The sequence below is a fragment of the Nocardioides immobilis genome (assembly GCF_003515065.1).
GTDB classification, from domain to species: Bacteria; Actinomycetota; Actinomycetes; order Propionibacteriales; family Nocardioidaceae; genus Nocardioides; species Nocardioides immobilis.
The window spans coordinates 1-55549 of sequence record NZ_QXGH01000035.1; the positions used below are offsets into that span (position 1 = coordinate 1).

General features: G+C 69.5%; 58 protein-coding genes and 1 pseudogene (1 of these 59 cut by a window edge). 36 read left to right on the plus strand and 23 right to left on the minus strand.

Features of this window, described 5'->3' with window-relative positions; all coding sequences use genetic code 11:
- Positions 1-226: 226 nt before the first annotated feature.
- From D0Z08_RS25670 to D0Z08_RS25690, 5 genes are all read left to right on the plus strand, one after another.
- Positions 227-1483, plus strand: coding sequence for a metal-dependent hydrolase family protein (locus tag D0Z08_RS25670; RefSeq protein ID WP_118928139.1), 1257 nt, complete (start codon positions 227-229; stop codon positions 1481-1483).
- A gap of 140 nt (positions 1484-1623) precedes the next feature.
- Positions 1624-2151 (plus strand): hypothetical protein, encoded by a 528-nt coding sequence (locus D0Z08_RS25675; protein WP_118928140.1) that lies wholly within the window; start codon positions 1624-1626, stop codon positions 2149-2151.
- 296 nt (positions 2152-2447) lie between these two features.
- A complete protein-coding gene (locus tag D0Z08_RS25680) occupies positions 2448-3683 on the plus strand; it encodes an IS110 family RNA-guided transposase (RefSeq protein WP_425454074.1) in 1236 nt (411 codons plus the stop codon).
- Positions 3684-3759: 76 nt separating this feature from the next.
- On the plus strand, positions 3760-4623 hold the full coding sequence (locus tag D0Z08_RS33175; RefSeq protein WP_245994500.1) for a hypothetical protein: 864 nt from the start codon (positions 3760-3762) through the stop codon (positions 4621-4623).
- 119 nt (positions 4624-4742) lie between these two features.
- Positions 4743-5126 carry a DUF6578 domain-containing protein gene (locus D0Z08_RS25690; RefSeq protein WP_182481490.1) on the plus strand — a complete coding sequence of 128 codons (384 nt, stop codon included), beginning with the start codon at positions 4743-4745 and terminating at the stop codon, positions 5124-5126.
- Between the two features lie 53 nt (positions 5127-5179).
- On the opposite strand, the gene D0Z08_RS25695 is transcribed toward D0Z08_RS25690, so the two are convergent.
- Both D0Z08_RS25695 and D0Z08_RS25700 read right to left on the minus strand, forming a co-directional pair.
- Entirely contained in the window at positions 5180-5632 is a 453-nt protein-coding gene (locus D0Z08_RS25695; protein WP_118928142.1) for a hypothetical protein, read from the minus strand.
- A gap of 83 nt (positions 5633-5715) precedes the next feature.
- Positions 5716-6954, minus strand: coding sequence for an IS110 family RNA-guided transposase (locus D0Z08_RS25700; RefSeq protein WP_118928143.1), 1239 nt, complete (start codon positions 6952-6954; stop codon positions 5716-5718).
- 404 nt (positions 6955-7358) lie between these two features.
- On the opposite strand from D0Z08_RS25700, the gene D0Z08_RS25705 reads away from it, so the two are divergent.
- The 5 genes from D0Z08_RS25705 (at position 7359) to D0Z08_RS25720 (ending at position 10940) form a co-directional block, all read left to right on the plus strand.
- The gene (locus D0Z08_RS25705; protein ID WP_118928144.1) at positions 7359-7931 is read left to right on the plus strand and encodes an RNA polymerase sigma factor; all 573 of its coding nucleotides are present in this window, start codon (positions 7359-7361) and stop codon (positions 7929-7931) included.
- Complete coding sequence (locus tag D0Z08_RS25710) at positions 7928-8728, plus strand: hypothetical protein (RefSeq protein ID WP_118928145.1); 801 nt, start codon at positions 7928-7930, stop codon at positions 8726-8728. Before D0Z08_RS25705 ends, D0Z08_RS25710 begins: the two co-directional genes overlap by 4 nt.
- A 107-nt stretch (positions 8729-8835) precedes the next feature.
- Positions 8836-9669, plus strand: coding sequence for a S1 family peptidase (locus D0Z08_RS25715; RefSeq protein WP_182481491.1), 834 nt, complete (start codon positions 8836-8838; stop codon positions 9667-9669).
- A gap of 236 nt (positions 9670-9905) precedes the next feature.
- Positions 9906-10118: a hypothetical protein gene (locus tag D0Z08_RS31760; RefSeq protein ID WP_147381539.1), complete on the plus strand. Its 213-nt coding sequence runs from the start codon at positions 9906-9908 to the stop codon at positions 10116-10118.
- Between the two features lie 150 nt (positions 10119-10268).
- Entirely contained in the window at positions 10269-10940 is a 672-nt protein-coding gene (locus tag D0Z08_RS25720) for a Type 1 glutamine amidotransferase-like domain-containing protein (protein ID WP_118928147.1), read from the plus strand.
- A 183-nt stretch (positions 10941-11123) separates the two neighbouring features.
- Here the strand turns inward: D0Z08_RS25720 and D0Z08_RS25725 are convergent, their stop codons facing one another.
- The 3 genes from D0Z08_RS25725 to D0Z08_RS25735 all read right to left on the minus strand — a co-directional run bounded on the left by D0Z08_RS25725 (position 11124) and on the right by D0Z08_RS25735 (position 12374).
- Positions 11124-11381, minus strand: coding sequence for a DUF4190 domain-containing protein (locus tag D0Z08_RS25725; RefSeq protein WP_118928148.1), 258 nt, complete (start codon positions 11379-11381; stop codon positions 11124-11126).
- Positions 11382-11483: 102 nt separating this feature from the next.
- Entirely contained in the window at positions 11484-11840 is a 357-nt protein-coding gene (locus tag D0Z08_RS25730) for a hypothetical protein (protein ID WP_118928149.1), read from the minus strand.
- A 42-nt stretch (positions 11841-11882) separates the two neighbouring features.
- The gene (locus D0Z08_RS25735) at positions 11883-12374 is read right to left on the minus strand and encodes a cupin domain-containing protein (RefSeq protein ID WP_118928150.1); all 492 of its coding nucleotides are present in this window, start codon (positions 12372-12374) and stop codon (positions 11883-11885) included.
- 63 nt (positions 12375-12437) lie between these two features.
- Between D0Z08_RS25735 and D0Z08_RS25740 the strand changes: the two genes are divergently transcribed.
- On the plus strand, positions 12438-12908 hold the full coding sequence (locus D0Z08_RS25740) for an MOSC domain-containing protein (RefSeq protein WP_220454348.1): 471 nt from the start codon (positions 12438-12440) through the stop codon (positions 12906-12908).
- Here D0Z08_RS25740 and D0Z08_RS25745 read toward each other — a convergent pair.
- Entirely contained in the window at positions 12865-13515 is a 651-nt protein-coding gene (locus D0Z08_RS25745) for a hypothetical protein (protein WP_118928151.1), read from the minus strand. The genes D0Z08_RS25740 and D0Z08_RS25745 overlap by 44 nt on opposite strands.
- 158 nt (positions 13516-13673) lie before the next feature.
- On the opposite strand from D0Z08_RS25745, the gene D0Z08_RS25750 reads away from it, so the two are divergent.
- Positions 13674-14828, plus strand: coding sequence for a sensor histidine kinase (locus D0Z08_RS25750; RefSeq protein ID WP_182481492.1), 1155 nt, complete (start codon positions 13674-13676; stop codon positions 14826-14828).
- On the plus strand, positions 14825-15484 hold the full coding sequence (locus D0Z08_RS25755; RefSeq protein WP_118928153.1) for a response regulator transcription factor: 660 nt from the start codon (positions 14825-14827) through the stop codon (positions 15482-15484). The genes D0Z08_RS25750 and D0Z08_RS25755 overlap by 4 nt, the downstream gene beginning before the upstream one ends.
- Positions 15485-15508: 24 nt before the next feature.
- Here the strand turns inward: D0Z08_RS25755 and D0Z08_RS25760 are convergent, their stop codons facing one another.
- From D0Z08_RS25760 to kstD, 5 genes are read right to left on the minus strand one after another with little or no spacing between them, the layout of a single operon-like run.
- Positions 15509-16705, minus strand: coding sequence for a DUF480 domain-containing protein (locus D0Z08_RS25760; RefSeq protein ID WP_118928154.1), 1197 nt, complete (start codon positions 16703-16705; stop codon positions 15509-15511).
- Positions 16706-16729: 24 nt separating this feature from the next.
- Positions 16730-17170, minus strand: a complete 441-nt coding sequence (locus D0Z08_RS25765; protein WP_118928155.1) for an OsmC family peroxiredoxin — start codon at positions 17168-17170, stop codon at positions 16730-16732.
- Between the two features lie 10 nt (positions 17171-17180).
- Complete coding sequence (locus tag D0Z08_RS25770; protein WP_118928156.1) at positions 17181-17930, minus strand: phosphatase PAP2 family protein; 750 nt, start codon at positions 17928-17930, stop codon at positions 17181-17183.
- 26 nt (positions 17931-17956) lie between these two features.
- Positions 17957-18850, minus strand: a complete 894-nt coding sequence (locus D0Z08_RS25775) for a MaoC/PaaZ C-terminal domain-containing protein (protein ID WP_118928157.1) — start codon at positions 18848-18850, stop codon at positions 17957-17959.
- Entirely contained in the window at positions 18850-20550 is a 1701-nt protein-coding gene (kstD, locus tag D0Z08_RS25780; RefSeq protein ID WP_182481493.1) for a 3-oxosteroid 1-dehydrogenase, read from the minus strand. The genes D0Z08_RS25775 and kstD overlap by 1 nt, the downstream gene beginning before the upstream one ends.
- Before the next feature lie 34 nt (positions 20551-20584).
- Between kstD and D0Z08_RS25785 the strand changes: the two genes are divergently transcribed.
- The 9 genes from D0Z08_RS25785 to D0Z08_RS25825 are packed head-to-tail and all read left to right on the plus strand — an operon-like array spanning position 20585 to position 28755.
- On the plus strand, positions 20585-21391 hold the full coding sequence (locus tag D0Z08_RS25785) for a 2-keto-4-pentenoate hydratase (RefSeq protein ID WP_220454349.1): 807 nt from the start codon (positions 20585-20587) through the stop codon (positions 21389-21391).
- Positions 21392-21396: 5 nt separating this feature from the next.
- Positions 21397-22311 carry an acetaldehyde dehydrogenase (acetylating) gene (locus tag D0Z08_RS25790; protein ID WP_118928226.1) on the plus strand — a complete coding sequence of 305 codons (915 nt, stop codon included), beginning with the start codon at positions 21397-21399 and terminating at the stop codon, positions 22309-22311.
- A 1-nt stretch (position 22312) separates the two neighbouring features.
- Positions 22313-23452 carry a 4-hydroxy-2-oxovalerate aldolase gene (gene dmpG, locus D0Z08_RS25795; RefSeq protein ID WP_118928159.1) on the plus strand — a complete coding sequence of 380 codons (1140 nt, stop codon included), beginning with the start codon at positions 22313-22315 and terminating at the stop codon, positions 23450-23452.
- A gap of 58 nt (positions 23453-23510) precedes the next feature.
- On the plus strand, positions 23511-24692 hold the full coding sequence (hsaA, locus tag D0Z08_RS25800; RefSeq protein ID WP_118928160.1) for a 3-hydroxy-9,10-secoandrosta-1,3,5(10)-triene-9,17-dione monooxygenase oxygenase subunit: 1182 nt from the start codon (positions 23511-23513) through the stop codon (positions 24690-24692).
- Positions 24693-24697: 5 nt separating this feature from the next.
- Positions 24698-25591, plus strand: a complete 894-nt coding sequence (hsaD, locus tag D0Z08_RS25805; RefSeq protein ID WP_220454350.1) for a 4,5:9,10-diseco-3-hydroxy-5,9,17-trioxoandrosta-1(10),2-diene-4-oate hydrolase — start codon at positions 24698-24700, stop codon at positions 25589-25591.
- Positions 25588-26487: an iron-dependent extradiol dioxygenase HsaC gene (hsaC, locus tag D0Z08_RS25810; protein ID WP_118928161.1), complete on the plus strand. Its 900-nt coding sequence runs from the start codon at positions 25588-25590 to the stop codon at positions 26485-26487. The genes hsaD and hsaC overlap by 4 nt, the downstream gene beginning before the upstream one ends.
- 19 nt (positions 26488-26506) lie before the next feature.
- The gene (locus tag D0Z08_RS25815) at positions 26507-27178 is read left to right on the plus strand and encodes a flavin reductase family protein (RefSeq protein ID WP_245994503.1); all 672 of its coding nucleotides are present in this window, start codon (positions 26507-26509) and stop codon (positions 27176-27178) included.
- Between the two features lie 25 nt (positions 27179-27203).
- Positions 27204-28175, plus strand: coding sequence for a trypsin-like serine peptidase (locus tag D0Z08_RS25820; RefSeq protein ID WP_118928162.1), 972 nt, complete (start codon positions 27204-27206; stop codon positions 28173-28175).
- A 43-nt stretch (positions 28176-28218) separates the two neighbouring features.
- Positions 28219-28755: a TetR/AcrR family transcriptional regulator gene (locus tag D0Z08_RS25825; RefSeq protein WP_118928163.1), complete on the plus strand. Its 537-nt coding sequence runs from the start codon at positions 28219-28221 to the stop codon at positions 28753-28755.
- Here the strand turns inward: D0Z08_RS25825 and D0Z08_RS25830 are convergent.
- Together D0Z08_RS25830 and D0Z08_RS25835 are read right to left on the minus strand one after the other, a co-directional pair.
- Entirely contained in the window at positions 28740-31688 is a 2949-nt protein-coding gene (locus tag D0Z08_RS25830; RefSeq protein ID WP_118928164.1) for an ATP-binding protein, read from the minus strand. The two genes, D0Z08_RS25825 and D0Z08_RS25830, sit on opposite strands and share 16 nt — an antisense overlap.
- A 29-nt stretch (positions 31689-31717) precedes the next feature.
- Positions 31718-32788: a class I SAM-dependent methyltransferase gene (locus D0Z08_RS25835; protein WP_118928165.1), complete on the minus strand. Its 1071-nt coding sequence runs from the start codon at positions 32786-32788 to the stop codon at positions 31718-31720.
- A gap of 141 nt (positions 32789-32929) precedes the next feature.
- On the opposite strand from D0Z08_RS25835, the gene D0Z08_RS25840 reads away from it, so the two are divergent.
- Positions 32930-33325 (plus strand): nuclear transport factor 2 family protein, encoded by a 396-nt coding sequence (locus tag D0Z08_RS25840; protein WP_118928166.1) that lies wholly within the window; start codon positions 32930-32932, stop codon positions 33323-33325.
- On the plus strand, positions 33322-34146 hold the full coding sequence (locus tag D0Z08_RS25845) for an alpha/beta fold hydrolase (RefSeq protein ID WP_118928167.1): 825 nt from the start codon (positions 33322-33324) through the stop codon (positions 34144-34146). Before D0Z08_RS25840 ends, D0Z08_RS25845 begins: the two co-directional genes overlap by 4 nt.
- 7 nt (positions 34147-34153) lie before the next feature.
- On the opposite strand, the gene D0Z08_RS25850 is transcribed toward D0Z08_RS25845, so the two are convergent.
- Positions 34154-34717 carry a dihydrofolate reductase family protein gene (locus D0Z08_RS25850; protein WP_118928168.1) on the minus strand — a complete coding sequence of 188 codons (564 nt, stop codon included), beginning with the start codon at positions 34715-34717 and terminating at the stop codon, positions 34154-34156.
- Between the two features lie 88 nt (positions 34718-34805).
- Positions 34806-35654, minus strand: a complete 849-nt coding sequence (locus D0Z08_RS25855) for a uracil-DNA glycosylase (RefSeq protein ID WP_281271776.1) — start codon at positions 35652-35654, stop codon at positions 34806-34808.
- 104 nt (positions 35655-35758) lie between these two features.
- Between D0Z08_RS25855 and D0Z08_RS25860 the strand changes: the two genes are divergently transcribed.
- Together D0Z08_RS25860 and D0Z08_RS25865 are read left to right on the plus strand one after the other, a co-directional pair.
- Positions 35759-36184, plus strand: a complete 426-nt coding sequence (locus tag D0Z08_RS25860; protein ID WP_245994505.1) for a DUF3054 domain-containing protein — start codon at positions 35759-35761, stop codon at positions 36182-36184.
- A 9-nt stretch (positions 36185-36193) separates the two neighbouring features.
- Entirely contained in the window at positions 36194-36754 is a 561-nt protein-coding gene (locus tag D0Z08_RS25865; RefSeq protein WP_118928171.1) for an NYN domain-containing protein, read from the plus strand.
- A 16-nt stretch (positions 36755-36770) separates the two neighbouring features.
- On the opposite strand, the gene D0Z08_RS25870 is transcribed toward D0Z08_RS25865, so the two are convergent.
- Positions 36771-38096: a hypothetical protein gene (locus tag D0Z08_RS25870; protein WP_118928172.1), complete on the minus strand. Its 1326-nt coding sequence runs from the start codon at positions 38094-38096 to the stop codon at positions 36771-36773.
- 663 nt (positions 38097-38759) lie between these two features.
- On the opposite strand from D0Z08_RS25870, the gene D0Z08_RS25880 reads away from it, so the two are divergent.
- Positions 38760-39065, plus strand: coding sequence for a hypothetical protein (locus D0Z08_RS25880; protein WP_147381540.1), 306 nt, complete (start codon positions 38760-38762; stop codon positions 39063-39065).
- 495 nt (positions 39066-39560) lie between these two features.
- Here the strand turns inward: D0Z08_RS25880 and D0Z08_RS31765 are convergent, their stop codons facing one another.
- Positions 39561-40274, minus strand: coding sequence for a hypothetical protein (locus D0Z08_RS31765; RefSeq protein WP_147381541.1), 714 nt, complete (start codon positions 40272-40274; stop codon positions 39561-39563).
- A 440-nt stretch (positions 40275-40714) separates the two neighbouring features.
- Here D0Z08_RS31765 and D0Z08_RS25890 point away from each other — a divergent pair, with 440 nt between their 5' ends.
- On the plus strand, positions 40715-41566 hold the full coding sequence (locus tag D0Z08_RS25890) for a DUF7363 domain-containing protein (protein WP_147381542.1): 852 nt from the start codon (positions 40715-40717) through the stop codon (positions 41564-41566).
- Here the strand turns inward: D0Z08_RS25890 and D0Z08_RS32365 are convergent.
- Entirely contained in the window at positions 41533-41922 is a 390-nt protein-coding gene (locus tag D0Z08_RS32365; protein ID WP_182481494.1) for a hypothetical protein, read from the minus strand. The two genes, D0Z08_RS25890 and D0Z08_RS32365, sit on opposite strands and share 34 nt — an antisense overlap.
- A 54-nt stretch (positions 41923-41976) precedes the next feature.
- Between D0Z08_RS32365 and D0Z08_RS33780 the strand changes: the two are divergent.
- The 3 genes and pseudogenes from D0Z08_RS33780 to D0Z08_RS25905 form a co-directional block, all read left to right on the plus strand.
- Positions 41977-42528 (plus strand): annotated as a pseudogene (locus D0Z08_RS33780) (CHAT domain-containing protein); the annotation flags it as partial.
- Positions 42529-42736: 208 nt separating this feature from the next.
- Positions 42737-44884, plus strand: coding sequence for a caspase family protein (locus D0Z08_RS25900; protein WP_118928177.1), 2148 nt, complete (start codon positions 42737-42739; stop codon positions 44882-44884).
- Between the two features lie 371 nt (positions 44885-45255).
- Complete coding sequence (locus tag D0Z08_RS25905; RefSeq protein ID WP_118928178.1) at positions 45256-46146, plus strand: hypothetical protein; 891 nt, start codon at positions 45256-45258, stop codon at positions 46144-46146.
- Positions 46147-46307: 161 nt separating this feature from the next.
- Here D0Z08_RS25905 and D0Z08_RS25910 read toward each other — a convergent pair whose 3' ends face one another.
- Genes D0Z08_RS25910 through D0Z08_RS25930 form a run of 5 tightly spaced genes read right to left on the minus strand, consistent with a single transcriptional unit; the run spans position 46308 to position 52329 of the window.
- Positions 46308-47291 carry an acyl-CoA dehydrogenase family protein gene (locus D0Z08_RS25910; protein ID WP_118928179.1) on the minus strand — a complete coding sequence of 328 codons (984 nt, stop codon included), beginning with the start codon at positions 47289-47291 and terminating at the stop codon, positions 46308-46310.
- 1 nt (position 47292) lies between these two features.
- Positions 47293-48222: an acyl-CoA dehydrogenase family protein gene (locus tag D0Z08_RS25915; RefSeq protein WP_118928180.1), complete on the minus strand. Its 930-nt coding sequence runs from the start codon at positions 48220-48222 to the stop codon at positions 47293-47295.
- Positions 48219-49367, minus strand: a complete 1149-nt coding sequence (locus tag D0Z08_RS25920) for an acyl-CoA dehydrogenase family protein (protein WP_118928181.1) — start codon at positions 49365-49367, stop codon at positions 48219-48221. The genes D0Z08_RS25915 and D0Z08_RS25920 overlap by 4 nt, the downstream gene beginning before the upstream one ends.
- 2 nt (positions 49368-49369) lie before the next feature.
- A complete protein-coding gene (locus tag D0Z08_RS25925) occupies positions 49370-50875 on the minus strand; it encodes a FadD3 family acyl-CoA ligase (RefSeq protein ID WP_118928182.1) in 1506 nt (501 codons plus the stop codon).
- Positions 50876-50922: 47 nt separating this feature from the next.
- The gene (locus D0Z08_RS25930; protein ID WP_245994507.1) at positions 50923-52329 is read right to left on the minus strand and encodes an MFS transporter; all 1407 of its coding nucleotides are present in this window, start codon (positions 52327-52329) and stop codon (positions 50923-50925) included.
- A 62-nt stretch (positions 52330-52391) separates the two neighbouring features.
- Here D0Z08_RS25930 and D0Z08_RS25935 point away from each other — a divergent pair, with 62 nt between their 5' ends.
- The 5 genes in view from D0Z08_RS25935 to D0Z08_RS25955 are tightly spaced (at most 34 nt apart) and all read left to right on the plus strand, a layout consistent with a single transcriptional unit that may run on beyond the window.
- Positions 52392-52871: a winged helix-turn-helix transcriptional regulator gene (locus D0Z08_RS25935; RefSeq protein ID WP_220454351.1), complete on the plus strand. Its 480-nt coding sequence runs from the start codon at positions 52392-52394 to the stop codon at positions 52869-52871.
- Between the two features lie 34 nt (positions 52872-52905).
- Positions 52906-54108 (plus strand): acyl-CoA dehydrogenase family protein, encoded by a 1203-nt coding sequence (locus D0Z08_RS25940; RefSeq protein WP_118928185.1) that lies wholly within the window; start codon positions 52906-52908, stop codon positions 54106-54108.
- Positions 54108-54911: an SDR family oxidoreductase gene (locus tag D0Z08_RS25945; protein ID WP_118928186.1), complete on the plus strand. Its 804-nt coding sequence runs from the start codon at positions 54108-54110 to the stop codon at positions 54909-54911. The genes D0Z08_RS25940 and D0Z08_RS25945 overlap by 1 nt, the downstream gene beginning before the upstream one ends.
- A complete protein-coding gene (locus D0Z08_RS25950; protein ID WP_118928187.1) occupies positions 54889-55479 on the plus strand; it encodes a TetR/AcrR family transcriptional regulator in 591 nt (196 codons plus the stop codon). Before D0Z08_RS25945 ends, D0Z08_RS25950 begins: the two co-directional genes overlap by 23 nt.
- Positions 55476-55549, plus strand: partial view of an acetyl-CoA C-acetyltransferase gene (locus D0Z08_RS25955; protein ID WP_118928188.1) — the start only. Its footprint extends 1099 nt past the window's final position; 74 of the gene's 1173 nt are visible here — the first part of the coding sequence; its start codon is at positions 55476-55478; the stop codon falls past the right edge of the window. The genes D0Z08_RS25950 and D0Z08_RS25955 overlap by 4 nt, the downstream gene beginning before the upstream one ends.

The following is a 55549-nucleotide window of genomic DNA, read 5'->3' on the forward strand; positions in this document are numbered from 1 at the left end:
TCTGACTCCAGCGCGACCGGCTCACAACCCCACACCGGCTCTTCGGACAAGCCACTTCCCGGACCCGCCAGACCCCACCCTAGAACCCCGCTACCGACTGCGTCTTGACACAGAGGGGTGCCAGTAGCGTGCAGCTCCGCGCACGCAGGGCGGCATGAGCGGATGATGGGGGCTCCGGTGCGCTGCCGGGTGACAAGGGGGTCCGGTTTCGGTGACGCTTGGACGCATGACCACGCGCATCGACTCCGACGTGCTGATTCCCGGACGCGGTGACCCGATCTCCCAGGGTTCCGTGGTGTTCGACGAGAAGATCCTGTTCGCAGGTCCAACTGCGGACGCACCTGACATCCTCGGAGCCGATCTCGTCCGGTCCCCGGCTGTGATGCCAGGCATGTGGGAGTGCCACGGCCATTTCCTTGGTATGCGTGCTACCGGGTTGGGCACGTATTACACCGACAGTCTCCCGTTGCGGACGGCCCGGTCGGTCAAGGACGCGGAAGCCGCACTGCAGGCCGGTTTCACCAGCGTGCGGGAGGCAGGTGGAATCGGTGTCCATCTGGCCCGGGCCGTTCGTGAGGGCACCGTCAGCGGTCCGTCGATCTATGCACCCGGTGCGATCTTGTCGACGACCGGTGGGCACGGCGACCTGCACACCATCCCCCTCGACTGGGTGCACGATCTCACCAGTCGTTCCGGAGAGCTGCGCGTCTGCGACGGGGTCGACGACTGCATCCGGGCCGTGCGCGAGCAGCTGCGACTGGGCGCCCAGGTGATCAAGATCTGTGCGTCTGGAGGGGTGCTTTCGGAGATCGACGACCCGATTCACCAGCAGTTCCGCTCCGACGAGCTGCGCGCCATCGTCGAGACCGCAGCCCTCGCGGACCGCGTCGTGATGGCGCATTGCCACGGCAAACCCGGCATCATGGCCTCTCTCGAGGCGGGGGCCCGCACCATCGAGCACGGGACCTATCTCGACGACGAGGCATGCGCCGCGATGCGTGAACTTGGCGCCATTCTCGTGCCAACCCGTTACATCGTCGTGCAGCTGTTCAAGGCGGGGATCGCCTCGGGGCTGAGCGCCGAGAACTACCGCAAGCTGGAGGCGATCGCCAGCATCCATGCCGAAGCGGTTGCTCGTGCTCACGAGGCCGGTGTCACCATTGCCGCAGGAACCGACGTCTACCAGAGCGGCGCCGACCTGCCGGTGGCCTGGGGCCAGAACGGGGCAGAGCTCCCACTCCTCGTCGAGGCCGGGCTCTCACCTTCCGATGCCATTGCCGCGGCCACCGCGAACGCCGCCGCCACCCTCGGCCCCCAGGCACCCCGTGCCGGTGTGCTCGCCGAGGGCTGGGACGCCGATGTGATCACGGTGAGCGGAAACCCGCTCCACGACATCGCACTGCTCGCGGATCCCGGCAACATCTCCGGCGTGTGGAAGCACGGGACCCAGTTGAAGCAACCCAGACAGGACACTCCGTCCTAATCAGCCCGCCCTCGGTGAGTACCCAGTCCGCGGGGTGGGCTCCAACGCGGGGTCCCCGCCTCGTAAGCGGACATCCGCACATCGGCAGTGGCGCTCGGTCTTGCCGAGTAGCGGGCGCCCCATTATCTACGATGCGGGGCATGGGGGTTCTCTTCGACTACTTTGCCGCTCCCAATGACGCGGACGCTGCCGCGACCATCGACCGCCTCGGTGGCCCCGCAGCGGCGGGCGCGGCCATAACTGAGTCGGGCCGGCGAGGGCTGTTCCGACGCCGCTCGAAGGTGGCCGAGACGGTTCCCGAGGGACCTGCCTACCCCACCGTGGGAGACACCGGCATTGATCCCGTCGTGCAAGCCGGCACGCTGGAGGAACTGCTCACAGGCCGTCCCTACGAGGATATCGAGCAGGACCCGCGCTGGGGGCGCTCACTGGCGGTGCGCGACGGCGGTGAGGGGATGGTGCATACCCTGACCGATGGGCTCGTGGACGCTCTCGCCCAGGCAGAGGCTGACCGCCTCGCTGAGGTAGCAGTTCCCTGGTCCCAGACCGAGGAGTTCTGGGGCGCAGGTGATCCCGAGGAGTTGACCGCCCTGCTCCAGGACCTGGCTCAGCTAGCCCGGGAAGCACGCGCACGCAACGAATCCGTGTATTGCTGGGTTTCCGTCTGAGCGCCCGCTCACTGGGCGAAGGTCTATCCGTCGGTGGTTGTCGTCGGGCACGTTGAGTGGTGTCGGCGGTGTGGGCCGCCGGTGCATTCCCTGGTTCCCGTTGGGTCATCGCCACGCCCGCAAGACCCTTGAGGTCCTGCAATAGATATGCGAGGCCCGACGGCCCAGGACACGCCGACTGGCGACAGGGCTGAGCGCCACCAGAGCGCCGATCAGTGAGCGACCGGCAGTCGTGTCCCGAACCGTCGGGAGTGCCCCATCTGCTGCTGCAACAGCAAAGGAGAGCACACCAATGAGTGTCGAACACGAAGCGATCCAGGAGAAGAGGACTCAGCTCACCGCCGGGATCGACTGGGCCAGCGCCGACCACGCGGTGGCGATCGTCGACGCCGCCGGGATGCAACAAGACCCGGTTCGTCATCCCGCACACCGGCACCGGGTTAGGACAGCTGGTGCGGCGACTGCGACGCGCCCGCGTCTGGGGCGTGGCGATCGAACGGCCCGACGGCCCGGTGGTCGACGCGCTGCTCGAGGCCGAGCTGACAGTCTTCGTGATCGCACCGAACCAGCTCAAGAACCTCCGCAGCCGCTACGGGTCAGCCGGCAACAAGGACGACGGCTTCGACGCCTACGTCCTGGCCGACACGCTGCGCACCGACCGCCTCCGGCTCCGTCCGCTGACCCGCGACAGCGAAGCCACGATGACCCTGCGGATGACCGTCCGGGCCCGCCAGGACCTTGTCGCCGCCCGGGTGGCGATGGCCAACCAGCTCCGCGCGCACCTGCAGACCACGCTGCCCGGCGCGATCGGCCTGTTCCGCGACATCGACTCCGCCATCACCCTGGCGTTCTTGACCCGGTTCCCCAGCCAGGACAAGACCGACTGGCTCAGCCGGACCCGGCTGGGCAACTGGCTGCGCTCGGTCGGCTACAACCACCTGGCCAACCTCGACCGGCTCTGGACCCCCCTCAACAACGCCCCGGCCGGCACCCGCGGCCCCGAAGCCGCCGCCCGGGCCCAGGTCACCCTGGCCCTGGTCGCCGCCCTCACCGCACTTCGCACCCAGATCAAAGCCCTCGAAGCGCAGATCGCCGTCCAGCTCGCTCAGCATCCCGATGCCGCGGTCTTCACCTCACTGCCCCGCTCCGGCACCGTGCGCGCCGCCCGACTACTGGCCGAGATCGGCGACGCCCGCGGCCGCTACCCCACCCCTGAGGCCCTCATCTGCCTGGCCGGCGCCGCACCCTCGACCAAGCAATCAGGCAAGGTCAAGGTGGTCACCTTCCGCTGGGCCGTAGACAAGCAACTCCGCGGCGCCGTGGTCGACTTCGCCGGCGACAGCCATCACGACAACCCCTGGGCCGCCGACCTCTACCAACGAGCCCGAGCCCGCGGCCATGACCATCCCCACGCCGTCCGCATCCTGGCCCGCGCCTGGCTCCACATCATCTGGCGCTGCTGGCAAGACGGTGTCCCCTACGACCCCGACAAACACCACGCCCTACAACGCGTCCTCGCCACCACTACTTGACACAGGGCTACTACTGCCGCGGATGGTTCGTCCCAATCGCTTACGCCGCGGCGAGCGGGGTGTCACGATGCGGAGCATGTCGTACGACCTGGCTGTCTGGGATGGCCCGAAGCCCGCAACTAACGCCGATGCGTCCGCCGAGTACGAGCGCCGCATGGACTCGATGGAGAAGGCCCTCGACGGCGCCGGTGAACCCGCCGCCCCGACCGAAGCAATCAAGGCTTTCATCGAAGCTGCTTTGGCCCGCTTCCCGGAGTTGGACGACAACTCGGCTCCAGAGTGCCCGTGGGCGTCGTCGCCTCTGGCGGGCGAGGCGGTAGGTGACCTCATCTACTTCCCGATGACCTTCTCGGGTGCGGAGCTTGCGCGCGACGAGCTCGCAGACATCGCCGACTCCTTAGGCCTCGTCTGCTTCGACCCTCAGATCGAGCAGCTGCTTCCGGATGCCGAGGCGGTCCCCGCCTCCATGGTGTCGGCATCCGCATACGCGGCACTCGCCCAGCACCTTCAAGCGGAGCAGCCGGCGCAGGGATCGGGCTGGTTTGCACGACTCTTCAAGAGGAAGCATCAACCTGGCGATGACTCTCCGCGCTCCTTAGCGGATCCGATGGAGGCTACGCATCGGGCGACTCTCGAGTCGGGTGAGACGATCGACGATCCGTCCGAGGACAGTCTGTTTCTGCTCTTCGAGGACGTTGAATCAGGGCGCTGCGGCTACGTGATTGTGGACGACCTGCGCGACTCCAGCGGTCACACGTACGCGCAGTCGAGCCGAAATGGCGATGGCACCTACTTGGTCGAGTACCGCGCGGGCGGGGCAGACCGTCACTTCCGCACCACCGTTGCTGACATGCGAGCTGCGCATGCACTCATGGCGGGTTGGGCCTTTGACGTGCAGGGCTGGCGCGAGACGGCTGCGTGGGAGCCAGTGACGTTCTAACTGCCTTGGGGACGAGGCCAGAATCCCCGCGCCAAAGCGCGCTCATCTGCCGCGGCGAGTGCGCGACTCCACCGATAAGTGGCTACGAAACGTGGGAGACCACCTGACACGATGCTGGCATGGACGCACTCGTCTGGGTTGACGCCTATGAGGTGCAGTGCTGTGGTGAGCCCTTCACCGTAGGACTGAACGTGACGTGGCCGATGAGCGGCCAACTCAACATTGCAGCGTTCATGGAACTCACTGGAGCCGACACCGCGGCCTCGGTTTCGATGGCGGTCGATCGGCACGCTCGTCGAGCAGAGGACACGGTCGATCACACTGGCACGGTCACGCGCATCGAGCGTTACCGCTGTCGCCACGCCCAGGGCCACGTGGTTCCTGGAACGGTGGAGGTACGTCCGATTTTCGAAGCGGATGGCTGGGAGCCGGAGGAGGACGGTGTCGACTTCGTTGGTTATCTCGTAACTCTGACTGACATTCAGCGAGCAGTCGAGGGTTGAACTGCCGGCGTCTCAAGCGCTGGTGATGCGCACGCTACTGCCGCCCTGTGCGCTCACTCTTCGACGGTGAGCACGGCGCAAGCGGGAATCTTCCCGGGTCGCGGCGCGGGTGCGCACACCTCGTAGGTCCCCGGCTCAGCAGCATCGGGGACCACCGCAGGGTGAGACGCGATTCGCTTGAACTCGCCCGACATCATCACGACTGGTCCCTCGGCCTCTGCCCACGCGCCTTCGTCGCCTTTGAGAAACAGCGCGAACTTCGGGGTGCACTCGCCGCTGGAAATTCGGCTCATAAACAACTGCCCCATCGTTGGTGCCAGCGAGGGATAGCGCACGACGAGCCGTTGACCCGGTTGCGCAGTGCTGGGCTCCAATACGAGCGGCTGATACTCGTCAAGGCAGGGTACGGACTGGACGGCATCGGTGGAAGCAGGCTGGTCGTCGCCGCAGGCCGTCATGATGATTCCCATCCCGAGGATGGCGGCGGCAACGGCGGAAGAACGCACAGATCGATGGTCGCACGCGCCACGGCGGCCACGTCCACTATCCCGCAACTTCGCGCAGACCATGCGGCAGTAGTAGCCCTGTGTCAAGCCGTCGATGCGAGGACGCGTTGTAGAGCGTGGTGTTTGGCGGGGTCGTAGGGGACGCCGTCTTGCCAGCAGCGCCAGATGACGTGGTGCCAGTCTCGGGCCAGGATCCGCACGGCGTGGGGGTGGTCGTGGTTGCGGGCGCGGGCGCGTTGGTAGAGGTCGGCGGCCCAGGGGTTGTCGTGATGGCTGTCGCCGGCGAAGTCGACCACGGCGCCGCGGAGTTGCTTGTCTACGGCCCAGCGGAAGGTGACCACCTTGACCTTGCCTGATTGCTTGGTCGAGGGTGCGGCGCCGGCCAGGCAGATGAGGGCCTCAGGGGTGGGGTAGCGGCCGCGGGCGTCGCCGATCTCGGCCAGTAGTCGGGCGGCGCGCACGGTGCCGGAGCGGGGCAGTGAGGTGAAGACCGCGGCATCGGGATGCTGAGCGAGCTGGACGGCGATCTGCGCTTCGAGGGCTTTGATCTGGGCGCGGAGGCTAGTGAGCGCGGCGACCATGGCCAAGGTGACGTGGGCGCGGGCGGCTGCCTCCGGGCCGCGGGTGCCGGCCGGGGCGTTGTTGAGGGGGGTCCAGAGCCGGTCGAGGTTGGCCTGGCGGTTGTAGCCGACCGAGCGCAACCAGTTGCGCAACCGGGTCCGGCTGAGCCAGTCGGTCTTGTCCTGGCTGGGGAACCGGGTCAAGAACGCCAGGGTGATCGCGGAGTCGATGTCGCGGAACAGGCCGATCGCGCCGGGCAGCGTGGTCTGCAGGTGCGCGCGGAGCTGGTTGGCCATCGCCACCCGGGCGGCGACAAGGTCCTGGCGGGCCCGGACGGTCATCCGCAGGGTCATCGTGGCTTCGCTGTCGCGGGTCAACGGGCGGAGCCGGGGGCGGTCGGTGCGCAGCGTGTCGGCCAGGACGTAGGCGTCGAAACTGTTGTCCTTGTTTCCGGCCGACCCGTAGCGGCTGCGGAGGTTCTTGAGCTGGTTCGGTGCGATCACGAAGACTGTCAGCTCGGCTTCGAGCAGCGCGTCGACAACCGGACCGTCGGGTCGTTCGATCGCCACGCCCCAGACACGGGCGCGGCGCAGTCGCCGCACCAGTTGGCGTAGACCGGTGCCGGTGTGCGGGATGACGAACCGGTCTTGTTGCACTCCGGCGGCGTCGACGATCGCCACCGCGTGGTCGGCGCTGGCCCAGTCGATCCCGGCGGTGAGCTGAGTCCTCTTCTCCTGGATCGCTTCGTGTTCGACACTCATTGATGTGCTCTCCTTTGCTGTTGCAGCAGCAGATGGGGCACTCCCGACGGTTCGGGACACGACTGCCGGTCGCTCACTGATCGGCGCTCTGGTGGCGCTCAGCCCTGTCGCCAGTCGGCGTGTCCTGGGCCGTCGGGCCTCGCATATCTATTGCAGGACCTCCCGCGGTCTTGCGGGCGCGGCGATGACCCAACGGGAACCAGGGAATGCACCGGCGGCCCACACCGCCGACACCACTCAACGTGCCCGACGACAACCACCGACGGATAGACCTTCGCCCAGTGAGCGGGCGAGTCATCTGTCAACTCAGCCGCCGCGCTAGAACCCAGGATCAGGATCAATAGACCTTGGTCTTGTGGCGAAGTCGGGTGACACACTCGTGCCATCCTGGACAGGAACAGAGCATGGAATCCACGACACCGTCGCCGCGGGAGCGTGAACAACGCTTCCGGGAGCTTTACGACGCGGCGTACGTCGATCTGCTTTGTTTCGTACGCCGACGAGTCCATTCCACTCACGCCGAGGACGTGCTCGGCGACGTCATGCTCGTCGCGTGGCGCCGCCTCGACGATGTGCCCGCCGACCTGTCGGCCGCGCGCGCCTGGCTCTTCGGCGTGGCCCGCAAAACCCTCCAGAACACCCGGCGCCGCGAGGACAGGCACGATGCCCTAACGGTCCGTCTCTCTGAGGTCCGGCGCGGTCCCGCCGATGAAGGCCTCCACCCGGATCTGGTGAGCTGCCGGGTCGACGTCGCCGCGGCTTGGCCGCTACTGAGCGCGACTGACCAGGAGGCGATCGCACTCTCTGTGCTGGACGGGCTCACCGCGCCCGAGGCGGCGGCGGTGCTGGGCATCTCATCCACCGCCTTCCGGCTGCGGTTGTCCCGTGCCCGGCGCACCCTGCGACGCCATGTCGACTCCACCACCGCCGGCGACCCCCTGCCCGGCCACCCAGCCTCCGAGAGGAGCCACCGATGAAAAGCCAAACCACCGACACCGTGATCACCGCAGCTCTGCGACACCTCGACGGCGCACCGAGGACCGACCTGACCGAGGCGGAGCGTGAACGTGCCGACGCGACACTCGCCCGCATCGTGGCGACGCCCACCGACGAACCCATCCCGGTCGAGCCGAACCGACCGCACAGGCGTCGGGGTCGACTGCTGGTGACGGTCGGCCTGGCCGGCGCCGCCGCGGTCGCCGGCGTCGCCATCCCTGGACTGCTGCTCGATGGAGGCGAGGCGTACGGATCGTGGACGCCTACGCCCGAACCCCTGTCGGACCCGGCCGCGGCCGAGGCCGCCACCACCTGCCGCTCCACCCTCGGAGCACCAGACGGAGGGCGCGTTGCGATAGCAGAACGACGTGGCGAATGGACCTACGTACTGCTCGCCGGCCCAGGGATCGAGGCCGTCTGCCTGATGCCCGACGACAGTGTCGGGCACACGATCGCCGACGGGGAGGACTTCTTCGGGAGCTACACCCCGGACCCCGCCGCGCCCCCGACCCTAGTGAGCGACCGCATCGACGAGACCACGAGCCAGGACGGCAGCACCGACGAGGGATGGTTCACCCGGACCGAGGGGTATGTGGGCAGCGACGTCACCGGTGTCACCGTGCACACCTCCTCGGGGCTCGACATCGAGGCCTCGGTTGTCGGCAACCGGTTCGCTGCGTGGTGGCCGTCCACTGAGCAGAACTCCGACCACCCGGCCGAGACGTGGTCGTACACCGTGCACATCGCCGACGGGAGCACCCGACGCACCACCGGCTGACGTCCAACAGACGCGCGCGCACTAATCGGCAGTGGCGCTCGGTCTTGCCGACTAGAGGAAGCCGTTAACGTGGCGAGCAGAGTCGAAGGAGGTGCACGAGGGTGCAAGTGAAATCACCGATCGAGCAGTTGCTCTTCGCTACCGTCCGCATCACGACGAAGGTTCCCGGGGGAACTGGGAGGGGAACCGGTTTCGTCTTCCAGGCAGACATCGACGAGACTCACTCGGCTCTCGTTGTGGTGACGAACAAGCACGTCATCGAGGGCGCTAGTGAGGTCGAACTGCACTTCATCCGTAGCACGCCAGACGGCCAGTCCCCGCTGCTCGGGCAAGAGTTCGTCGTGTCCTGTAGCCCCACATCGTTCTTCGGTCACTCGGACCCGGATATCGACGTCGCGGCCCTCGGTATCGGCGGCACCGTGGACCAACTGAAGGCACAGGGTGTCAGGCTTTTCTACCGGTCGATCCCAGCCGAGTACGCGGCCACCCCGGCCGCATTGGAGAATTTTGAGCCGATCGAGCCGGTCACTTTCATCGGTTACCCCAACGGGCTGTTCGACACCAGTTCCCTGCTTCCCATCGTTCGACGAGGGCACGCCGCAACCGCTCTGTCCGTCGACTACGAAGGCCGGCCCGTGTTCCTCATCGACGCATCGGTCTTTCCCGGATCTAGCGGCAGCCCAGTATTCCTCTACGTCCCGGCCTCGGTCCCGGACAAGCACGGCAACATCAATCTTGGGCTCGGACCGCAGTTGCTGTTCCTCGGGGTAGTTGCAGCAGTCCATCAGCGCGCGGTACCCGTTCTCCAGACCTCGGCCCACTCGATCCCGTATGTCAACGAACTCCTCGATATCGGTGTCGTCTACAAGGCATCGACCGTCTTGGAGACGGTGCAGGGCATGATCGACCAGCACCAGGCTCGTCAGGCGGGCAGCAACTAAGCGCACGCGACTGCCGCCTGGCGTGCTCGCGGAGCTGCACGCTACTGCCGCGGCGAGTGTGCGGGTGCCGAAACGCCGCGCTCCAAGGCAGGCCCAGCAGAGCGAAGGACGCGGCATTGGTGGCGAACGGCGGCCTCCGAGGCGGTGGTGGCGAGCGCCGCAATCTACGCCCTCCTGGCGATCGTCAGCGCTGTTCTGGGGCCCGGATCTGACACGGTCCCGGCATACTCGCGGGCATGACTCATCAGCCTGACACGACTGCTCCGACCGCACCATTGCTCTGCGCGGTCGTGGGCACTGTGCTCATGGCCGTCGGCGGCATGTTGTTCGTCAACGTCAATGAAGATCCCGAGTTCTTCATCGTGCTGACCGTGGCTTTCACAGCCCCGGGCCTCTACCTGCTCATCACAGGTGCTGTAGCGCACGGGATCAGGCTGGCACGCCCCTAGCCATTCGTGCCGGCCGGCGGAGCCTGCGGCCGGCCGTGGGCCCCGGGCGTCCTCACTTGGAAAAGCCGCTCTCACGTTCACCGATGAGTTCTCTGCTGGTGAGCGGTCCGTACACCGCTACCCAAACCGCACCCGGACCAGGAGGCACCTTTGAAACTCCTACTCACCTCTGGCGGCGTCACGAACCCGAGCATCGAGAAGGCGCTGATCGAGCTGCTGGGCAAGCCGATTGCCGAGTCCGATGCTCTCTGCGTCCCGACGACGCAGTGGGGGCACCCGAACCCGATGTGCGGTCCCGTCGGCGTGCGGGATTTCGTCGTCGGCGCGCCGCCCCGGCTCATGGCCGGCATGGGCTGGAAGTCGGTGGGCGTGCTCGAACTCACCGCGTTGCCCACCGTCGGCGCGGAGCGATGGGTGCCGTGGGTTCGTGAGGCCGACGTGCTGCTGGTGGACGGCGGGGACGCGACGTACTTGTGCCACTGGATGCGAGAGTCAGGACTAGCGGAGCTCCTGCCGTCACTGCCGGACAAGGTCTGGGTGGGATTGAGTGCCGGCAGCATGGTGATGACGCCGCGGATCGGTGCCGAGTTCGTTGAGTGGCCGTCCGCGCCCGATGACCGCACGCTCGGTCTCGTCGACTTCTCGATCTTCCCGCATCTGAATCACGAGATGATGCCGGAGAACACCCTGCCCGTGGCTGAGAAGTGGGCTAACGGGATCGATGGTCCGGCGTACGCCATCGACGACCAGACGGCCATCAGGGTGGCGGACGGCGCGGTCGACGTTGTTTCCGAAGGGCAGTGGAAACTGCTGCGCCCCTAGCTCGGCGAGGGAACTGGCGAAGCGTCAGCTGCGCCCGGAGACTCTTGCCTGCTGCCGATCAGGCGCCGAAGGCGGCGCGGCCCTGCAGGGCGGAGGTACCCAGATCGCTCGACGTGACCCCGGCGGGCCGCCGGTCATGTCACGAGAGAGCGTCAGGCAAGGACGGCATTGGCGCGTCCTCGGCTACGTGACGACGAACAGGACGAGCCAGACCGGGATCAGGAATGTCCCGATCTTGCCCATCGTGCGTCCGGCCTGCGCCCAGCTCCGTGCGCCCCAGCGGTGTGGCTCGGCGTCGTACTTGGTCAGCAACCTGTCGCCGAAGTACCAAGCACAGGGACCGAAGATGACGCCACCAAGGATGCCCAGGAGGCCGAGCACGAAGATCGTTGACGTGTCGGGGTGCGCGCGCCCGCTCGTCGTGTACACCATCTCGCTCATGGCGCCGAGCCTCTCATTCCGGCCAGGCGCAGCGCCACCACTTCAGAGTGAAGAGGCGCGGGCGCGCCGAAGCCTCTACGACGCCGACCGCCCGCCCCCGCGTCACTCGATCCCGGCGACCCGGTCGAGCTCTTGCAGGAGGTCGTGCGCCGCGAGCTCGACCTTCTTGTGGCGCCACTCGGCGGCGCGGTAGACGCAGGCGATGAGGCCGGTGCGGTGGACCCGGCGGAAGTCGCCGTACACGAAGGCGTAGCGCGCCTTGGTCTCGTCGTTGGCACCGACCGTCAGACCCAGGTGCCAGGCGGCGTAGTCATCCCACGAGTTGCGCTCGAGGAAGGCGTTGCCGGCCTCGGCGCCGGGCTGTACGTCGCCCCAGTCGCTGTCGAGCACGTACTGCCGACTCGCGATGAGCGCCCGCGCCTTGGCCACGGCCGCGTCGTTGACCTCGTAACGAGCCATGGCAACACCGTAGTCCGAGCCTGCTATGCGGTGCCTGACCGGTCAGTCAGTCCAGAAGTTGTCGTGCTCGGCCATGAACCGGTCGTACTCCTCCGGCGTCCACTCCTCGCCGCGCGCCAGCCGGTCGAGGCCCTCGAAGTAGGCCTCCCGCGGCGCACCCGGCGCGAAGTGCAGCAGCATCGACGCCTCCGCTCCCGACTCGTTGCGGAAGCCGTGCAGGCCGCCGGGCGGCACGTGCAGGAAGTCACCGGGAGCAGCCTTCACCCAGGCGCGGCCGTTGTACACGCTCACCTCGCCGGTGAGGATGTAGAAGGACTCTGCGATCGTCCGGTGGAAGTGGGCGCCAGGACCGCTGACCGCCTCGGAGAAATCCCACTTGTAGAGCCCGAACAGGTCGCCGGTGGTGCCGCCGGTCGCAAGGTAGGTGACGCGGTTGCCGTTCGGGTAGACCAGGTCGGGCGCGGCGGTGCCGGGTCGGATGGTCGCCGAGATCTCGCCCGAGTCGCCGTCGTAGAGCGGGGGTGGGTACGACATGCCCTTCAACCTAAGGGTCCGGGCAACCCGTTTTCCGTGCCGGCCGCCGGGGATACTTCCGTCGTGACTCCGACCGTCGTCTCGATCCACGTCGCCAAGGGCGCCCGTCTCCCGATGCAGGCGAAGGAACACGTCGAGGTCGAGGCGGGCAAGGGGATCGTGGGGGACCGCTACCACGGCACCAAGCACCGGCACGTCACCGTGCAGAGCAGGGAGAGCCTCGACGAGGCGGCGACGGTGTTCGGCGACGAGGTCCCGTCCCACCTGACCCGCCGCAACATCACCGTCAGCCACGGCACGATCCCCAGGGAGCCCGGCTCGCGACTCCGGATCGGCGACGTCCTGCTCGAGGCCGTCCGCGTCGCGGCACCCTGCAAGCTGCTCGACGACACCATCGGCGCCGGCGCCCAGGAGGCGCTCAGGCGCCGTGCCGGCACCGTCTACCGCGTTCTCGAGGGTGGGACGGTCAACGTGGGGGACGCCCTGCGCATCACTGGAGAGGGCGACCCGCCACCTCGTCGTACAGGTCCCTGACGGACGCGACCACGGCGTCGAGGTCGAACCGTCGCGACTCGCCGACGGCGAACACCTCGTGCAGCACTGCGCCGTCGACGAACACGACCTCGACGCCGGTGTACTCCTTCTCGCCCTGTGACCCGACGAGTGAGGCCGCCAGGACGCCAGGCACTCCGGGGACCTCGAGCGGGATCACCTCTGTCGACGGATCACCGCCCTCGGTGTTGCTGGCGAAGAGCCGATTCGCTTCGGCATCTGCGGCCGCTCGGTCCGCGTAGGCCACCGCCACGGAGATCGCGAAGTCGTCACCCTTGCCGGTGAAGAACAGCGATGACCCTGACAGGAATCCTGACTCCCGCAGCTCTGCAGGCGTCTTCTCGTGCGCCTCTGCGAAAGCGTGCAGGTCCTCGGCTCGCGGGCGTCCCTCGGGCTCGAAACCCGGGAGGCTGTCCCCATCCAGGACGTGATCGGTGATGGCCAGAGGCTCGGCCACGGATGTCGTCATCGAGGAAGGGTCCTTGCTGGTGTCGTCAGTGGTTGGGTCGTCGGCGCCACATGAGGTCAGGACGGCCGTGAGGCCGACGGTGGCGAGGGTGAGGACGACGCGGGTGGGGCTGGTGGTCATGACATCTCCTGGGTGATCGGTCGAGATGCCCCGACGCTAGGGATGGTTCGGGGCCGCCCGGCACCCGTCGCGCGAGGGTCACGCCCCTACTCGCGGCGGGGATGCATCCTTCCTGCGAAGGGCTCCGCGCCCGCCCTCCGGCGGCTAGCGTCCTCGACGTGAGCACCCAGACAGCGGGAGCGCCGCCGCTCGTGGAAGCAGGCAGCCACTGGCGGGCGCTCCTGCGCGACCTGTGGCTGCCAGTGCCACTCGCGATGGTCGCCGCCATCGAGACTGCCGCCGCAGGTGGCGAGCTGGACCTGTTGCGGACCGTCATCGCCGTCACGACGGTGCTCGGTCTTGTCGGGCGACGGCATCAGCCCGCGCTCACCGCTGCGTGGGTAGCGACAGGCCTGGCCGTCGAATCGGCGTCGACGGAGTCTCCGGACGAGATCGGCGTGCTGATCGCGATCATCGTCGCTGCCTTCTACGTCGGCGGCCTCGAGTCGCGTCGGGAGCTCGTCCTCGGGCTCGGGATGCTCGGACTCTCCGTCACGGTATCCATCGCCCTGGACCCGTCGGACAGCCTTGCCAACGTTCCGCCGACGCTCCTGCTCTTCCTGGGAGTGCCGGCGGGCTTGGGGGCCGCATTCGGCCGTCGAGGCCGCGCACTGGCCGGGATGGCGGTGGTGAACGAAGACCTCCGGCGCGAGGCTGCCGAAGCGGTCGCCGCCGAACGAAGGCGGCTCTCGCACGAGCTGCACGATGTGGTCTCGCACGCCGTCACCCTGATCGCCGTCACTGCTGAGGCCGGCGCGACCGTCGTACGCTCCGATCCGGGCGCGGCCGAGCGGTCGCTCGCCGCGATCGCCGACACCAGCCGGGACGCGCTCGCTGAGCTGCAGGCGTTGTTGGCGCTGCTGGAGGCCGACGCACCAGACCCCGCGACCGCAGGCTTGGCGCGCCTCGACGCCCTGGTCGGCGGCGTCCGCGCCACCGGTGCCGTCGTGGAGCTCATTCGGCACGGTCAGCTCCCGGAGCTCACCCGCGACGTCGATCTCGCTGCCTACCGGGTGGTCCAGGAGGCGATGACCAACGCGTTGCGCCACAGCCGTACGCCCCGACTCCGGGTCGAGGTCGTCGGCGACGAGGACCACGCCACGCTGAGGGTCGTCAGCAGTGGGGCGGCGCACCGGTCCACGTACGGCGGCACCGGACGGGGCCTGGTGGGCCTCCGCGACCGCGTCGAAGCACTGGGCGGTGAGCTCGCGGTGGGGCAGGCCGATGACGGGAGCTACGTGGTCGAGGCCACGCTTCCGGGTGCTGGCCGATGATCCGCGTTGTCGTCGTCGAGGACGAGACGTTGGTGCGTGAGGGCCTTGTCGCGATCCTGTCCGGCGCCGAGGACATCGACGTCGTCGGCACTGCGGGCGATGGGCGCGAGGCGCTGGACGTGGTCGCGGCGTCGCGTCCGGACATCGTGCTCATGGACCTGCGGATGCCGGTGCTGGACGGGATCGCGACGACCGAGCGACTCACCGCCGCGCCGGACAGCCCAGCCGTCCTCGTCCTCACGACTGTCGAGACCGACGAGGCCGTGGCGGACGCCTTCCGGGCAGGCGCGCGCGGGTTCGTCCTCAAGAGCAGTCCACGGGTCGAGCTCTGGAACGCGGTCCGCACGGTGGCCGGCGGGGGGATGGTGCTCGCCCCCAACATCACCCGGCGCCTGGTGGAGCAGCGCCTCGCGTCCTCCCGATCGGCGGTGCCGGCGATGCACCTGACCGAGCGCCAAGCAGAGGTCGTGCGGTTGGTCGCGCGGGGACTCTCGAACTCGGAGGTCGCCCGCGCGCTGCACCTCGCCGAGACGACGGTGAAGGGCTATGTCAGCGAGGTGCTGAACCGGCACGGGTTGCGCGACCGGACCCAGCTGGTGGTCGTCGCCTACGAATCGGGCCTGGTCGTTCCCGGGGAAGGCACCGAACGGCGCTGAGTCACGCGCGACCTTCGGCGTCCGTCAGCCCGACGCTCGACCGAGCACGTAGGCCCGCTCGGTCGACTCGTTGCGCGCGGCCACCGGCGCCCGCCGGTACCACTCGACGTCGACCAACCCCGCCCGCTCGAAGAGCGCAGCGACGTCCTTCGGCTCCTGGAGCACGAAGTCCAGGTCGACCGGCTCGTCGAACCAGTCGTCGCGATGCACGACCCCGCCTCCCGCGTGGCCGGCGTAGACCAGCCAGCCACCCGGCCGGAGCGGCCGCACCAGACCCGCGAGCACCTCGGGCATCTCCGCAGGAGTGGTGTGGACGAGGGAGTACCACGCCAGCACCGCGCCCCAGCCGTCCGCGGCCGGAGGGCGCATCAGCCGGCGCAGGTCGCCGACGTCGTACGACGCCTGCGGGTACCGCGCCCGGGCCTGCTCGACCATCCCGGGCGCCAGGTCGACACCGGTCGACCTGGCGCCCTGGTCGGCGAGATAGGCGGTCACGTGGCCCGGGCCGCAGCCCACCTCGACCACGGGCGCAGCGGCGGCGAGGTCGACGATCCGCCCGAGCAGCCAGCGCTCGAAGGGCAGTCCGTCGAGCTCGTCGGTCAGCGCGTCGGCGTACGCCTCCGCGACGATGTCGTACGACGACCGCACCCGCTCGTCGCGGGTCGTCAGGTCGATCTCCGGCGTCGCCGCCACCGGCGCGACCGCGTCGGCGGCCGGCTGGTCGCCGAGCAGGTGCACCCAGCGCGGGTCGCGCTCGCCGGCCCGGCGCGGCAGCACCCGCACCAGCGCGGGAGATGCAGCGGCCATCCGCTCCAGCGTCGCCTCGACGTCGCTGCGGTCGGGGAACGCGTGCAGGCGCTCGGTGCGGGACCGCAGCTCACCCGCAGCCTGCGGCCCGCGGAGGAGGAGCACGGTCAGCAGTGCCCGCTCGTCACTGCCGAGGTCGAGCGCCTCGGCGAGCACCTGGTGGTACTTGAGGGTCCGCGGGCCACGATCCGCCCACACGATCCGCACCAGGCCGCGGTCCTTGAGGTTGCGGCACGCGCCCTCGACGAGCGCGTCGTCGTACGACACCACCGGGTCGCGGCTGGAGCTCTGGTTGCACGCGGTCCGGAGGGCGTTGAGGCTCAACGGGTACGACGCCGGCACCGTGAGCTCCTTCTCCAGGAGGCTCCCGAGGATGCGCTGGTCGACGGCGCTGAGCACCGGCAGATCGGTCACAGCCCCGAGCCTAGAGAAGGGGCGTCAGCCCTCGAGCGCCGCGTCGAGAGTGATGCTCGGGACGCTGGCCAGCGCCTTGCTGATCGGGCACCCCGCCTTCGCCTTCTCGGCGCAGTCGAGGAACGTGGCCTCGTCGATGCCCTCGACCTCGCCGCGGACGGTGAGCTTGATGCCGCTGATGTGGAACCCACCGGCGGGGTCCGGCCCGAACTCGACCTCCGCGGTCACGTCGAGCGACCGCGGGGTGCCTCCGGCGCGACCGAGCTCACCGGAGAACGCCATCGAGTAGCAGGACGAGTGGGCGGCCGCCACGAGCTCCTCGGGCGAAGTGACGCCTTGGGCGTCCTCGGTGCGCCGGGGCCAGGAGACGTCGAAGGTGCCCACGCCGGAGGTGGTCAGCTCGACCTGGCCGGAGCCGTCCTGGAGTCCGCCGGTCCATGCAGTGCGTGCAGTACGAGTGGTCATGACACCGAACCTACGGGTTCGCGCCCAGCACGTCAGCCTGCGGGGACGAGGATCGGCTGCTCGGTCGGGCCAGGCCCACGGTGGCCGGGGCGGGGTCGAAGGCCCGCAGCGTCCTCACCAGGGCGGCGAGCATCAGTCCGCCGTAGAGGATCCCGCCGACCACGTCGGTGAACCAGTGCTGGTTGAGGCGAGTGCGGAAGTAGCCCTCGGCCAACCCGAGGAGGAGCGGGATGACGTAGAGCCATCGCGTGGTCCGGCGCGAGAGCCCGGCGTAGTACGACGCCAGGACGACGGCCGCGCCCGAGATGATCATGATCCGGGCGCAGCCCCCTGACGGGAAGGCGCCGATCTGGGTGCCGATGAGGCTCACCACGTCCCGGTCGCGGTCGACGATCGCGGCGATCGTGAGCTGGCAGAGCCGGGCGATCCACCAGGCGACCGGGAAGAGGAAGAGCGGCATCCACCACCGCCAGCCCTGGAGCGCGAACCAGATCGCGAGCCCCACCGCCAGCGCGGCGCCGAGGTACTGGGTCTGCGCGACGTTGCCCATCTGGGTGAGGGTCTCGAGGACGTCGGTCCACTGGGTGTTGCCGGCCTCGTCGACGCGACCGAAGACGGGCTCGTCGACGGGGTCCTGCAGGGCCTTGGCGACGAAGCCGAGCGCGATCGCGATGGCGTTCGCGATCGCGACGGTGACGGCGCCCGTCGTGAATCCGGCACCCCACCGCAACCCGTCGAACTGGTGCGACCTGCCCCCCATGCGGTGAGTGTAGGGGCGCGAACGGGTCAGGCGAGGTCGATTGCGACGTCCGACAGCACGGGCGATCCGCCTCGCTCACCGCCGGCGATCGAGGCCGAGGCGAGGATCCGGTCGCCCTCGCGCCAGCCGAGGACGCGGATCGTCTCGCCCGGGAACACGACACCGGTGAACCGGCCGCCGAAGCCACGGACGAGGGTCGCGTCGCCGCCGAGCAGTCCGTCGGTGAGCTCGCGCAGCACGATGCCGTAGGAGCACAAGCCGTGCAGGATCGGCGCGGGGAAGCCCGCCGTCTTGGCGAAGTCCGGATCGGCGTGCAGCGGGTTGCGGTCGCCGCAGAGCCGGTAGAGCAGGGCCTGCTGCGGCGTGACGTCGTACGACGACTCGTGGTCCGCCGCGCGCTCCGGAACGGCTACCGGCGCGGACGACCCGCGGTCTCCGCCCCAGCCGCCCTCACCCCGGACGAAGATCGACGACGTCGTCCGCCACAGCTCTTCACCCGACGCTCCGTTCTCAGTGCGGGCAACGACGACACTCTCCTGCCAGATGACGGCCGCCTTGCCCTTGTCCCAGATGTCGGTGAGCGTCGTCGAGACGGTCGCGGAGCCGGACGTCGGGATCGGGCCGGACACCGAGATCGACTGCGACCCGTGGACCACCTGGGCCAGGTTGATGTCGCACCCGGGCAGGTCGAGGGGCGGCGGGTCGGTCTCGTGGAACGTGGGGACGACCACGCCGAACGACGGCAGCACCTGGAGCGCCGGGCCGTCGAGCGTGTACCGGAGCGCGGCGGGGGAGACGTTGTCGCCCTTGCGCGAGCCCGCGCCGATGCCGAGGTGGTAGAGGAGCACGTCGCTCTCGGTCCACGAGAACTCACGGGAGCCGAGGTCGGCGCCGATCGCGACGGACGGGTCGATGGGCATCAGGCACTCCCGGTCGTTGAGCTTGTCGAAACCAGGTCTTCGACGGCAAGGTAGCCGAACACCAGGGCCGGTCCGATCGTGGCCCCGGGGCCGGCGTACGTGTGGCCCATGACGGCCGACGACGCGTTGCCCGCGGCGTACAGACCGGGGATCACCGAGCCGTCGTGCCGCAGCACCCGCGCCCGCTCGTCGGTGACGAGACCACCCTTGGTGCCGAGGTCGCCCGGGACGATCTTCACGGCGTAGAACGGCGCGTGGTCGATGGCGTGCAGCGACGGGTTCGGCTTCACGGTCGGGTCCGAGTAGTACTTGTCGTACGCCGACTCGCCGCGGTGGAAGTCCTCGTCGACACCGGCTTCGGCGAACCCGTTGAAGCGCTCGACCGTCGCCGTGAGGGTGTCGACCGGTACGTCGATCGCCTCGGCCAGCTCCGCGATGGTCGACGCCTTGCGCACGACGCCCTCCTTGAGCCAGCGCCCCGGGAACGGCTGCCGCGGGCCGAGGCCGGCGAACAGGTAGCGGTTGCGGTAGCGCTGGTCGATGATCATCCAGCTCGGGACGTGGCCGACGCCGGTGGCCTCGCCCTCGTAGATCGCGTGGGTCGCCTCGACGTACGGCAGCGCCTCGTTCATGAACCGCTGGCCGGCCTGGTTGACGATGATCGAGCCCGGCAGGTTGCGCTCGGCCAGGCAGAACCACGGCCGACCCGGCAGCGGGATCGTCGGACCCCACCAGGCGTCGTCCATCAGGTCGATCTCGGCGCCGGCCGCAATGCCGGCGAGGATGCCGCCGCCGGTGTTGAACTCCGACCCGGTCGTCCAGTCGACCGAGGTCGGCTGGGGCTGGTACTTCTCGCGCATCTCGAGGTTGCGCTCGAACCCACCCGAGCCGATGACCACGCCCTTCCGTGCGCGGACCACCTGCTCCTCGCCGTCCCGCGACACCCGGACGCCCACCACGCGGCCGTCCTCGAGGACCAGGTCCTTGAGCTCGGTCTCGTAGTGCACGGGCACGCCGGCGTCGATCAGGCCCTTGCGCAGGCCGATCGAGATCGCGTTGCCCATGGCGTACATCCGGCGTCGGAGCAGGATCGACCACAGCCGCCGGACCATCACCAGGAGCATCGTGATCGGGCCCTTGATGGTGCGCATGCCGAGGCTGATCTTGCGGTAGTCGGCCTGCGTGACGATCAGGTTCGCCGGCGCCTTCGTGTACGGCGGGTGCAGCCGGTCGAGCTCGTCGCCGAGGAACCGGGCGTCCAGGGGCACCGGCTCGACGGTCCGCCCGCGGGCCCGGCCTCCTGGCGCCTCGGGGTGGTAGTCGGCGTACTCCGGGACCCAGCGGAACCGCACCGGTGTGTTGGCCTTGATGAAGTCCATCACCTCGGGCCCGCGGTCGAGGAAGGTGTCGCGCTTCTGCTTCGGCACGGCGTCCCCCACGATGCTGTCGAGGTACAGCTTGGTCTGCTCGAGATCGTCCTCGGAGACTTGACCCGCGTCCCTGAGGGCGTCGTTCCCCGGGATCCAGACCCCGCCGCCGCTGCGCGCCGTCGAGCCGCCGAAGTAGGCGCTCTTCTCCACCAGGATCGTGTCGAGGCCGCGGCGGCCGGCTGCCAGGGCAGCGCTCATCCCCGCGCCGCCGGCACCGACTACGACCACATCAACCTCGGCGGGCAAGCTGCCCGTCGTACGACCCGTCATGGCGAGAAACTGTAACAGGTTCTAGTATTGCCGTGTGACCTCCCACGACGTGATCTCGGCCGCTGTCGAGCGCCTCGCCCGCGCGCAGGAAACGCGGGTCCCGTGTGCGCCGGTGCGGGACCTTATCGGCACCGACGACCTGGCCGCCGCCTACGCGGTCCAGCAGGGCCTCGTGCAGGCCAGGCTGGCCACGGGCGTGACCGTCGTCGGCCGCAAGATCGGCGCCACGTCGGAGGCCGTCCAGCGTCAGCTCGGGGTGGACCAGCCCGACTTCGGCTACCTGCTGAGCGACATGGACGTCAGCGACGGTGTTGACGGCGACCCGATCTCGATGCGCACCCTGCTGCAGCCGCGGGTCGAGGCCGAGGTCGCATTCGTTCTCGCGAGCGACATCGATCCGGACGACGAGGCCGACATCTCCCTGGAGGCGGTACGGGCCGCGGTGGACGTCGCGCTCCCTGCCCTCGAGATCGTCGACTCCCGGATCGCCGACTGGAAGATCGGGTTCACCGACACCGTCGCCGACAACGCGTCGAGTGGTCTGTACGTCGTCGGCCGCGAGGGACGCAAGCTCGACGACTTCGAGCCGCGTGACGTCACCATGTCGCTCACCATCAACGACGAGGAGCGGTCGGCCGGCACCGGCGCCGCCTGCCTCGGTGACCCGCTCGAGGCGCTGCGCTGGCTTGCCGTCCAGGCGTGGCGCTTCGGAGACCCGCTGCGCGCGGGCCACCTGATCCTGTCCGGGGCCCTGGGCCCGTTCGTGCCGTTCGCCCCGGGTGACCGGGTGGCGGCGTTGATCAGCGGTTTCGAACCGCTGGTCGTGGAGTTCGAGGAGTGAACGACATGAGCAAGAAGGCAACCGCCGCCATCGTCGGTCCCGGCAACATCGGGACCGACCTGATGTACAAGCTGCTGCGTTCTGGCCAAGAAAACGGAATGATCGAGCCGCGGTGGATGATCGGCGTCGACCCGGCCAGCGAGGGGCTCAAGCTCGCCGCCGACCAGGGGTTGGTGTCCACGCACGAGGGTGTGGACTGGTTGTTGAAGCAGGACGAGCTGCCGGACCTGTTGTTCGAGGCGACCTCGGCCTACGTCCACCGTGAGTACGCGCCCCGCTACGCGGAAGCCGGCATCCGGGCGGTCGACCTGACGCCTGCGTCGGTCGGCCCGGCCGTCATCCCCCCGGTCAACGGCGAGGAACACGTCGCCGCTCCGAACGTCAACATGATCACCTGCGGCGGCCAGGCGACGATCCCGATGGTCGCCGCGGTCTCCCGGGTGACGGCGGTGTCGTACGCCGAGATCGTCGCATCGGTCTCCAGCGTGAGCGCGGGACCGGGGACGCGGGCGAACATCGACGAGTTCACCCGCACCACCGCGGCGGGCGTGGAGACGATCGGCGGCGCCGAGCGGGGCAAGGCGATCATCATCCTCAACCCCGCCGAGCCGCCGATGATCATGCGCGACACGATCTTCTGCGCGGTCGATCCCGACGCGGACACCGATGCGATCGCCGAGTCGATCCACCAGATGGAGGCCTCGGTCCAGGAGTACGTCCCGGGCTACCGGCTGCTCCAGGAGCCGCAGTTCGACGGGCCCTCCGACTTCACCAAAGGGATGCGCCGGGTCTCGATCTTCGTCGAGGTCGAGGGCGCGGGCGACTACCTGCCGCCGTACTCCGGGAACCTCGACATCATGACCGCCGCCGCGACCCAGGTGGGTCAGCACATCGCGCGCAACCTGCTGGGAGCCAACTGACATGACAGATCTCGACAAGCTCGATCAGCGGGACCACCTCGAGCGGACCTGGTCCGGGATCCACGGCGACGAGCCCTTCGGCAAGCTCGACCTCCGGCTGACAGACACCTGCCTCCGTGACGGGTCGCACCACAAGCGCCACCAGTTCACGGCGCAGGAGGTGCACGACATCGTCGAGGCCCTCGACGAGTCCGGGATCCCGGTGATCGAGGTGACCCACGGCGACGGGTTGGGCGGGTCCAGCTTCAACTACGGGTTCTCCAGGACCCCGGAGCAGGAGCTGATCAAGATCGCGGCCGAGACCGCGAAGCGCGCCAAGATCGCGTTCCTGATGCTGCCGGGTGTCGGCACCAAGGACGACATCCGCGCCGCTCAGGACAACGGCGGGCAGATCTGCCGGATCGCGACCCACTGCACCGAGGCGGACGTGTCGATCCAGCACTTCGGGCTGGCCCGCGAGCTGGGCCTGGAGACCGTCGGGTTCCTGATGATGAGCCACACCCAGCCCCCCGAGGTGCTCGCGAAGCAGGCGCGGGTCATGGTCGACGCCGGCTGTCAGTGCGTCTACGTGGTGGACTCCGCGGGTGCGTTGATCATGGAGCAGACCGCCGACCGGGTCTCCGCGGTCGTGGCCGAGATCGGCGGCCAGGCCGATGTCGGGTTCCACGGCCACGAGAACCTCGGCCTCGGCGTCGCGAACACCGTGATCGCCGCCCGCGCCGGTGCCACCCAGATCGACGGGTCGGTGCGCCGGTTCGGTGCCGGTGCCGGGAACACGCCGCTGGAGGCGTTCATCGGGGTCGCCGACAAGCTCGGCTGGACCACCGGGGTCGACTTCCTCAAGATCGTCGACGCCTCCGAGGACGTCATCAAACCCGCGATGCCCGAGGAGTGCCAGCTGGACCGGATGACCCTGATGATGGGCTACGCCGGGGTCTACTCCAGCTTCCTCAAGCACGCCGGCAACGCCGCCGAACGCTACGGCGTCTCCGGCGCCCAGATCCTCCTCGAGGCCGGCAACCGCAACCTCATCGGCGGCCAGGAGGACCAGCTCATCGACATCGCCCTGATGTTGAAGGCCAAGGGTCTCGAGACGGTCGCCAGCGCGACCTCCTCGACCAACGAAGCAGTGAATGCGTGACGAAAAGTAGAACGTGTTCTAGTATTGGCTGTACCGAACTTCTGACAGGAGCTCCCAGATGAATCGAAGCCCCGAGGTCCAGTCCGCCCTCGACGGTGTGCGCGACCTGCTTCCCACGTTCCGCGACCGTGCCGACGAGGGCGAGCGACTGCGCGTCGTACCCGAGGCGTCGATCAAGGAGCTCGAGGAGACCGGCTTCTTCCGGCTGCTGCAGCCGAAGCGGTACGGCGGCTTCGAGGCGGACCCGATCGACTTCTACACCGCCGTGCGCGACATCGCCTCGGCGGACGGGTCGACCGGCTGGGTGTCGAGCGTGGTCGGCGTCCACCCGTGGCAGGTGGCGCTCTTCGACGACGAGGCCCAGCAGGCCGTGTGGGGTGACGACCAGAACGTCCGGCTCAGCTCGTCGTACGCCCCGACCGGCAAGGCCGTGCTCACCGAGGGCGGCTTCAAGCTCTCCGGCAAGTGGAGCTTCTCCTCCGGCTGCGACCACTGCAGCTGGGTGCTGCTCGGCGGCCTGGTGTTCAACGAGGAGGGCCAGGTCGTCGACTTCCGCACGTTCATGGTCCCGCGGGAGAAGTACCAGATCGTCGACGTCTGGAACGTCGTCGGCCTCCGCGGCACCGGCTCCAACGACATCGTCGTCGAGGAGACGTTCATCCCCGAGGCGTTCACGCTGTCGATGGGGGAGACCGGGCAGTGCAAGGGTCCGGGCCAGGCGGTCAACACCAGCGACCTCTACAAGCTCCCGTTCCACTCGATCTTCACCAGCACCATCGCCACGCCGATCATCGGCATGGCCAAGGGCGCGTACGCCGAGCACGTCGAGATGCAGCAGAAGCGGGTCCGTGCGGCGTACCTCGGTGAGAAGGCCTCGCTCGACCCGTTCGCCGCGGTGCGCATCGCGCGCTCGTCGTCGGAGATCGACGCGGCCTGGGCGCTGCTCATGAACAACCTCCGCGAGGAGCAGGAGCTCGTCGCCCGCGGCGAGCAGATCCCGCTCGAGCTGAGGCTCCGCGTCCGTCGCGACCAGGTGCTCGGCACCGCCCGCGCCATCGAGGCAATCGACTCCCTCTTCGAGGCGTCCGGCGGTCGCGCGCTCGCCGAGGGCACCTACCTCCAGCGGGCGTGGCGCGACGCGCACGCCGGCCGCGTGCACGCTGCCAACGACCCCGAGCGGGCACTCCAGATGTACGGCGCCCAGCAGTTCGGGCACAAGGTCGACCCGGGGATGTACTGATCTCCGTGACTGACTACTCCAAGGAGAGCACGCGCCGTACCGCCCAGGTGAAGACCGAGGCGGCCGGCGAGATCACCCTCAACTACTACGAGGCGGGCGCAGGAGAGGGGCGCCTGCCACTGGTGATGCTGCACGGCGGCGGGCCCGGCGCGTCCGCCTGGTCGAACTTCGGCAGTGCGCTGCCCGGTTTCGCTACCGAGTACCGCACCCTGCTCGTCGACCAGCCCGGCTTCGGCGCCTCCGACAAGCCCCCGGTCGTGGGCAACTACTACCGGTTCTCCGCCGACGCGGTCGTGGCGCTGCTCGACGAGCTCGGCCTGGAGAAGGTGCACCTGCTCGGCAACAGCCTCGGCGGCGGTACGGCGATGCGGCTGGCGCTGTCCTACCCGGACCGGGTCGGGCGGCTGATCATGATGGGTCCGGGTGGCCTGTCGCTCAACCTGTTCCACGCCGACCCGACCGAGGGCGTGCAGCGGTTGATGGACTTCGGCGCGAACCCGACGAGGGAGACGCTGCGCGCCTTTATCTCGACGATGGTCGTCAACCAGGACCTGGTCACCGACGAGCTGGTGGAGGAGCGGTTCGCTGACGCGACCGCTCCCGGCGCCCAGGACGCGATGCGCTCGATGGGCATGTCGTTCTGGAACCCCGAGACCGCCGAGGACGGGATGCTGTGGCGGGAGGCCCACCGGGTCCGCCACCACACCCTGCTCACGTGGGGTCGCGAGGACCGGGTCAACCCGCTCGACGGCGCCATGGTCGCGCTCAAGCTGATCCCCAAGGCTCAGCTCCACGTGTTCCCGCGGTGCGGGCACTGGGCGCAGATCGAGGCGGCCGACGAGTTCCGCGAGGTCGCCCTGCAGTTCCTCAACCGCCATGTCGAGAGGACCAAGAAGTGACGATCGACATCAAGTCCATGGGCTACGTCCGGGTCGCCAGCACCGACCTGGAGGCCTGGAAGAAGTTCGCCGGCAAGGTGCTCGGCCTGGCCGAGGGGCGCGGGCCCAACCCGGACCACCAGTACTGGCGGATCGACGAGGTCTCCGCCCGGCTCGTCGTCTTCCCCGCTGACGTCGACCAGCTCGCCTGCTCGGGCTGGGAGGTCGCCGACCACCAAGCGCTCCAGGCCGCCCGCGAGCACCTGCAGAAGGCGGGCGTCGAGTTCGAGGAGGGGACCAAGGAGGAGCTCGACGACCGACGGGTCCAGGAGCTCGTCCGGTTCCGCGACCCGTGGGACAACGTGTTCGAGCTGTTCCACGGCATCACCTACGAGTCGCGACCGGTCGTGACGCCGTACGCCGCGACGTTCGTGACCGGCGACCAGGGCATGGGGCACCTCGTCGTACCCGTGCTCGACGACGTCGAGGCGCTGCGCTTCTACACCGAGGTGCTCGGGTTCCGGCTCCGTGACTCGATGAGCATGCCGGGGGAGTTCGTCGGCAAGGAGCCCGGCAGCAAGGTCTGGCTGCGATTCCTGGGCGTCAACCCGCGCCACCACTCGCTCGCGTTCCTGCCGATGCCGAACCCCTCCAAGTGCGTGCACATCATGCTGGAGGTCGACGAGCTCGACCACGTGGGCCGCGCGCTGGAGCGGGTGCGCAAGCACGGCGCCAAGCTGTCGGCGACGCTCGGGCGGCACATGAACGACGAGATGATCTCGTTCTACGTGAGGTCGCCCGGCGGATTCGACATCGAGCTCGGCACCGAGGGCCTGCGTGTGGAGGACAGCAAGTGGGTGGCCCGGGAGTCGACGGCCGTCTCGTACTGGGGCCACGACTTCGGCGGCGGAAGCTGAGATCGCTACCGTGGCCAGCATGCCCGCCGAGTCGTCCCACCCCACACATGGCCGGGTGCCGGACGGTGACATCCCCGAGGGGATGAGCCCCGACGCCCGGGACACGTGGCCGCACCCCGCCCTGATCGACTCCTGGCTGGGCGACGCCGAGATCGACTTCGAGTTCCGTCCCGGCGAGGGCGTCGCCGTCCACGACGACCCGGAGGCGCGGGCGGCAGCGCGGCGCTTCCGCGACGTGCTGGGCACCTACGCCTCGGGCATCACCGTCGTCACCACGATCAGCAACGGTCAGCCGGTCGGCATGACCTGCCAGTCGTTCTCCAGCGTGTCCCTCGACCCGCCGCTCGTCTTGTTCGTGCCGGCGAAGTCGTCGCGCGCGTGGCCGCTGATCCAGCGCAGCGGGCGGTTCTGCGTCAACGTCCTGGCTGCGGACCAGGAGCACGTCTCGGCGCAGATGGCGACCAAGGGGACCGACAAGTTCGCCGGGATCCCGTGGCACCCGGCCGAGGTGACCGGATCGCCCGTGCTCGAGGGCACGCTCGCGCACCTCGACTGCACGATCCAGACGGTCCACGAGAGCGGCGACCACTTCGTCGTGATCGGCAGGGTCGAGCACCTCGCGACGACCGGGGGCGACGTGGCCGAGCCGCTGCTGTACTACCGCGGCCGCTACCGCACGACGGAGTCGTGAGCGCGACTAGGTATTGTCGACGGACATGGGGGTTGTTCACCGAGTCGCTCTGCTCGCCGTCGGCACGCTCGTCACCGGGACGCTGGTCGGCACGACGCCGACGAGCGCCGCGCCAGGAGCGACCGCGCCGAGCGTGGTCGGCTCGAGTGACACCGACGTCGTTGCAGCGCCTCAGGCGATGGACCGCGCCCGGGAGATCCGCCGCTACTGGACGCCGGAGCGGATGGCTGCGGCCGTCCCGATCGAGGAGCTGCTGCCCAGCCTCGGCGGCTCGACGACGTACGGCGACACGCAGGCCCGTGACCAGCAGCGCACCGCGCAGCGGGGCGTCCGTGTGCCACGCACCGCCGGCAAGCTCTTCTTCCGGGTCGACGGCGGCGACGCCGTCTGCTCGGCGGCGGCGATCAAGACCAAGAGGCGCAACCAGGTCATCACCGCCGGGCACTGCGTGCACACCGGGCCCAACGTCGGCCTGCTCCAACGGCCCCACTTCTACAGCCACTGGGTGTTCGTTCCGCGCTATCGCAAGGGGCGGGCGCCTCTGGGTCGGTGGGTCGCCAACAACGCGTACGCGTTCAACGGCTGGATCGAGCGCGAGGCGTACCGCTACGACCAGGCGATCATCTCGTTCAAGCGGCGCGACGGTCGCCGGCTGGTGGACCGGGTGGGCGGCAACGAGGTCGTCTGGGGCAAGCGGCCGCGGCACTGGGGCGTGCGGATCTGGGGCTGGCCCGCGCAGTCGCCGTACGACGGAGAGACCGCGCGTCGCTGCGACGGCCGCACTACTCGCTTCGAGGGCACGTCCGACGCGGCGATGCGCGAGTGCGACCTGACGGGCGGCGCCAGCGGCGGCCCGTGGCTCCTGCCGCGCGGCCGGACCGTCAACACCGGCCGGATCTGGGCGGTCACCTCCCGCCGGCTGCTCGCGCGTCCGGTGCTCCTCGCGACTCCGATCCCGCGTGAGATCCGTCGCATGATCCGCGCGGCCAATCGCTGATCGACACCGGTTCGCCCCTGCAACTGGCACCATCGGTCCTGCTATGCGCAGCCTGGACCCGACCGAAGACTTCGCCATCCAGCTGGTGCGTCGGTTCCTCGTCCTGTGCGAGCACCCGCGGACCCGCGACCGGATGCTGCGGATCGTCGCGCGGTCGTCCCAGTCCGGCGACGACGCGCCGCGCATCCTCCGCTGGCTGAACCGGGCGCTGCTGCTGCCGCTGATGCGCCGTGGCACCCGGCCCATCTCCACGATGAAGTGGGAGCTTGTCGTCTCCCAGCTGTTCGGGATGGCGACGATGCGCTACCTGCTCGAGCTCGAGCCGATCGCGTCGGCATCCCGGGACGACGTGGTGTCGATGACCGCGCCCGGCGTGCTCGCCGTCATGCAGGGCCCCGACGGGGTGTTCAGCAACCTCGTGGTCGACGAGGACGAGGACTTCGCCGATCTCGGTGAGCCGTCCGACTTCGACGAGGTCGGTCTCCTCGACGAGGTCCCACGGAGGCGACCGCGGCGGGGCGTCGGCGGCGTCGTACGCCGGTCCGCCCGGCGGGACCGTTCGACTCATCCCGGCCGGTAGACGCACCACGATCCGGTCTGCACCGTCTCGTCGAGGTGGGCAGCGAGGTCGGGATGCACCTCGGAGATCCGCCGTACGGCGTCGCGGATCCGCGCTGTGACCGCCTTCCTGGCCCGCTCGGCGTCGTCCCCGAGCCGGCGGTCCCGACCACCGAGCCCGACGGCCGCTGCCAGTGCCTCGACGAGCGCGGACCGTTCGTCGCGGGCACGCTCGGCGCGGAAGTCGTCGTGGTCGGCCTCAGCGTCCGCGATCTCCGCGTCCAGGTCGACCAGCCGGCGTCGGAACGCCGCCTTGGCCACGTCGTCCAGGACGGGGTCCGCCCCCGCCACGGGCCGGTGACCCATCAGCTCGGTGGCCGCCACCTCCTGGCCGCTGCAGCCCAGGAGGTGGGCCAGGTCCCGGACACCCTTGCTGTCCGGCACGTGTCCGACGCGGCCCTGCCAGGAGAGCGTCCACACCTCGCCGGAGCGCACGAACCGTGGAAGGTCCGGCGCGGCGGGCCCGATCGAGTCGCGGAGGCCGGTGGCGAAGCCCTGCCAGCGGGGGCATCCCAGCGCGGCCGACATCGCGGCAGCGGCGGCGTAGTGGTCTCGCGCGCCGTCGGGGTCGCCGAGGGCGACGGCGAGATGACCGAGGTACAGGTCGACCGGACCCCAGAACGACGCGCACCCTCCGACCACGACATTCGTCCCGGCGTACGGCAGCAGGTGGTCGTAGCACCGCTCGGTCTCCGGGTTGCGTCCGCCGGCGGCGAGGGCCTCCGCCGCGAGGGCGTCGAACTCGAGGTCGTACTTCTCCACCAGTAGCACGTCGAGGGACAGCGTGAGCGCGATCCGGCGGGCATGCTCGGCGTCGCCCTCGGTCCGCAGTGCGGCGGCCGTGAACGCGTCGCGCATCGGGATCAGGTCGATCTCGGTCATCGTGTCGAGCATCGCCATCCGGTCGCCGGCGAAGAGCGAGAGCGGCCACCGCTGGGTGCCGTGGACGCCGGCGGCGTCCGGCACCCCGATCCGCAGACCGAGCTCCAACGCGGCGACGGACGATGAGACCGCCTCCTCGACGGACCCGGTGACGAGTCCGAGGGTCGCCTTCCTGCTCAGCGCCTCCCACCGGCCGCGGGCGTGGCCGAGGTCTTCCACCTGCTGGCAGTACTGCGCGAGCTCCACGAGGCCGCGGCGGTCGTTCTTCTCCAGGAGACAGGCCGCGCGCAGCACCCGGGCCTGGGCGGTCAGCTCGTCGTCCCCGGCGGCCGCGGCTGCGCCCGCCATGTCGTCGATGACGAGAAGCCGGGCGTCCGCAGTCCCCGGTGTCCACAGCGCGTCGTGCAGGGCGAGCAGGCAGGTGGCGAGCACCCGGGGGGTGTCGAGCTCGCGCGCGGTGCGGACGGCCTGCTGCGCCGTCTCCTGCCACCGGGTCGCAGGCCCGCCGGCGTGCCGCAGCTCCCGCGCCAGCGCGGCGAGCAGCAGCGCCCGCTCGGAGGTGCCGTGCCGAGCGAGTCCCACTGCCTCCTCGAGCAGCCGGACCTGGGCGTCGTGGTCGCCGCGCGCCCCGACCTCGTGGAGCCCGAGGGCAGCGGCGGTGAGCGCGCCTCGGTCGTCGACGTCGCGTGCGGCCTGGGCAGCGGCCACGTACGTGTCGCGCGCGGCCGGATCGCCCGCGCGCAGCTCAGCGTCGGCCAGCGCGAGCAGCAGCGCCGGATCGGCGCGATCGGTCAGTGCCAGGGCACGGCGGTAGAGCCGGACCGCTTCCTCGTGCCCCAAGCGTGCCGTGGCCTCGGCGGCGGCGCGGGTCAGCCAGTCGACCGCGAGCTCGGCGCCCGGCACCGCCTCGCCGGCAGCCGGCCGGGGGAGGGCCGCAGCCAGATGGGCCGCGATCCGCGCCGCGGGTGCCCTGCCGTCGCCGGCCGAGCACCGGATCCAGGCCGCCGCCACCGCTCCGTGGCGGCGGCGCCGGTCGTCCGGCGACAGGTCGGCGAGCACCGTCTCGCGGTAGAGGTCGTGGACGAACGGCCGGTCCTGCTCAGCCTCCACGAGCACCCGGGCCATCCGTGCCTCCGTGAGCAGGTCGGCGACCTCCTCGCGGGGCAGCCGGGCCGCGTCCGCCAACAGGGCGATGTCGGCCGTGTCCGCGATCGCGACGGTCGCCAACAGGTCGCGACACGGCGTGGTCAGGCCGGTCAGTCGTTGCCGAAGGGTGTCGGCCACCGTCGCCGGGAGCGCACTCCGGTCCGTGGTACCCGTGCCCCGGGCGACCAGCAGCCGCGCCAGCTCGCGCACGAACAGCGGATTCCCCGCCGTCCGGGACCGCAGCTGGTCGGCATCGGCCCCGGGCACCGCCGTACCGGTGATCGTCGTGACGAGCCCGCTCACGGCGGCGCTGTCGAGGCCGCCCAGGGTGATGCCCTCCGCGTTCGCGGCGAGCCGGTCGAGAGTCGCGGGAGCCTCGAGGTCTCGGTAGGTCCCGAGCACGAGAAGCCGGTGCGCGCCGATCTGCCGGGAGGCCGCGTCGAGGAGCTCGAGGGACGGTTGGTCCGCCCACTGCAGGTCGTCGAGGACGACCACAGCGCCGGCGTCGCCCGCGAGCTCGCCGAGCGCCTCGATGACGCTCTCGTGGAGCTCGAAGCGTGCCGTCGCGTCGTCCGGGGCGCTGCCTCCGAGCAGCACGGCCGCGCGCCGGGTCCGGTCACCGAGTGGCCGCAGCACCTGGGTCCACGGCCAGTACGCCGGCGCCCCGCCGCCCGGTGGGCAGGACGCCCAGACGACCCGCGCGCCCCTGGTGCGGGCGATCGCGCCGACCTCCCGGGCGAGCGCGGTCTTGCCGATGCCGGGATCGCCGGCTACCAACAGCAACCGGCCGGCACCAGCGAGCGCGTCGTCGAGAGCGCCGGCGGCGAGCGCCAGCACTGGTTCCCGACCGACGAGCCGACCACCCATGTTCACGGATTCTGCTCTGTCGACGGCCGTCAGGGGCGCAGTTGGAGGAGCAGGTTCATGGGCGCCTCGACGTCGAGGCGGTCGACCCGGGTGAACCCCGCAGCAGCCGCGGCCGCCCGCAGCTTCGCCTCGCCGGCGACGGTGCCCAGCGGCTGGCCTTCCTGGGCGACGCCGTTGGGGGTGCAGACCGTCGTCGAGATCGAGTACCAGAGCCGGCCCACCGGCGTCAGGTTGTCCTCCAGCCGGTCGGCTGCGGCCGGCTCGATCAGGAGCACCGAGCCGTCCGGTGCCAACGCCTCGCGGGCATGGACCAGCGCACCGACCGGATCGCCGAGGTCGTGCAGGCTGTCGACGAACGTGATCAGGTCGTACGCCGTACCGGGGTAGTCCTTCGCCGTCGCGACCTCTGCTCGGACCCGGTCGCTGACGCGCGCGTCCGACGCCGTGCTTCGCGCGCGTGCGACGGAGGCGTCGTGGTAGTCGAAGCCGTAGACCGTCGCCCGCGGGTAGAGGCCGGCGAGTGCGGTGAGCAGGCCGCCGTACCCACAGCCGATGTCGGCCACCTTGCCCCCGGCCGCGAGCCGCTCGTCGCCGCCATCCATCGCGGCCAGCCACGCGGGCAGGAACGGGATCACGCTCGCGTCGCTGATCTGCGCCATCGCCTCCCAGTGGCCGGGGGAGCGCTCGTGCCATCCGAAGCCCTGGCCGGCCGCGAACCGGTCGCGGAACCGGGCGAGGTCCGCTCCCATCACCGCCATGGCGTCACCGAACGCCGAGAAGAGCGCGGTGGTCGCGTCGTCGGTCAACACGGCCGTGACCGCGGCCGGCAGCGTGAAGGTGCCGTCGGCATGGTCGTAGTCGACGTACCCGGCTGCTGCCTGGGCGGCGAGCCACTCCCGCGCGTACGGCTCGACGGTGCCGACCCGGTCCGCCAGGTCGGCGGGCGTCGCCGGGCCGGTGGCGAGCGCCTTCCACGCACCTGAGCTGATGCCCAGCAGCACCGTCGTCACGCCGATCGCGGCGGCGAAGTCGCCCAACACCTTCTCCATCGCGGCCTCGACCGCGGCCGGGTCGATCTCGGTCTGCACCTGTGTCGTCATCACCTTCTCCTCTCGTTCGCCGACCTGGTCGGTCGCTCGTCCGAAGGCGCCAGATCTGATCTGGCGGCCGCCAGACACGTGCTCGCGCCGAAGGGGTGAGGCGCGCGGACGAACCGGGCGCACGACCACGAGGAGACTCCGATGACCCAGCTGACCCTCACCCGCACGGACGAGGAGGTCGCGGCGGCGTACGCCGATGCCTACGCCAGTGGCGACCTCGACGCGCTGCGCGACCTGCTCGCGCCCGACGTGGTCTCGCGACTGCTCATGCCCGGTGACCTCCGCACGCTGACCGGTGCCGACGCCTTCCTCGAGGAGCTCGCCGGCGCGATCACCGGCGTAGACGCCGCACGGCGGCACTCGGCGTCGGTGGTGCCGATCGGCGAGAAGTTCACGACCCGGTCACAGCTGGTGCTGGAGGCGGGTGGTGGTCGCTACCACCTCGCCCACCTCGAGGTGGTGACGGTGCGCGACGGGCTCGTCGTCGCGATCGACGGCGTGTGCACCGGGTTCCGGCCGGTCGGGGAACGGCGATGAGCGCGCCGTCGCTGTTGTCCGCCCGGATCTCGGGCCTGCACGTCGAGGTCGTGGGCTCGGGTCCGCCGTTGCTCGTCGCCCACGGGGGACCGGGCATGAGCCACGACGTCTATCGCAGCCTCGACCCACTGGCTGACCGGAGGAAGCTCGTGCTCTGGGACCACCGCGGGCACGGCCGCTCGGCGGCGTTGCCGGACGGGCCGGTCGACATGGAGCAGTTCGCCGACGACGTCGTCACCGTCGCCGACGGCCTCGGCCTGGAGCGGTTCGCGCTGTTCGGCCACTCCTTCGGCGGATGGGTGGCGCTGGAGGCCGCTCTCCGCCACCCCGATCGGGTCTCGGCTCTCGTGCTCGCCGGCACCACGCCCGGCCAGCTCGGCGCCGGCGAGTCACCCGACGACGACCAGGGCCCGCCGCCGCCGGCCGCGGTGGCGGCGCTGTTCGGCGATCTCCCGAGCACCGATGCCGGGCTGGTCGAGATGTACCGCGCGCTCGCGCCGTACTTCCTCCGTGTTGCTGATCCCGCCCTCCTGCGGGACGCTATCGACCCGGCGCTGGTGTCTGCGGACTCGTGCCGGCGGGTCTTCGAGGCCCTCGGCCGCTGGAGCGCGGTGGACCGCCTCGGCAAGATCGGCTGCCCGACGCTGCTCCTCGCCGGCCGGTACGACGTGTTCTGCTCGGTGCAGCAGCACGAGCGGATCGCACGTCGGCTGGCGGACCCGGACGTCGTGGTCGTCGACGAGGCCGGTCACTTCCAGTGGCTCGACCGGCCGGAGATGCTGGACCTGGTGGACGGATGGCTCTCCGCCCGGGGCTGGTGACGACGGATCAGGTGGGTGGACCGTCCAGCACGGTGGGCACGAACTCCATCATCTGCAGTCGGCCGTCGAACGTGCGGTGGTCGACCGTCTCGAGGGCGACATCGGGCCACCCGGTGTAGAAGTGCTCACGGCCCGACGCGCCGTTGATCACGGGAAAGACGACGACCCGGAGTCGGTCCACCAGCCCTGCGACCAGGAGCGACCGACACAGGCTGAGGCTGCCGATGGTGCGCAGGGGAGTGTCGCCGTCCTCCTTCATCCGACGGACAACGTCCGCCGCGTCGCCGGGGACGAGGCGGGTGTTCGCCCACGTGAGCGGCTCCTCGAGGGTGGAGGAGAAGACCACCTTGTCCATGGCGGTGAGCCCGTCCATGTCCTCCTCGCCCGACTCCACGAAGCCGGCGAACATGCGGTAGGTGGTGGCGCCCATCAGTGAGGTGTACGACGCAGCAGCATCCTCGCCGAGCCACGCGAAGTACTCCGGACCGCCCAATCCCCACAGCCCTGGCCAGCCCTCGGCCGACGAGAAGCCGTCCAGCGAGGTGATGACGTCGACCATGAGCTCTGGCATGCGCAGTCCTCCTCCGAGATGGTCCTTCGACCCTGCCTCGTCAGGTGGGCCGGCCGCAACCACGAAGCGCCTCGCACCGTTGAGGCACTCAGTCGGAGGTCGTCCTGCCGAGAGCCGCGGCCCGACCGAACACGTTGTCGAGCATCGGCTCGGTGAGTCGGCCCGTGAAGGTGTTCTGCTGGCTGGGGTGGTAGCAGCCGAGCAGGGTCACGGAGCGCCCCTCGCCCACGAGGGTCGCCTCGACGGCGTGACCGAACCGCGGCTTGGGCCGAGCGACCTGCCAGCCGAGGGCGGCGTACGACCTCAGTGTCGCGTCCCAGCCGTAGCCGCCGAGCGCGACCACGACCCGGACGTGCTCGGCGAGCAGGTGGAGCTCGGCTTCGATCCACGGCGAGCAGGTGTCTCGCTCGGCGGTCGTCGGCTTGTTCTGCGGTGGGGCGCACCGGACAGTCGCGACCATCCGGGTGTCGATGAGCGCGAGGCCGTCGGTGGCGTCCACGCTGGTGCCCTGCGTGGCCAGGCCGACCCGGTGCAGGGACGCGAACAGCCAGTCACCGCTGCGATCGCCGGTGAACAGCCGGCCGGTGCGGTTCGCACCGTTCGCGGCCGGGGCGAGGCCGACCACCAGGATCCGGGGTGTTGGAGAGCCGAAGCCTGGGACAGGCCGGCCCCAGTAGGGCTGGTCGGCGTACGACGCGCGCTTGGTGTGCGCCACGTCCTCGCGCCAGCGGAGCAGCCGCGGACATGCGCGGCAGACACTGATCCGGGCGTCGAGCTCGTCGAGGCCGACGCGACCGGCGAGGCGACGTACCTGCGCGGGTGTCAGCGCGACTGGCGTCTCCTGGGTCGCCGGGTCACCGGGCCAGCCGGTGCCGGGCGGCACCGGTGAGGGAAACAGCTCGCCGGTCGCCGGGTGCGGCAGGAGGTCGTCGCTCACGGTCCCCATCCTCCTGGGTTCCGGGGCGGGTCTGGCTGCTCACCTCGGGGTCAGGACGCCTGTCCGACCGACTCGCGTCGGTGAGGGGCTGCGATCCTGGGTGGGTGACATCGACGGAAGCGATGGGGACCACCCGATGGCTCTGGCCGCTCCTTGCCGACCTCGCGTGCGTGGTCGCGCTTGCTGTCGGTGGGAAGAACACGCACGACGCGAGTGACTCGGGCTGGGTCGTGCTCGTCATCGCGTGGCCGTTCGCGTTGGCTGCCGTACTGGCACACGTGTGTCTGACCTGGCAGGGGCGGCGGGCACATCGCGTCTGGCCGGAGGGCGCGATCGTCGTCGCCGCGACCTACGTGCTCGGCATGATCTTGCGAGCAGTCTCGGGCCGCGGCCTCGCTCCCGGCTTCCTCGTCGTGGCTGCGATCTTCCTCGCGTTGACGATGTTGGGATGGCGCGGCGTGGTTCGCATTGCAAGGGGCCCTGAGGCTCGTTCATCAGATCCGCCGAGTCCCGAGGTCAGCCGTCCGTAGGCTCACCCCATGGGAGAGCCGCTGCGCAACACGTACGTCCTGGTCGACGGGGAGAACATCGACGCCACTCTCGGCGCTTCGATCCTGGGACGGCGCCCCCGGCCCGAGGAACGTCCTCGATGGGAGCGGTTGCTGCAGTTCGCGACGGAGCGTTGGGGTCAGCCGACCAGCGGCCTGTTCTTCCTCGCCGCGAACAACGAGCTACCGATGCCGTTCGTCCAGGCTCTCCTCGCGATCGGCTACCGACCGATCCCGCTCTCCGGAGGACCCGGAGAGAAGGTCGTCGACATCGCGATCCAGCGCACCCTTGTCGAACTGGGTCATCGCGACGCTGACGTCCTCCTGGTCAGCAACGACGGCGACTTCGTCGAGCAGATGCGTGACCTGCTGGACGGTCGGCGCGTAGGAGTGATCGGGTTCGCGGAGTTCCGCAACCAGACCTTCCTCCAACTGGCCGACCAGGGCCTCGAGTTCTTCGACCTCGAGTACGACGTGAGCGCCTTCAACGAGCGACTGCCGCGAGTCCGCATCATTCCGATCGAAGAGTTCGACCCCGCCCAGTTCCTGTAACCGGTGTCGGTCGGAATCAGCAGCGGACGACGGTCTCGGCAACGCAGCGGTCGTGGTTCCGCCGCCCGTTGGCGTAGTCGGTGCCGGGCCCTCCGATGAGGATGTCCGGCATGTACTCGCCCACCAGCGTGTCGTCGCCCGGACCGCCACGGGCGACTGCCTCGGCGTCGTCGCCCAGGTAGCCGCACTCGACATCGGCGGGGGCGATCGCCTCCAGGATGTCGTCGCCCGGTCCGCCGGCGACCACTCCCCGGCAGCCGATCCACAGCACATGCTCCGGCGCCGCCGTACCGGCCACGTCGAGCCGCCAGGCTGACAGCCGGTACCGCTCGAACTCGCCGATCCGGGCGCGGACCGCCTCGTCTGCGGGCCGGAACAGCAGGCTCCCGCCGACCAGGTCGAGATCGACGCGTCGCGCTTGGTCGCCGGCGCCGGCGTTGAGGATGAACGAGTCGGTCCCTGCGCCGCCGTCGTACGTCGCGTGGTCGACGAGCCGCTTGGTGTGGAGATGGAAGGCGATCCGGTCGTCGCCTCCGCCGAGGTCGACCGAGGTGAGCGGCACCACCGAGAAGACCTTCTCCGGACCGTCGCCGCCGACGAACGACGGTGCCACCCAGCCACCCCAGGGTGTGAGTTCGAAGCTCTCCATGCCGCTCCAGGTCAGGACCGGCTCTCCGGCGTACGTCGCCTGCCCGGCGGCGTTGTCGATGGCCCAGGCGCGGCGCATCGTGCTTCGTCCGAACTCGATCTCGTCGGATCCCGAGCCGCCCTGGATCGGGAGCGCCGGATCACCCGGGCCTTCCAGCCCCACCTCGTCGTCGCCAGAGCCGAGGTCGATCGCGTCATGGTCGCGGTCGCCGGGTACGCCGCCGGTCACCACCCAGTCGTCACCGCCAGCGGTGGTCACGGTGTCGGAGCCCTGGCCACGCGGCGACAGCTCAGAGTCCGCTGCAAAGACCCGGTCCGGCCCGGGACCACCCAGGTAGGTGTCGTCCCCGGTGCCGAGGTCAACGCGTGCCGAACCAGCGCCACTTGCCGAGGTGTCGATGACATCGTCACCCGCGTCCGCGTACACGTCCGCGTCTTCCTTCCGCGTCCCGCCGGTCACGCAGATGAGGTCGTCGCCATCCCCGGCGTCCGTCACGAAAGCGCCGTTGGTGACGATGACGTCCGGACCGTCGGTCCCGTCGATGTCCGCTCCGGGCGTACCAACGATGGTGGCCTCATGTCCGTGGCAGAACTCCGCACCGACTGCGACCACCTCAGCGCTGCCGCTCAGGCCGACTCCGGCGACGGCGAGTGCGACCGCTGACAGGCAGAACGCTTGGCGAGAGCGACGCATGCAACCCAATCTCTCATCGCGGTCGCGCCGGGATACGAGGTTCACCGATCTGGCATCGACCCCGCCGAGAGTTCCGCGGTCGCTCGCGACGATATGACGCTGTTATGACGGGCCCGTAGGAAACGCGGCAGGGTCGAAGGTCGCCCCGCCGAAGGTGCGTGCGAGCGCCTTCACGATTGAACGGAACTCCGCGTCGGTGAGGTCGGACTTCATTCGATTGATGAGGTCGGCAACCAGCAAGACGTTGGACTCGTCACCGGATGTCACGTGCTCCCAGGTTGGGTAGCGGCGACCACCGCGTTGGTCGTCGAGGGGAACTCCCGTGTAGCGGCAGCGGAACCACCGATCGCCGGATCCCACTGGCGCCTCATCGCCGCCAGACGTGCTTCGCGACTGACGGCTCTCCCACGTCCCAGAGCGTCCTTACGGGTCTCGACACGTTGGAGCAGGCGACGGCATGCGTCGCATGCATACGACCTTGGAACCGAAGGCCTGCCACAGGCTTTGCACACGGGCGAAGCAGCCCAGTACGACGTCGCGCTCATTCTCGTCACGGTAGCTGGGTCTGGGTCCCGTGCCGCTGCGCTTGGCGGATCCTGAGTAATCGACGCACGCCCTCGTAGCGTCGGAATACTCTCCCACCAGGGCAGGCCACGGATGGAGGTGTCCTGGTCGGACAGCCCGCTCGCCCCGATGGCGACGATCAACGGCCGCCTCAGCTCGTGGGCCCGGTGGCTGGTCGCCGAAGGCCTCGTACGGCTCAAGGGGCTCGCGATCATCGTCTTGGTCGCGACCTTCGCAGCTTGGCTCATCTCGTGGCTGCCGTACTGGCTGATCGCTTGGATGGCCATCGTTGATGGGGACTTGGTGTCCCGTGAGGACTACGAAGGTCTGTGGGAGCCGGGTGCCCCCTCTGGAGGTACTGGCTGCCGGCCCTCATCGCCCTCCCCGTCATGGTCGCGGCCCTGAACTCCATCTTGCGCCGCTGCGAACCGCGCTTGGCCTCCGCGGAGCGGACCGCGTCGGAGGCAGCGTTAGAACGGGAGAGGGCCGAACGCAGAAAGGACGACCGTGCCGTCCTGGACACGATGGTCAGCACTCAAAACGGCGCAGCAGCGGAGCACGTGACTGCCATTCACACCGCGGCGACGGGGGCTGCGCACGCACCCCGGCACCTGAGCTTCTACCTTGTCGCCATCGCAATCACCGCTGCCTTCGTCCCGGCGTTCGCCCTCGACTACTGCATCTATCCCTGGGATGCCTCTGTAGACAGCATCGGCGAGCGGGTAGCGGTCACGCTTCTCTTGGGCATCGTTGTCGTCTTCGCCGTCTTTTCTCGGCGTGAAACTGGCGTTGCTGTGTGTCAAGGGCATCCGATGGTGGCGGTACGCCGCAGCCCACCATCTCGTCGGCGCCACGCTCGAACTAGGCGGTGCAGCGGACGAACCGCGCGCTTGAACCGTTTTACGTCTGGCCGCCAGTCTCTGGAGGGGTGGACTTCTTGGTGCTGCTCTTGGAGATGTTGCTGATCGCGTCGTGCAAACCCTTGGCTCCTCCGCCGGTGACCAGGCCAGTGATTGCCATCATCAGGATCTGCTCGCGAGTTTCGAACTGCGTGCCGAAGTCGACACCCGCCGTGGTGAGGAAATCCGCCTCGAGATAACCGCACAGCGCCATCCCTAGCGCAGCCGTCAGGCCGAAGACGACCGCAGCGCGATTAGCGCGAAGTTGGTCTATTTCGGCTTGCGCGTTGGCGGCTTCCTTGGCGGTGGTTGCCGTGGTGGCCGCCGCGACCTTCTGGTCGCGTTTGATCTCCACTTTGGCCTTTCCGAAACCAGGCACCCATTCGAAATGTGGCAACAGAACTTCCACCAGCCGTTCGGCTGATTGGGCTGCGACATACAGCAGTGCGAACGCACCGGCGCCCTCGATTGGGGTGTACGTGGGTCCGCCCTTGGTGCCGAACGCCTCGACCGCTACCCAAAGCCCTATCGCGAACGCCGCCGCGCCGGCGAGAGTTGCTGCGAACTGGGGTGACGAGTTCTTCTTCTGGTCGGTCGATGCCGCGGCAGGGGCCGGACTGGCAGTCTGCGGAGCGGGACTGACGTTGCGATTTCGCCCGTCGCCAACGTTCGTCACAATCAGGGGAGCCGAGGTGCGATGCATGAACAGGGCCATAAGAGGACCTTCCAAGACCGAGTGGGGATTCCCACCGTATCGACCCTGATTGGGGCCGTCTCGAGTTCAGCGAAAGCAGACTGGATTCCGTTGCAAAAGGGCACCGACCGGTCTGCCAGAAAGCAGAACGGAAGGGGGCGTGATGTCCTAACGTTGCTCCACCGAATGCCGCAGGATAGCGGCGGCCTTTTGCGGCTCGGCCGACATGAGGCGGGTCCGGAGGTGGTGTCGTGCTCGGGGACGAGACAATCGCGTTGGACGACGGCCGAGTCCGCGTCCGACAAACCAGCGGACTGAGCGTGACCGTCGAGCAACCAAGCAGGACGGTGTCGGTCGGTCGCCGCCGGGTCCATTTCAAGTACGCCCTCGAGGTTTCGGCTCAAGACATGGGCGGGCGGCTGACGATCACAACATCGTCTGCGGGCAAACGGCTTCTGACTGTGCTGGTCGCAGTCGGTGGCCGCTACCACCTCGTGCCCGAGTCGCGGCGTCGGGGGAGGGAGCGGACCTTCACGCTCGAGATCTCCGCGGCTGGGACGGAGCAGGTGGTCGTCATCGAGCACACGGCCGGGCTGGTCTTCGAGGATCTGCCCGGCCCCCTGCCCGAGCTGGAGGACTTCTGGCGGCGCGAGACAGTCCTGCCGCGGCAGTTCGACAGGACCCGCCGGGCACGAGCGGAGCCACCGCCCATGGATGGGCCGATCGTCGCTGGGGGAGGCGGACCGCTCCCGGAGGAGATCGTCCGGGAGTCCTTCATCAGGGCCGACGAGATGGCGGAGGCCATCCCGGATCCTCCGCCGGAACCCGCGCAGGCGGTGCTCGCCGAGGTGGGCGCGAACATGCCGAGCGAGGTGCACCTCGACGACACGGTTCCGGTCGAGGTGCTGCTCAGTCGCAAGGAGGTGTCCACCTTCGCCGGCACGTCCCACGACGAGCAGGTGATCGTGATGGACCCGGACAAGCCGCTGGACCTCGTCCTCCTGCGACGGGGGTTCGACCTCGACGCCCGCGAGGTTCCGTTCGAGACCGGTCGGCGGAGCCTCCACCTGTCTTCCGAGGATGCGTCAGAGGTCAAGGTCGTCTTCTGGCTGCGGGCCGCCCAGGAGGGGGTGGGGGAAGTCCAGGCGTCGTCCGGCAGGACAACCCCCTGCCGCTCGCCACGCTCCGCCTCACGGCAACCGTGCTGTCCCCGTCGGACACGCCCCGGGACCGCGCAGCGGCCGAGGCGGCCGCCAGAGACCGGGCTCCCACCAAGCGATCAGCCACCATGCGGGGATTCAAGTCGTTGGTGAACCCCCAGACCCTGGTCATCGACGAGAACCTGGTCGGAACCACCTCGCGGCTCTCCTTCGATCTCGCTCTTCCTGATTTCAGGGGCGGGTTCGCCCGCGTCGTGGAGGACAAGAGGGCGCTCCTGCTGAGGCTGTTCCGCGCGCTCGACGACGCCTGGCGCGAGATTCGGAACATGCCGGACCCGGTGGCGCGCGAGAGGGCGTTCCAGGAGAGCCTCCGGACGCTGGGCTCGCAGCTCGCACGGGACGTGCTGCCGCGGGAGCTCCTCGACCACCTTCGCGACCACCTCGAGGACCTCGACGAGCTTGCCGTGATCACCAGCGGTGAGACCGACATCCCGTGGGAGCTGGTCCATGTTTGGGGGCCGGACGCTGGTGAGGATCCCGACGGGCGCGGTTTCCTCGGCCGGGTGGGTCTTGTCCGCTGGGTCTACAACACCGGACACCCTACGGAGCTGTTGATCCGGCCTGGCCGCGGCCACTACCTCATCCCCGAGTACGTCGACCCGGTCCTCGAGCTGCAGCAGTCACACCTGGAGCCGACGTACCTCCAGCCTTTCGGTGCCACCGCCATCGACCCGCCCGACGCCGCCGGCATCGCCAAGCTCATCACCAGCGGGAACGTCGACCTGCTCCACTTCGCCGGCCACGGCGTTAGCAACGACATCGACGTGCCGCCGGTCAGGGAGATGGCTCTCGCGGACTACCGCGACGGCGCGGCGTCGGTGCCGGGCGCCGACCGGTCGCGCATCGCTTTCAGCGTCGAGGACCTCCGCCGAGCCCTCCCCGACACCGCCTCGGACCCCGGCCCGCTGGTCTTCCTGAACGCCTGCGGGATCGGCCAGGCGCCGTCGACCCGCGCGGAGATGGGCGGTTTCGCCGAGACCTTCCTGCGCGGTGGAGCGGGCGCCTTCGTGGGCTGCCTGTGGTCGGTCGGAGACCAGCCCGCCCGTGAGTTCGTGGCGGCGTTCTACGACGCGCTCGACACCGGCCACACCATCGGACAGGCCACCCTCGCCGGCCGACGGGCCGCCCGCGAAGCGGGGGACCTGTCGTGGCTCGCATACACCGTCTACGCCCATCCCGACGCGCGCCTCGCCGACCGCCCGGTCCCACCCCCGACCCCGGAACCCGACCCCGGAACCCGACCCCACTACGAAAGGCATTGCAATGACCACCACCGAAGCAGCCCGGAAGGCCCCGTCCCTCACCCGGGAAGAGCTCCGGGCGATCCACCCCTACGTGGTCTGCATGGAGGACGGCAGGCTCGCCGAGGGGGCATCCACGCTGCCCACCGGGACGGACGACTTCCAGACCGTGAAGGCCGACATCGACAAGCTCTTCAAGACCACGCTCCCGGAGTTCATCAAGATGCACGGGAAGCCGGTGCCGATGATGCTGTGGGCCCACGGCGGGCTGGTCGACAAGGCCGGCGGACTCCGCGTGGCCCACACCCAGGTGGCCTGGTGGCAGGCCAACGGCGTCTTCCCGGTGCACTTCGTCTGGCGCACCGGTCTCGCCGAATCGTTGTGGGACGCAGTGAAGGACAGCTTGCCCGGCCGGCCGCGAGGTTGGCTGGACGACGGATGGGACAAGCTGATCGAGATCGCCGTACGCGGTGCCCGCGGCAAGGACACCTGGGGCGCTATGAAGACGACCGCGAAGCTCGCGAGCGAGAAGGACACGGGCGGCGCGTGGTACTTCGCCCAGAAGCTCGCGGCGTTCATCGACGCCAACCCCGGCAGCGTCTCGGTACACACCGCCGGCCACAGCGCCGGGTCGATATTCCACTCCCACCTGATCCCCGAGCTGCTGTCGGCGGGGGTACCGGAGATCGCGTCACTGAACCTGTTGGCGCCGGCGATCCGTGTCGACGAGTTCAAGCAGCGTCTCCTGAAGAAGTCGGTGCTCGACAAGATCACGAAGACGACCATCTTCACCATGACGGAGTCCTTCGAGAAGGACGACACCTGCATCGGGATCTATCGCAAGTCGCTCCTCTACCTGATCCGCGCTGCCCTCGAGGACGAGTCGGGAGCCGAGATTCTCGGTCTCCAGGAGTGCCTGAAGCGCGACAAGGCTCTCAACGTACTTCTCGGCAAGGCGGGATCCGGTGACAAGGGCGAGGTGATGTGGTCTGAGACCGTCGGTGGCGGACCCCGGACGAGCAGCATGTCCAGGAGCCACGGGGGCTTCGACAACGACGCGCAGACCATGGACAGCCTCGCCCGCCGGGTGATCGACAACGACCAGCTCCCGGCCAAGTTCGAGACCGTCCCCGGGGCTCGGGGTGTCGCCGAGGCCTCGTCTCCCTGGCCCTCGGAGCGCGAGGTGCTCGACTACATTTCCGCTCGCGAGGCAGCGAAACCGAAGGCCACCGGGAAGCGGGCGCTGTGCATCGGGATCGACATGTACCCACTGGTGGAGGACCAGCTCGGCGGGTGCGTCGCTGATGCGCGGGCGTGGAAGCAGGAACTCCAGCACGCCGGCTTCACGGTAGACATCATCGAGGACGGCGACGCTACCCGGCAGCGCATCGTCGAGAGCATCCAGGACCTGATCCTGAAAAGCCGCGACGGCGACGTGCTCGTGCTCCAGTACTCCGGGCACGGCACCACCATCGACGACCTCGACGGCGACGACCTCGAAGAGGCCATGCGAACACGTGAAGAGAAGGACGAGGCACTGTGCCCGGTCGACTTCCGCGACGGTGAGCTCCTGATCGACGACGACCTCGGTCAGCTGTGGGACCTGCTCCCGGAGGGAGTAAACCTAACCGTGTTCTTCGACTCCTGTCACTCCGGCGGCGGCCAGCGCGCCGTGATGAAGCCCCCGGCGCCCAGTCCCACGAGGAAGGCACGACTAGTCCGCATGGAGCCCGAGAACATCGAGGCGTACAAGGAGAAGCGTGGTGGCCTGCCGCGCGCCACCAGGTCGCTCGACTCCGAGCGCTCGGTCTACTTCGCTGCCTGCCAGGCGGACGAGCTGGCCTTCGAACACAACGGGCAGGGCGACTTCACCCGCATCGCGCTGCCTCACCTCCGGGAGTTCCTGACGCGGACCAACCAAGAGTTCTACGACACCGTCCTCGCCGAGTTCGGTGGAGACAGGCAGCAGACCCCGGTGCTGCTGCCACCCGCGCTGACCTCCCGCACCTTCCTCGCCCCCCTCTCGCATGCGCCAAAGGGTAGTGCGGCCACCGGTCCGACCCCGGCGCCGGCGTCACCGATCGAGTCGGTCTCGCCCGCTGGCACTACCAGACGCGAGCAAGCCGTTGCGTCCATCCTCCGAGGAGTCGCCGACCTGATCGAGTCCTGAGCCTCGCAGGTGGCTTTGGGGCCCGCAGGAGACGGCCACTTTCGCGGCGGTGTGATGCGGCTGGTTCGTTGGGACTGGTGACGTCTACCAAGACGACGACGTCTTCCAGCCCTGGCATCAAGCCAGCTCGTCGCTCGTTGTCCGGGACGAGCTCTACCTCCGGGGACTCGCTTCCTCGTGGCGCCGGGACACGAGGACGTGTGGGGGAGTGATTCTTTGCTCGCCGATCAATGCTCAGGCGGCACGGATTCGCGGATGTACGGCTGACCGCATCTTGTGCTGGCATCGCTGGGTAGGCCCACCCGCGACCTGCGCGCGCTGCACCCATGACTTCTGGTTCTGAGGAACTTGGATTCTGGGATGATCCTTGAATGGAGGAAATCAGTCGAGAAGTGAGATTGGCCGCGCCGATGGCCGAGTTCGAGGCTCTCCGCGCAGAGGTCTTGAGCATGCGAGGCGTACAGAAAAACGTCATCTCCATCGCCTTGACAGCGTACGCTGCGTTGTTCTCCGTTGCTTTGAGCAAAGACGGTGACTCGCGAATCTTGTGGGTAGTGCCTCCCCTCGGTCTCGTTCTGTGTCTGTTTTTGCTCGGCGAAATGTTTCAGATCGGCCGCATTGGTATCTACATCAGAAATGAGTTGTGGCCGGAGATCCAGCGAGTGACTGCGTACGATCGCTCCTGGGAGCGCCGCCACGATAAGCGCGGTTGGTTTGGCGCAAGCGCCGCGGCAGTGGTAGCTGATGGCGCGGTCCCACTTCTGCTGTTTGGAGCTGGCGTAGTTGCACTATGCACGATGCCGCAGTTGGGAGCTCGGGCGACCGCTGGCCTGTGGGCCTGCGCGGTGCTTACGTTCGTAGCTCCCATCGCCGGCGGCCTTGTCTACTACTTCGATTCGGAGAGGCACGGGCGTGATCGTAAGACGGTGACGCTATGGCACCTAACGGACCCAGACGAGCTCGATCAAGTGAAGGAGTTGGGCATGAAGGCTTGGCCTTCGCCACGCCGCGATCAGCACCCCTTTCTCCAGGTAATTGGCGACGAGCGCGCAGTCACGATCCCTCGGGCCTGGACCAAGTACGCGAACGGAGCCGTCTACTTGACACGTTTTGAGGTCAAGAAGACGTACTTGAACCGTCGCGCGGTCGGGCGGCCGAGTGGCCATTGCATTCTTGAGCACCATTTGGCGACGGTTGACGACATGGAGGTGCTCAACCGGAGTATCGTTGGCGCGATCGACGTTGTGGCAGAGATCCGGTGACTGCGGATAGACGCGCTACGTGCACGAATTCGAGGGTGACCGCAAAGCGCACCGCGTGTCTCGGACGGCGGAGTCGGACCGCTCGCCCGAGTCGGCGCATGAGGTGAGCGATTGCCTCTTCGGCGGCGGATGCACCGCGTGCCGGAAGGAATCCGCACACGTCAGAGCGTGACGGCGGCCCGGTGCTGGTGGGGGGCGCCGAAGAGTTGGCCGAGGGCATGCGCGCGCTTGAACACCAGGTGGGCGTCGTGCTCCCAGGTGATCGCGATGCCGCCGTGGAGCTGGATGCACTCGCCGGCGAGGTGGGCGGCGGCCTCGAGGCAGTACGACGCCGCGGTGCGGGTCAGGTCCTCGACGTCGGTGGCGTTCGTGGCCAGCGCGTAGCTCGCCGCCCAGGACGCAGATCGGCCGATCTCGAGCTGGGCGAGCATGTCGGCCATCCGGTGCTTGAGCGCCTGGAACGAGCCGATCGGGCGGCCGAACTGGACCCGCTCCTTGCTGTAGTCGACGGTCATCCGGAGCGCTCGGTCGCACAGGCCGACCGCGAGGGCTGACACTGCGGCGGGGCCGACCAGGTCCACCCGCGCGCGGGCGGCCGCGCTGTCACCGATCACTGTCGTCGGCGCGTCGGACCGGTCGAGGTGGGCAAGCCGGATCGTCTGGTCCATCGACTCCGCCCACGTCGCGGTCGCTCCGGCGATCTCGACCAGGTCGTCGCCGTCGATGGCAAGCACGATCGTCGCCCGGTCGGCGTCGAGAACCGGTCCGTCACCCAGCGCGATGGTCGCGATCTCGCCGGCTGCGATCCGGGGGAGCAGCCACGCCTTCGCATCCTCCGTGCCACCGGCGAGCAGCGCCTCGGTCGCGATCACCGAGGCGAGCAGCGGGGTCGGGGCGAGCGATCGACCCAGCTCCTCGAGCACGACCGCAGTCTCGAAGAAGGTCGCGCCGGCGCCGTCGTACTCCTCGGGGATGGCGAGGGCGGCGACGCCGACCTGCTCGCAGAGCGTGGACCAGAGTGCCGCGTCGTACCCCTGCTCCGAGGCGATCGCCGCCCGGACGGCTGCCGGGTCGGCCTGCTTGGTCAGCACCGCCCGGACCGTCGACGCGAGCTCGGCCTGCTCCTCGCTGAGCGCGAACTCCATCTCACGCCTCCACGAGCGACTCGAGGATCCGCGCGCGGTGGAACGCCGGGGTGCCCCAGGCCGTCACCAGCGCCCGGATCTTCGTGATCCAGATGCTGAGGTCGAACTCGGCGGTGTAGCCGATCGCGCCGTGGACCTGCAGGCCGGTACGGGAGGCGAGGTACGCCGCGTCCGCACACATCACCTTCGCCGCCGACACCGCCCGCGGGGTGGGGTCGAGCGCGGCGCCGTGGACGAGGGGGCGCGCGAAGTCGAGCGCGATCCGTACGTCGGCCAGCTGGTGCTTGATCGCCTGGTACGAGCCGATCTCGCGTCCGAACTGGCGGCGCTGCTTCGCGTAGGTGACCGTGTCGGCCAACACTCGCTCGCCCAGGCCGAGGAGCTGGGCGGCGGTGGCGAGCGCGGCGAGGTCGAAGGCATTGGTGGTTTCGAGGCTCGGCGCTGGCGCGCCTCGCACCTCAACCACCGGCGCTCCTCGGACCTCCACCACCGAGAAGAGGTGACGGGTCCGGTCGACGGAGGCGTGACGCTCGCCGACCTCGGCCTCGCTGAGCCCGTCGGGGCCGGCGAGATAGACGGCGTCGGCGACATCGGCGTCGAGGGCGTACGGCGCATGCGGGGGAGCTGCGACCGTGGCGACCCCCTCCACCTCGCGGCCGAGCGCCACCGGCAGGTAGGCGGCGGACTCGACCCACGGGCCGGGGACCGCGTGCCGGCCGAGGGCCTCGAACGCGATGCAGACCTCGACCGGGGAGGCCTCGGTGGCGAGCATCGTCACCCCCTGCTCGGCGAGCCGGTCCCACAGCTTGAGGCCGGGGCCGTGGTCGCCGTCGGCCCACGAGCGGGCAACACCGGCGGTGTCGGCCGAGGACAGCAGGCTCTCGAGGGCGTCGCCGAACGCGCGCTGCTCGTCGGTGAGCTCGAACCTCATCGCTGTGCTCCCTTGGGCTCGCGCGGCAGGCCGAGGATCCGCTCGGCGATGATGTTGCGCTGGATCTCGTTGGTACCGGCGTAGATCGGGCCCGACAGGGCGAACGTGTAGCCGTCCAGCCACCCCGACTCCACCTCGGCCTCCGGACCGAGCAGGTCGAGCGCGGTCTCGTGCAGCGCGATGTCGAGCTCGCTCCACCAGACCTTGTTGACCGAGCCGGCGGCACCCATCTCGCCACCGTCGGCGAGGCGGGTGACCGTGCCCCAGGTGTAGAGCCGGTAGGCCTCGGCCTTGAGCCAGGCGTCGACGACCCGGTCACCGACGCGCGCGTCGGGCCGCTCGCGATAGAGGTCGACGAGCCGGTCGGCGGCGGCGCAGAACCGGCCGGGGGAGCGGAGGGAGAGCCCGCGCTCGTTGCCCGCCGTACTCATCGCGACCCGCCAGCCGTCGCCCGGCGCGCCGAGCACGTCGCTGTCGGGCACGAACACCTCGTCGAAGAAGACCTCTGCGAACCCGGCCTCGCCGTCCAGCTGGGCGATCGGCCGGACGGTGATGCCCTCGGCGTCCATCGGGAACAGGAAGTAGGTCAACCCGTTGTGGCGCGCCGCTTCCGGGTCGGAGCGGAACAGACCGAAGCCCCAGTGGGCGTACGTCGCCCGCGACGACCAGGTCTTCTGGCCGTTGAGCACCCAGCCTCCACGGGCCTCATCGCGGCGCGCGGTCGACTTGAGCGACGCCAGGTCGGAGCCCGCCTCGGGCTCGGACCAGCACTGCGCCCACACGTTCTCGCCGGTCGCCATCGTCGGCAGGAACCGGTCCTGCTGCTCCTTCGTGCCGTGCTCGAAGATGATCGGCGCGAGCAGGAAGATGCCGTTCTGGGAGACCCGGCCGGGTGCGCCGGCGCGGTAGTACTCCTCCTCGAAGATCACCCACTCGACCAGCGATGCCTCGCGGCCGTGGTAGTCCCGGGGCCAGGACACGACCGACCAGCGGTCGGCGGCCAGCCGTGCCTCCCACTCCTGGTGGAGCTCCCAGCCCTCCGCGGTGTCCATCGACGGCAGCGGCTCGGCCGGCACGTTGGCGGCCAGCCAGGCGCGGGCCTCGTCGCGGAAGGCGAGCTCGGACTCGCTCAGTTCCAGATCCACTCTTACTTCCTCAGCTCGGTTTTCAGGACCTTGCCCGACAGGTTGCGGGGGAGTGCGTCGACCGTCTCGACCAGCCGCGGCACCTTGAAGTTGGCCAGCCGCTCCTTGGCGAACGCGATGACGTCGTCGGCAGGCGCCGTGCCGACGACGTACGCCTTGCCGACCTCGCCCATCCGCTCGTCGGGCACGCCCACGACGGCGACGTCCTGGATGCCGTCCATCCGCATCAGCGCCTGCTCGACCTCGGCGGGATAGACGTTGAAGCCGCCGGAGATGTACATGTCCTTGAGCCGGTCGGTGATCCGCAGGTTGCCGTGCTCGTCGAGTACGCCGATGTCGCCGGTGTGGAGCCAGCCGTCGTCATCGATCGCCTCGGCCGTCGCGGCGGGGTCGTCGAGGTAGCCGAGCATCACGTAGTCGCCCCGCACCAGCAGCTCGCCGCTCTCGTCGTCGATCCGTGTCTCCATGCCGGGGATGGCGCGCCCGCAGGTGGTCGCGACCGTCTCGGCGGAGTCGCCCTCGCGGCACATGGTCACGACGACCGCCTCGGTCATGCCGAACGCCGTGACGACGTGGTCGATTGCCAGCCCCTCCGGTGGCGCAGTGCGCATCCGCTCGATGAGCACGACGGGCACGACGGCCGCGCCGGTCACGGCCAGTCGCAGCGACGACAGGTCGCGGTCGGCCCGGCCGGGCGCCGCGAGCAGCGACTGGTAGATCGTGGGCGCGCCGGGGAGGAGGGTGATCCGCTCGGTCTCGATCAGCTGCATCGTCTGGTCGACGTCGAACGTCGCGGCCGGGTAGAGCGTCGCGCCGCTGAGGAGACCGACGATGATGCCGATCTTGTAGCCGAAGGAGTGGAAGAACGGGTTCACCACGAGATAGCGGTCGTCGGCGGTCACCCCGCCGAGCTCGGCCCAGGCCCGGGCGACGCCGATCGTCTGGCGGTGCGCGCTCATCGCGCCCTTCGGCCGTCCAGTGGTCCCGGAGGTGAAGAGGATGTCGGCGACCTCGTCGGGCGAGACCGCGTCGGCGCGGGCCTCGACCTCCTCCGCCGTCGCCTCGCGGACCTGTCGTTCCTCGCCGCGATGGTCGAGCGAGAGCGTCGAGAGCTCACCGAGCACGCGCACGGTCGCGATCTCACTGGCCGCGAGGAGCTCCTCCAGCTGGCTGCGCCCGAGGAAGCCGTCGGCGACCATCACGACGGTGGCGCCGGTGCGGTCGACCAGCTCGGCCACCTCGTGCCCGGTGTAGCGGGAGTTCGCGGGGACCAGAGTGCCGCCGGCGTATGTCGTCGCGAGTGCTGCGACCACCCACTCGATGCTGTTCGGGCCCCACACCACCACACGCTCGCCCGCAGCCAGGCCGTGGCCGACGTAGCGCCGGGCCAGCTCGCGCACCTCGTCGAGCAGCCCGGCGTAGGTCAGCGTGCGGTCGCCGTCGACATAGGCCGGGCGGTCGCCGTACCTCTCCGCTGCTGCGCGCAGGATCGCCGGAATCGTGTCCACGACGACAGCCTACCAAGCATTTGCTTGGTATGGATGGGGGCGTTCGATCAGCCGACCGGCTCGGGCACCTGCACGGGCCGCCGGTTCGCCGTCATCGCGAGCGCGGTTCCGGCGGCGAGGAGCGAGCACAGCGCGACGAACAGCCAGGCCGTGCGCACCGCGTCGGTGTCCGTCGCCCCGGTGCCGATGATGGCGACCAGGATGCTGACCCCGAGCGCGAACCCGACCTGGCGGGCCATGCTGACGATCCCGCTGCCGGTCGCACCCTGCTCGGGCGGAAGGGTGGCGGTGGCGGCGGCGACCAGGTTGGGGAGGGCGAGGCCCACGCCGACGCCCGACAGGATCCAGGCGGGGAGGAAGGTCGTCCAGTACGCCGGCTCGGTGCTCAGGGCCGCGAGCTGCCAGAGCGCGGACACGGCGCACAGGACGCTGCCGGCCGCGATCAGCCTCGAGGGGTGGACGTGCCCGAACCGGCGTGCCGCGATGATCGAGGTCGGGGGTACGGCGAGGGGGCCGAGCGCGATCGCGAAGCCGGTCTCGAGTGCGGAGAAGCCCCAGGCCTGCTGCATCCAGAGGATGGCGAGCAGCAGCGCCGCCCCGAAGCCGGTGTTGAAGAGCAGGGTCGTGACGTTCGCCGACGCGAACGAGCGGATCCGCAGCAGGGCCGGGTCGATGACGGGGGAGGGGTGGCGACCCGACAGCCAGACGAAGCCTCCGAGGCCGGCGGCCGCCCCGGCGAATGCGGCGAGCGTCCGCCCCGAGGTCCATCCCCACTCCTCGGTCTGGACGAGGCCGAGGACGAGAGCTGCGATCGCGCCTGCGAGCACGGCCGCACCCAGCAGGTCCGGACGTGGTGCTCCGGCGTTCTGCCGGACATCCGGTACGAAACGGATCGCCGCGACGACCAGGAAGATGCCGACCGGCACGTTGATCCAGAACGCCCAGTGCCACGAGAGCTGCACGAGCCCGCCGCCTGCCGCCGGGCCGAGCGCGGCTGCGATGGAACCGGTCAGCGCCCACAGCCGGGCGCCCGCGGCCCGCCGTTCGGGCGGGAGTGCCGCGAGCAGCAGTCCCAGGCTGGCCGGGGTCATCGCTGCCGCGCCGACCGCCTGCAGGACCCGCGCGGCGACCAGCTCCCACACGCCGGGGGCGAAGCCGCAGGCCAGGCTCGCGAGGGTGAACACGGCCAGACCGGCGACGAAGCCCGGCTTGCGCCCGTAGCGGTCGGTGAGTCGGCCCATCGGCACCAGGAGGGCGGCGTACACGACGGCGTACGCGCTCAGGATCCAGCTCAGCTCGTTGAGCGCGGGGGCGTCGGTCGCCGTACTGAAGTCCCGCCCGATCTCGTCGAAGGCGACGTTGACGATGAACAGGTCCAGGCCGGCCATGAAGGTCGCCCCGGTGAGGATCGCGGTCACCGCTCCCGTGTGCACCCGCTGGCTTGCGTTATCCATAGCCAGAAAGGTAGACCCCTGACTATGGATTGCACAAGCCAGATGTGTCTAGAATGTCCGGCGTGACGGTTCAGCTGGCAGGACGGCTCGCGGCCCGCGGCGACGTGGCCCTCGGCGACCGCTGTTCGGTCGACCGGACCATGCAGGTGGTCGGCAACCGGACCGCGATGCTCCTGATCCGGGAGGCGTTCTACGGCGCGACCCGGTTCGAGCAGCTCGCGAAGCGGGTCGGGGTCACCGAGGCGGTGGCCTCGCAGCGACTCAAGGAGCTGGTCGCTGCGGGCATCCTCGCCAAGCAGCCGTACCGCGAGCCCGGTCAGCGCACCAGGTTCGAGTACGTCCTCACGCCGGCGGGCCACGAGCTCATGCCGGTGCTCCTCGGCCTGCTCCAGTGGGGTGCGCGACACCTGCCGCATCCGGGCGGTCGGGTGACGGTCACGCATGACGAGTGCGGGGCCGAGGTGCAGGCAGCACTGCGCTGTGCCGACGGCCACGACGTCCCGGAGGAGGACGTCGTCGTCCGTGGCGATGTGACACGCTGACCCCTACCAAGCATTTGCTTGGTACGCTGGTGACGTGGACCTGACCGAGAGCGCCGAGGACGCCGCCTTCCGCGAGGAGGTGCGCACCTGGTTGGCCGAGCACCTGGTCGGCGAGTGGCGCGACCTGATGGGCCTCGGCGGGCCCGGCCGCGACCACGAGGCGTTCGAGGAACGGCTGGCCTGGAACCGACTGCTGGCCGAGCACGGCTGGACCTGTGTCGGCTGGCCGCAGGAGTACGACGGCCGAGGGCTCTCGTTGTGGCAGCAGGTGATCTTCCACGAGGAGTACGCCCGCGCCGACGCCCCGCACGGCGTCAACCACCTCGGTGAGACCCTGCTCGGGCCGACCCTGATCGCGTTCGGCAGCGATGCCCAGAAGGAGCGGTTCCTCCCGAGGATCCGTGCGGTCGAGGAGCTGTGGGCGCAGGGCTACTCCGAGCCCAACGCCGGCTCCGACCTCGCCAACGTGCAGACGAAGGCACGCCTGGTCGACGGTGCGTGGGTCATCGACGGGCAGAAGGTCTGGACCTCGAACGCCCACCTCAGCGACTGGTGCTTCGTGGTCGCCCGTTCCGAGCCGGGGTCGACCCGGCACCACGGACTGTCGTTCCTGCTCGTCCCCCTGGCGCAGGACGGCGTCGAGATCCGGCCGATCGAGCAGCTGACCAGCGGCTCGGAATTCAACGAGGTCTTCTTCACCGGCGCCCGCACGGACGCCGACCTGGTCGTCGGCGAGCCGGGCCAGGGCTGGGGCGTCGCGATGGGGCTGCTCGGCTTCGAGCGCGGTGTCTCGACCCTCGGGCAGACGGTCGGGTTCGCCCGCGAGCTCGACGACGTCGTGGCCCGCGCAAAGGCGAACGGCAGCATCGACGACCCGATCGTCCGCGACCGGCTGGCGCGGCTCAAGGTCGAGCTCAACGCCATCCGCAGCTTCGCACTGCGCGCGCTGGCGCTGGTCGAGGGCGGCCAGGACTCGGCCGCCGGCGGGGGAGCGGGCTCCATCTTCAAGCTGGCGTGGGCCAACTGGCACCGGCAGCTCGGCGAGGTGGCGATGGACGTCGCCGGCGCGGCGGGGCTGCTCACCCAGGGGACCGCGACGCCCTACGACCTCGACGAGCACCAGCGGCTCTTCCTCTTCTCCCGCTCCGACACGATCTACGGCGGCAGCGACGAGGTCCAGAAGAACATCCTCGCCGAGCGGGTGCTCGGCCTACCGCGCGAACCGAAGGGGTCTTGATGACGACCATGAAGGCTGAGCAGCCGACGCCGGACTACGTGCCCGGTCACGGCCTCCTGCGCGACAAGGTCGTCGTCGTGACGGCGGCTGCGGGCGCCGGCATCGGCGCGGCCGTCGTACGGCGTGCGCTCGAGGAGGGGGCGAAGGCGGTCGTCTTCAGCGACACCCACGAGCGGCGGCTCGCGGAGGCTGAGGAGGTCCTCGCGAAGGAGTTCGGCGCCGACCGCGTCCGGCAGCTGGTCTGCGACGTGACCGACGAGGCGCAGGTCGCCGCGCTCCTCGACGTGGCCGACGAGTTCGGCGGGGTCGACGTGATGATCAACAACGCCGGCCTCGGTGGCACCGCCAGTGTGCTCGAGATGACCGACGACCAGTGGTCGAAGGTCCTCGACATCACGCTCACCGGCACCTTCCGCTGCGTGCGCGCGGCCGGCCGGCGGATGGTCGCGGCAGGGAAGAAGGGCATCATCGTCAACAACGCCTCGGTGATCGGCTGGCGCGCGCAGGAGGGCCAGGCCCACTACTCCGCGGCGAAGGCCGGTGTGATGGCCCTGACCCGATGCTCCGCGATCGACCTGGCGCCGCACGGCATCCGGGTCAACGCGGTGTCGCCGAGCCTGGCGATGCACCCGTTCCTGGAGAAGGTGACGTCGCCGGAGCTGCTGGAGGAGCTCAAGCAGCGTGAGGCCTTCGGGCGCGCCGCGGCCCCGTGGGAGGTCGCGAACGTGATGGTGTTCCTCGCCAGTGGCTACTCGTCCTACCTGACCGGTGAGGTGATCAGTGTCAGCAGCCAGCACGCCTGAGTCCCGACGCGACCAGCTGCTCGCGATCGCGGCCCGGCTGTTCGCCGAGAAGGGCTTCAAGAACACGACCGTCCGCGACATCGCGGATGCCGCCGGGATCCTGTCCGGCAGCCTCTACCACCACTTCGACTCCAAGGAGTCGATGGTCGACGAGATCCTCTCGACCTTCCAGGCCGAGCTCTTCGGTCAGTACGACGAGATCCTGACCAGTGACGAGGACGCCCGCACGAAGCTCGAGCGAGCGGTCCGGGTGTCGTTCGAGGCGATCGACCAGCACCCCTTCGAGGTGGCGATCTACCAGAACGAGGCCGACTACCTCGGCACGTTCGACCGGTTCGGCTACCTCGCCGACCGCAACACCCAGTCCCGGCAGGTCTGGGTCACGCTGATCGAGGAGGGCGTGCGCACCGGCGTACTCCGCAACGACCTCGACGTGACCCTCACCTACCGCTTCATCCGCGACACCGTGTGGGTCGCCGTCCGGTGGTACCGCCCCGGCCGCGGTCACACCCACACCGAGGTCGCCGACCAGTACGTCCGCATCCTCCTCGACGGGATCTCCTCATGACCGCCAATACCGCCTACATCGTCGACGCCGTCCGCACCCCGGTCGGCAAGCGCGGCGGCGCGCTCGCCGG

What these genes read in the sequence shown, in the direction of transcription:
- D0Z08_RS25835 (WP_118928165.1), bottom strand. Translation starts at nt 32,788, where the DNA reads ATGACGACACAGGTGCAGACCGAGATCGACCCGGCCGCGGTCGAGGCC.
- D0Z08_RS25670 (WP_118928139.1), top strand. Translation starts at nt 227, where the DNA reads ATGACCACGCGCATCGACTCCGACGTGCTGATTCCCGGACGCGGTGAC.
- D0Z08_RS31760 (WP_147381539.1), top strand. Translation starts at nt 9,906, where the DNA reads ATGACTCATCAGCCTGACACGACTGCTCCGACCGCACCATTGCTCTGC.
- D0Z08_RS25700 (WP_118928143.1), bottom strand. Translation starts at nt 6,954, where the DNA reads ATGAGTGTCGAACACGAAGCGATCCAGGAGAAGAGGACTCAGCTCACC.
- D0Z08_RS25765 (WP_118928155.1), bottom strand. Translation starts at nt 17,170, where the DNA reads ATGACCACTCGTACTGCACGCACTGCATGGACCGGCGGACTCCAGGAC.
- D0Z08_RS25775 (WP_118928157.1), bottom strand. Translation starts at nt 18,850, where the DNA reads ATGCCCATCGACCCGTCCGTCGCGATCGGCGCCGACCTCGGCTCCCGT.
- D0Z08_RS25915 (WP_118928180.1), bottom strand. Translation starts at nt 48,222, where the DNA reads ATGAGGTTCGAGCTCACCGACGAGCAGCGCGCGTTCGGCGACGCCCTC.
- D0Z08_RS25730 (WP_118928149.1), bottom strand. Translation starts at nt 11,840, where the DNA reads ATGGCTCGTTACGAGGTCAACGACGCGGCCGTGGCCAAGGCGCGGGCG.
- D0Z08_RS31765 (WP_147381541.1), bottom strand. Translation starts at nt 40,274, where the DNA reads ATGGCCCTGTTCATGCATCGCACCTCGGCTCCCCTGATTGTGACGAAC.
- D0Z08_RS25815 (WP_245994503.1), top strand. Translation starts at nt 26,507, where the DNA reads ATGCCCGCCGAGTCGTCCCACCCCACACATGGCCGGGTGCCGGACGGT.
- D0Z08_RS25830 (WP_118928164.1), bottom strand. Translation starts at nt 31,688, where the DNA reads ATGGGTGGTCGGCTCGTCGGTCGGGAACCAGTGCTGGCGCTCGCCGCC.
- D0Z08_RS25675 (WP_118928140.1), top strand. Translation starts at nt 1,624, where the DNA reads ATGGGGGTTCTCTTCGACTACTTTGCCGCTCCCAATGACGCGGACGCT.
- D0Z08_RS25770 (WP_118928156.1), bottom strand. Translation starts at nt 17,930, where the DNA reads ATGGGGGGCAGGTCGCACCAGTTCGACGGGTTGCGGTGGGGTGCCGGA.
- D0Z08_RS25735 (WP_118928150.1), bottom strand. Translation starts at nt 12,374, where the DNA reads ATGTCGTACCCACCCCCGCTCTACGACGGCGACTCGGGCGAGATCTCG.
- D0Z08_RS25725 (WP_118928148.1), bottom strand. Translation starts at nt 11,381, where the DNA reads ATGAGCGAGATGGTGTACACGACGAGCGGGCGCGCGCACCCCGACACG.
- D0Z08_RS25745 (WP_118928151.1), bottom strand. Translation starts at nt 13,515, where the DNA reads ATGACCACCAGCCCCACCCGCGTCGTCCTCACCCTCGCCACCGTCGGC.
- D0Z08_RS25910 (WP_118928179.1), bottom strand. Translation starts at nt 47,291, where the DNA reads ATGGAGTTCGCGCTCAGCGAGGAGCAGGCCGAGCTCGCGTCGACGGTC.
- dmpG (WP_118928159.1), top strand. Translation starts at nt 22,313, where the DNA reads ATGACAGATCTCGACAAGCTCGATCAGCGGGACCACCTCGAGCGGACC.
- D0Z08_RS25755 (WP_118928153.1), top strand. Translation starts at nt 14,825, where the DNA reads ATGATCCGCGTTGTCGTCGTCGAGGACGAGACGTTGGTGCGTGAGGGC.
- kstD (WP_182481493.1), bottom strand. Translation starts at nt 20,550, where the DNA reads ATGACGGGTCGTACGACGGGCAGCTTGCCCGCCGAGGTTGATGTGGTC.
- D0Z08_RS25840 (WP_118928166.1), top strand. Translation starts at nt 32,930, where the DNA reads ATGACCCAGCTGACCCTCACCCGCACGGACGAGGAGGTCGCGGCGGCG.
- D0Z08_RS25865 (WP_118928171.1), top strand. Translation starts at nt 36,194, where the DNA reads ATGGGAGAGCCGCTGCGCAACACGTACGTCCTGGTCGACGGGGAGAAC.
- D0Z08_RS25900 (WP_118928177.1), top strand. Translation starts at nt 42,737, where the DNA reads ATGACCACCACCGAAGCAGCCCGGAAGGCCCCGTCCCTCACCCGGGAA.
- D0Z08_RS25825 (WP_118928163.1), top strand. Translation starts at nt 28,219, where the DNA reads ATGCGCAGCCTGGACCCGACCGAAGACTTCGCCATCCAGCTGGTGCGT.
- D0Z08_RS25905 (WP_118928178.1), top strand. Translation starts at nt 45,256, where the DNA reads ATGGAGGAAATCAGTCGAGAAGTGAGATTGGCCGCGCCGATGGCCGAG.
- D0Z08_RS33175 (WP_245994500.1), top strand. Translation starts at nt 3,760, where the DNA reads ATGTCGTACGACCTGGCTGTCTGGGATGGCCCGAAGCCCGCAACTAAC.
- D0Z08_RS25705 (WP_118928144.1), top strand. Translation starts at nt 7,359, where the DNA reads ATGGAATCCACGACACCGTCGCCGCGGGAGCGTGAACAACGCTTCCGG.
- hsaA (WP_118928160.1), top strand. Translation starts at nt 23,511, where the DNA reads ATGAATCGAAGCCCCGAGGTCCAGTCCGCCCTCGACGGTGTGCGCGAC.
- D0Z08_RS25930 (WP_245994507.1), bottom strand. Translation starts at nt 52,329, where the DNA reads ATGGATAACGCAAGCCAGCGGGTGCACACGGGAGCGGTGACCGCGATC.
- D0Z08_RS25710 (WP_118928145.1), top strand. Translation starts at nt 7,928, where the DNA reads ATGAAAAGCCAAACCACCGACACCGTGATCACCGCAGCTCTGCGACAC.
- D0Z08_RS25690 (WP_182481490.1), top strand. Translation starts at nt 4,743, where the DNA reads ATGGACGCACTCGTCTGGGTTGACGCCTATGAGGTGCAGTGCTGTGGT.
- D0Z08_RS25850 (WP_118928168.1), bottom strand. Translation starts at nt 34,717, where the DNA reads ATGCCAGAGCTCATGGTCGACGTCATCACCTCGCTGGACGGCTTCTCG.
- D0Z08_RS25945 (WP_118928186.1), top strand. Translation starts at nt 54,108, where the DNA reads ATGACGACCATGAAGGCTGAGCAGCCGACGCCGGACTACGTGCCCGGT.
- D0Z08_RS25845 (WP_118928167.1), top strand. Translation starts at nt 33,322, where the DNA reads ATGAGCGCGCCGTCGCTGTTGTCCGCCCGGATCTCGGGCCTGCACGTC.
- D0Z08_RS25820 (WP_118928162.1), top strand. Translation starts at nt 27,204, where the DNA reads ATGGGGGTTGTTCACCGAGTCGCTCTGCTCGCCGTCGGCACGCTCGTC.
- D0Z08_RS32365 (WP_182481494.1), bottom strand. Translation starts at nt 41,922, where the DNA reads ATGGACCAGCTCCCACGGGATGTCGGTCTCACCGCTGGTGATCACGGC.
- D0Z08_RS25790 (WP_118928226.1), top strand. Translation starts at nt 21,397, where the DNA reads ATGAGCAAGAAGGCAACCGCCGCCATCGTCGGTCCCGGCAACATCGGG.
- D0Z08_RS25870 (WP_118928172.1), bottom strand. Translation starts at nt 38,096, where the DNA reads ATGCGTCGCTCTCGCCAAGCGTTCTGCCTGTCAGCGGTCGCACTCGCC.